Below are 57,671 nucleotides of genomic sequence, written 5' to 3'. Positions count from 1 at the left end.
CGCTTTGGGTTTGTGCCACCAGACCCGAACAACACAACGGTTCCGGTAGCGACTAACGAACGCCTTGACCCTAAAACGGAAATTGTCATGGTCAACGGCTATGAGCTGCGGCTGCTGACCCTGAGATCGCCGTTTAGTGGGGAGCGCTGTCCGAAGGGGCGCTTTGTGGTCTACACGTTTGATTCCGATAGCGCACCAGGAGGCTTAGGGCTTGGGTACTCAATTTACCCGTGGTGGGTGGTCAAACGGGAGGCAACCAAGAACTGGTTATTGCATATCACGCTGGCGTATTTCGGTAGGCATCAGACGTTTCCCCAGCTAGAACAGACGATGACAGCGCTACGGTCACTGTGCAATCGGACTGCCCCATTCACGGCACAAATCGGCGGTTGGGGACGTTTCAATGCTTCTGAGTCAACTGATGACATGGACGTTATTTATGCCTCGCCGGATATGCCAGGGTTGATTGAGTTCCGGCGTGAGCTGCTGAATGTGTTTGAGAATATTACGGGACTGAGCGCCAAAGCCAATCATGGCTATACTCCACATATCACGCTGGCAAAAGTGCAACCCGAGTCAGCCATCTCTGTCACCCTACCGACGATCGCCGTTCAGTTCAATCGGCTCACGCTAACGCATGGCAATACTCATCTAACTTTTCCGTTGCAAGGTGAGCCAGAGTTTTCAGAAACCATTCAAAGTTATTGAGGAGGTTGAGGTAGCCAGAGTTTGATTAGATAGGAGAGCTGATCACCTAATGCCACAGGTTATTGAACTTACCCTAGTCTTCAATCTCTACGATTTATCAGGATAGTGCTTCCGTAAGTCTACTGACTAAAATCTGACCTTTTCCTGACCTTTTCCCGACCGTCAAAGTCTACTTTCAACAGTTAAGTTATTTGAAAGATAGGTGCTGAGTGTAACCATCCCAAGTTGGCTAAATAAAAATTAGAGCTTGAGGTTGTATTGGGGACGCAACGAAAACCTATTAATTGAAGTGCGCTACCGAAGCAGAATCAATATCAATCCTCATTTACCTATTAGTTGCCGCTAGCATCCCTATGAAACATACGGCTTGTAAGTTTTTGCTGCTTTCATTTACCCTAGGGGCATTTCCTAACCCAGCAATTGCTCAACTTAATCCAAACATGCAAGCTTTTTGCGCTCAAGTGCGTGATAGCTATGTATCTGAGGTTAGTAAGCGACTTGAGACTCAGCATTATCAAGGATATTCCAAAGGTAAAGGGGGAATTGGAGCTTTTGACGGTGTTGGTGTTGGAGGTGGCGCTGAGTTCAGCTATGATTGGCAGCGCACATGGGACAATTTCAACAATACCCAGAAGCGAGATTACCAAAGCAAAAATTGCGATGAGGTATTACGCCAATGGGGGCAGATCTCGATCGCTCAAATTCGTACTAATGCTGAAACAGCGATCGCTAAGATGCAATTAGAGTCACACAAGTACAGCGAAGATACTCGTAAGGTTTTAGCACAGATAGATTTTGAATCGGCTAAAGTTCATTCTCAAACCCTTGTCCGTATTGAGGAGTTGAGGCAAGCAAGCAGGTTAGAGGAAGCCAAAATCTTAGCAGAGTCTGGAGAGAGAATGCTAAAGACTCAGCAGCAAGGCGAGACTGAACGACTCCAAATTGAGAAGCAGGCATTGATGGAAATGAATCGTGCCAATAATGTTTTGGATTTGAAAAAAGCTCAGCTAGATGCTTCTGTCCGTAAGCAACAAACTTTAACTGATTTACTCCAGCAAGGCGTTAAGGGACATTTTGAACTTGAAAAAGAACGTGAGATTACTCGTAGAGAAATTAAGAAACTTGAACTTGAAATTGCCAAACTTCAGCAACAGCAACCCACGTCACCAGTGCTGTCCAACGATCCGAATTTAGCTTTGCTCAAAAACTGGGGGCTAACATCCGTTCCTTGTGGTGGATCTGTAGTTTCTATTCTCATTGAGGGTAAAGAGTATTGCACAAACGCAGCTGCATGGCTAAGTACAGGCATATACCGATATGACCAAACTGCAGATCGACTTGAACCCATCTCTCAACCCGGTCCTCCACTGATTAATCCGCAGTTGACTCATCAAGATGAATCTCTCTAGCTTTGTCTACCACCACTTTGTTAATTTAACCTCATTCAAAGGAGCCTCAAATGAAATTTCAACTTGTTTCTAATCTTTTTGTAACTACAGTAGTCCTTTCAAGTGTAATTTCTCTTCCACTCACTGCTAAAGCTCTTCCTACAGTTGGTGGAAGCAGTACAACACCTGCTACTTCCAATACCAGCAGTACCAATTCCAGCAGTGGCAATACTAAGTTTGAGTGTGTGCAGTCGGGCACAGGCTATGCCACGATCGCTGTTACTTCTACTGGCAAAAAAACCCGTCCTTTGATTAACTGGTCTAGTCAGGCCTTTGCACAAAGCGGCTTTACCCCTGAAGTTCGTTGTCGGGAAGTATCGAGTCGGCTAACGGCAGCAGTTGGCAAGAATGGTGGTAAGCTGAGCGGTCTGCTATTAACTACTGGCAATCTGAACAGAGAAAATGTGATTTGCTACGTGAGTAATATGGTATCTGGTTGTAATAAGAATAATCATCTGATGAACATCGCACCGGGCTATAACAAACCGGAGGATGCGCTAGCGGATTTGCTACAAGCAATTACCACACCGTTTGTCACTGGAGCCACTATGCAAAATAGCGAGCGTCGTTCGTATGCAGAATTTGGTGGCGCAGTACAGCAGGTAGTTAATGAAACAGAAATGATGGGGAGCACAGAAAACCCACCTTCCTCCGAACCTATGGCTGAGCCAGCCAACTCATCTGGCGGAGATGAAGGTCCGATCTAAAGCTGACCTATTGCTTAAGGTAGAAGTAGCTGTAAATGTAGAGCGGGCAGTGCGTCTGCTCTACAAGCATGAGTGGAATTGTATGCGATCGCGTGTTCTTGTATCCCTAGTGGCTGCTGGTTTTATTTTGCCGACTCCAAGTGAAGTAACATCCGCATTTGGTCTTAAACCGATAAGTTTGCAGCAACCACAGATTCATTTGCCTAAGGGGACAATACCAGAGATTGCTCGACAGGTAACGGTTCGAGTATTCAGTAGCCCCCGTTTAGCAGGTTCGGGAGTGTTAATTCAACGGCAAAAGCAGCGCTATACAGTACTCACTTGCGCTCACGTTGCAAATCTCAATCAGGCAGAGCGTTATACAGTACTAACACCTGATGGACAGATACATAAAGCAAAGCGAATATCATGGCAATTGCGAGATGTGGATTTGGCTTTGCTGGAATTTAACAGTGCTGATTCATATCAAATTGCTATTTTAAGTGAAGCCGCAATTGAACCTAAACAACTGGTTTACGCTACAGGTTTTCCCAATTATTATGACATCAGTCCAACTCGCTTAGAGGAAACATTTGGTTGGGGACCTCGTGCTCTCCGGATTACTCAAGGTACAGTTAGCATCGTTTTGACTCCAAGATCGCTAATGCAAGGCTATCAACTTGGTTACACCAACCATGTAGAACTAGGAATGAGTGGGGGAGCAATCTTAAATGCCAGCGGTGAACTAGTTGGCATTAACGGGCGCGGCAGCTATCCCTTAAGTGGAATTGAGGCATTCCAATTTACTGATGGTACTTTTCCGCCTTTCAGACTATTTCAACAGATGGAACCGTTAAGTTGGGCAATTCCAACCGCAGTATTTCAGCAGTCTAAGCTGAAATTATTCTTATAAAAGAATTCCTTGCTGACTATCACTAGGTAATACCATGACTAAAAATCGTTGGAGAACATTGGCGCTTAGTCTAACAGCAATTTTGACAAGTATTGTGCTTGTAATTGCTACAACAGCTTCTATGACGCTAGCTCAAATAACTTCAGTAGCACAGTTTTCAGATGTAAGACCGACCGATTATTATTTTCAAAGCTTACAAAAGCTAGTCGAGAGTTATGGCTGTTTGGTTGGCTACCCAGATACAACGTTTCGAGCAAACCGCACAATTACCCGAGGTGAGTTAGCAGCTAATTTGAGTTCTTGCTTAGACAGAGTCAATGAATTATTTGCTGCTTCAACAGCTGAAAGTGTTAAGAGAGAAGACCTTCAGATGTCTATAGTACCGTTACAACAGCAGGTTGAATCTTTGAGACAAACAGTGGAATCGCTACGAAGTGGCAGTGCTTCACCTTCTACTCAGAATATGCCCATAAATGAGCAAATTTAAGTTTTTTCTACCAGTCATTTAATTGAGGCGATCGCGGATTATGTTTAAGCACTTCTGGAGGGTAGCTGGATTCTGTTTGCTCGTCACGGCTACTCTATATCTTCTACTTCCAACCTCAACATTAGCAACTCCATCTAGCCATTCCTCTATCCTATTAGCACAAGCGGCATCACGTGATGATGTTAATGCAATCGCTAGTGCAACCACTGTTTTTATTAACGAAAATCTGGAGAGCCAGGATGGGCTACAATCTGGAACAGAATATGCAGGATCAGGCGTAATTGTTGCAGTCCGAGAGGACAGTGATAGCCTGCGAACAAATTGCGTGTATTCTGTTTTGACCAATGCTCACGTAGTAAAATTGCGAGCAGGGGATCCAGAGCAACCTTATGGATTGAGAACGAGTGATGGATTAATTCATAGTGTTCAGAAACACCGCTTTTTGGGTAATGTCGAAACCAATGCAATTCAAGGGTTGGATCTGGCATTGATAGAGTTTATGCATGATTGCCAACAGCCTTATCCGATCGCTACAATTGCCCCACCTAGCAATCCGCAACCCAATGAAGCTGTACTTGTTTCTGGTTGGTTAAAACCAGCATCACCAACAGTAGAACGGCGGCGTTTGTCCTCATCTGGCAAGGTGACTGCTGTCAAACCACCTGAACCTCAGGGTGGGATGAGTCTTGTTTATGATGTTGAGCAGGTAGGTGTTGGAATGAGTGGCGGTCCAGTTTTTAATGCACAAGGGGAACTAATGGGTATCCATAGTGCTCAAGTCGAAGACGGTAATTTTACTAAAGGTCAAGCTGTTCAGCTTCAACAGGCGCTTCAGGAAATCCAACGGCAGGGTAGCACTTACAACTTCAAAGTTGCCCCGCCAACAATCAGTTCATCATTGATTGCAGAACTAGTGCGATCACTATCGCCCAGTGCTGATGTTTTAACTCCGCAACAGTTTCAAGCAGGATTTGATGTTTCACCAACAGACTGGGTATTCCAGTCCGCCCAATCCCTACGCGATCGCTATGGCTGTCTACAATCTTTCCCAGATGGTTCCTATAGGCTTAAGGTTGAAACGACCCGAGGACAATTTGCTATAGATTTAGGCAGTTGTGTGCAGAAGTTGGAGGAAGTACTTACAGCATCTACTCAGGATCTCGTGAAACCACAGGAATTGCAAACTTCACTGAACACATTGCAGCAAGCAATCACTGACCTAGAACAAGAGGTACAGTCCTTGCGACGTTAAGGAAGCAACTACTCTACTTTTTAATAAAGGTATGTTCAACCAAGGTTAAACATTTCTGCAACTAAAACTAATCATAGGATGTTTCAAATCTGTGTTCAGGAGGTGATCGCTAGGCTACTATCAAAATAGAACTCTACAAATTTGGACTCTCTTCGAGAACTTTGTTCCCGAGAAACTTACTGACACTGATGAGTACACAACAAGGTTAGAGGATGATCGAACGATTGGGTTGGTAGTGCAGAGAGATAGTGATTTTGCGTAGGAGTATTGGGAGCGGAACCGCCAGTAACAAAAGCTCATACCGTCGCATTCATCATAATTTGGGGATTAGTAGCAGCAGTTGTGTCGAGCGATCGCAGATGAGCAATTTTGTTGATATTCAAGTGGATGGCAGTCGGGCACTGAGCGTGTTGGGGCTGATCAACACCAGGGCATTAGGCTTAACTCCGCTCATGCTGCGGCTCAAGCCGATTGTCGAAAATGTGATTGAGGATAGCTTTGACAAAGAGGCTAGTCCATCCGGTCAACCGTGGGCAGCTCTCGCCGCCAGTAGTGTGCGCCAACGGCAGCGCAAAGGACAAGGCGGTAAATTGCTGCAACGGACAGGCGAGGGTAAGCGATCGGTGAAGGTGACGATCTCCGGCAACCGACTGTATATCACTTACCTCAAGCGCATGGAGCATCACCAGACCGGGACACGCCGATTACCCAAACGCCAATTTTCCCCAGAAGCGGCAGACTTCGATCGCGGTGCATTAGGTGAACAAGTGCGGGATGAAATCAGAATTTACCTCAACCCTACCTTGGGGCAGTTCACTCAAGGTGCATTTAATAGACTTGTTGCGGAATAGGAGATAATCAAGATAACTTCATCGAGTTTGAGCCTGCATGATCAACCTCCATCGTGCCTTGAATAACGAGCGTTTGCTGCGTGCTCTGACCGGTCTAAACCGGAAAGCTTTTGATGAGCTATTGCCAGCGTTTAATCAGGCATGGGATGCCCAAATGCGAGCGCAGGTGCGACAACGTGCCCCGGGGGGAGGACAAGCGGACAAAGCTCGATTGTCGAGTATGTCAGAGAAACTGTTCTACATCTTGTTCTACTTCAAGTGTTACCCCACCTTTGATGTGGCGGGATTTCTGTTTGACTTTGACCGGAGCCAAGCCCACCGCTGGATGCACCGACTGCAACCGATACTCGAAGCAGCCCTGGGGCAAACGATGGTACTGCCGGAACGAAAACTCGAACGGATTGAGCAGTTTTTGCAACGCTACCCGGAAGTCAAAGAAGTGATGATTGATGGGACAGAGCGACCGATTGCTCGTCCAAAAGACCAAGAGCGGCAACAGGAGCATTATTCGGGAAAAAAGCGGCGATACACTCGGAAGCATCTGGTGGCGGTGGATGAAGGCAAACGGGTATTGGTACTCACTCAAGCCCGAGAGGGAAAAGTGCATGATAAGCGGTTGCTCGATGAGGTAGAGATGGTTGAGGGAATTCCCGATGAGATTGTGATTGCCGTCGATTTAGGCTTTTTAGGGTTACAGAAGGAGTATGAGAACATTGAGATGCCTCACAAGAAACCGCGAGGAGGCAGCCTCAGCGAAGAGCAGAAACAAGAGAATCGTGAGAAAAGTAGTCGGCGGGTGCGATGCGAGAATGCATTTGCGGGAGTGAAACGATACAGGATTGCCAGCGATGTGTACAGAAATCGTGTGAGTGATTTTGATGACCGTTCGATGTTGACGGCGACGGGGCTATGGAACTTCTATTTGATCGCTGCTTAACTCAAGATAGGAGTGACAAGAGCAGCGCATTTCCCTTAAAAATTCTTATTCCGCAACAAGTCTATTCTACTACGCAACCTTCTTTGCTATAAACGGTTAGATCGCGTTAATATCGCCAGTCAATTCTACAGCTCATTTGCAACAGTTATCTTTGATGAATTTCACCTGTATGATGCTAAACAATTAGTCGGGCTTTTATTTTACCTAGCGCTCTCGCATGAGTTTGGTTTCTTCAAAAACGGTCGTCGGGCTATTTTGTTAACTGCAACACCTGAACCTGCTTGCGAAGATGCACTGCTAAGCCTGGAAAAACAAGGCGTAAAAATTGCGTATGTCGATGGAGAAAACAGCACAGTTTGTTTATTGTCTTCCCAAACGGCAGTCAATTTAGAATTACGTCCTCAACCCGATAGAGAACAATTGTTGTCTGAGTTAGTCGATGAGATTGTTAGACGAATTCAAACACAACCTGAGCAATATGGTGCAGTAATTCTAGATTCGCTTTATCAGATTGATAAGCTTGCAAATATTCTTCAAGCAAAAGGCTTTTCGGATAAAATTGGACGCATTACAGGACCATCCCCGTTAGCAGATCGGCAACGGGCAGTGCAATGTCCAATCATCTTAGCGACGAGCATAGTGGACGTAGGATTTAACTTTGAACGTACTCCATCTCCCACTCGTCAATCTCTTGATTGGTTAATCTTTTCATGCCGCGATCGTGCTGCCTTCTGGCAAAGACTTGGTAGAGTTGGACGGGTTCTTGGTAGACAGCAAACCGATTGGGTCCACCTCAGGTTTCTTATTGCCCCAACGCCAAATAGCGATAGGTCGCAAACTCTGAATCCCGGTCTACGGGACTGAAACACGACGTTGACGTTACGGACTATGGCTTCAATCAGTGTCGCAAACTCTGAATCCCGGTCTACGGGACTGAAACATAAACACTACAGGTGACATGAGAGCATAGATAATGTCGCAAACTCTGAATCCCGGTCTACGGGACTGAAACAGGATGGGTCACATGATCAGAAGCCTAGTCGTGATGTCGCAAACTCTGAATCCCGGTCTACGGGACTGAAACAGGTTAAAGTCATTCAAGACGATCAAAAATCTTGAGAGTCGCGAACCCTGAATCCCGGTCTACGGGACTGAAACTATTGGCTCGTACCGATGCGGCGCGCAATTTGGCGTGTCGCGAACCCTGAATCCCGGTCTACGGGACTGAACGCCGGTGGCGACTTCAATCAGAAAATAAATTCACTGGCTCAAAGTCGCGAACCCTGAATCCCGGTCTACAGGACTTCATGTACGTGAGGGTAATCTACCTCTCACTATTTTGCTTGCAGTCTCTTCTATCGTTGCGCTTGAGGTGGCTTGTAATCCCAGAAACGGCTGTAGCCTAGTTTTTGACAAGCTAGAGCTAGGGCGTTATGCCCGATTGTGCCTTTCTCTGGGGTAGTTTGATCATCTCCCTGTCTGTCCCAGATAATCTTGACGGATTGACAGTTAATTTTTAAGGTGAAAGCATCTATAACCCGATCACCAACTTCCTCAGTCATAGTCATGCTAGTTCTGGTGACACTTTGCATATCGAGGTAATAATCGCTTCCCTTGGTACTACCCACCCAAACGTATCTCTGATTCTGAGTTGGAACGGTAGCAGTTAGGGGAATAGACGATATCGGTACAGGATTAGCACTACACAGAGCCGGAGTGAGGTTGATTACTCGACCATCAGCCGTTCGCATATAGCAGGGGTGGTCAGGCTCGATCGCGAGAGCAGTTGTAGGGAGCAGGGCAGTTAAGACTACGGAAATGAGGAGAACAGGTTTCATAGAAATGCTTCCAACTTTATTTCTCTTATCGTGCCCAATTCCCAAGCGCGGGATACAAAGGAAGTAAGGGAATTGTCCGACCACATCCACAACCGCAACACCCTCTGCCGTCGGTGGTTTGTCTGTCCCTGATCGTAATCTGAACGATCCCGTCACTTTCGCGGAAGCAATAGGCAGAGAGGATAACGACAAACTCGATCGCGGCTCACCCCAATGGGCGAACAACGTCATAGGATAGGATCAGGGATTGACGAAGGCGATATGAGTGCAGAACGACTAGACCGGATTGAGCGGATACTGGAGCGATTGTAGCGAGCAATCAGAGGTCTAGCGAGCGGATTAAGACCGAATTGAAGCGATCGTCGATTCTAACCCCCGTTCTATTGAGTGGCTGAGACTAAGCGGCGATACTGCACTAATCAATGTAGTCTCGCAGCATATCTGGTTTTTCCAGGTTATCTGAAGTGATTGGGCGATCGCCATCTACGGAGAGGGTCTTGCGAATTTGAGTTTTATCGGTCGAGATCGGTCGTTTGCCATCTTCGTGGATCACGTCCTTCACCTGCAAATCGCTAGGAGTAATGGGGCGATCGCCATCAATTCCCAGTGTTTTGTCAGCTTCTAGCGAACTGGTGGTAATGGGACGGCTGCCATCTACTTCCAGTGTGTCGCACACCTGAATATCATCAGCCACGATCGGACGCTGGTTATCAATGGGCAAAATATTCCGGACTTGCAGATCGCTATTCTCGATCGGACGTTTGCCATCGATCTCAAGCATTTTCATATCTGGTTGATCATCCCCTAACGGGATCATAGCGTTGTCATCCAAATGCTCGCGTTGTGTATTCACCAATCAAACTCCTGCTTTTTGTAGGAACTCTCTACTTTTAACGGCTGAACTGATCGCGGAACAACTACCTCATGGTTGGTTTTTGAGCCATCCTTCGTCAAAGTGATATGCCCCAAACACCTCTTTAGATGGAAGTTCTGACGAGCCAAGTAAGATTCCTACTCCTCTCATCTTGCTAGCTTGATTGGGTCGTTATTGGTACATGACTATAGTGCAAATATGCCTATGCTGGTTTAGTGGAGTTTAGTGAAGACTGGCAAGCCGGAGGATAGAACGCTGAAGATTCTCTCTCGCCTGAGATTCAAACTGATTACGGAATTGCTCGGTGCTAAAGATAAATGGACGATTTAAGAATCCTTGTAATATAGCCTGCCGCTTGTCGGAATACTGTGAACGAGGAACCCATTCATACTCCTGCCTTACCTGTACCTCATATTGCTCAAATCGCTCTGGTGATGCACCTAAGATAGACAGATCAATATCCACGAGTAACTGTGCATCTGCGGATCGGGGAGGTAGGGAATGGTCGGTTGCCAAGACCAGCGCATAAATCCGCTCTGCCACCTCGTCTGAAATGCCACATTTCAGCAAAGCTTGTTTCGCCCAGAGTGCGCTTTGCAGTTCATTGTCTTGGCTCTTTACGTCATACACAGCATCATGGAACCATAACGCCACTTCCACTTCACCTGGATGCTTTGCCATTGCCAGTCGCACTCCGAATATTTCAATACACTCCTGGAGATGCTGAAGGGTATGATAGTGTCGCTGTGGTTGACTATAGCAACCAATAAGTTTTTCAAACAATGTTACATCGGGTGAAACCCTTAAAAATGACCAAGTTCGCTGCCATGAATACTCAAGAGTTGGCATCATTGGGGAACTAGGTAGAGCGCGTCGGGCATATTCAGTCTCATAATAGTATGGAGGGTAATCCTTTTTAGTAAAGGATGGGAAAAAGAAGGCATCTCCTCAACAGTTGGATAATTGCAGACGAATCTGTTCGTTATCGTGATGGATGAAATTCCAAATCGTAGCGATATGATTATAGGATCGTTTCAAGGCTAGAAGGCACTGGCTGTCGGGCGAACAATGATTTCATTGACATCCACATCATCGGGCTGGGATACGGCATATAAAACGGCTCTGGCGATCGCATCTGGGTTTAGGGCACTCTTACGAAATTCTTTCAATGCCGCTTGTGCTGAACCGTCTGTGATGTCAGAACCCAGCTCTGTCTCCACGACACCCGGAGAGATTGTGGTCACGCGGATATTTTTTGATTCCTGCCTCAGTCCTTCGGAGATTGCCCAAACCGCGTATTTGGTTGCACAGTAGACTGCACCAGTCGGGACTACCACATGGGCGGCGATCGATGCAGTGTTGATAAACTGACCGCCCCCTTGCGCTTCCATGATCGGTAAACCAGCGGCAATCCCATTCAATACGCCGTTAATGTTGACGTTGATCATATTGTCCCATTCTTCAACTTTTAGGGCATTCATGGGGGATAACGGCATGACACCGGCGTTGTTAAAAATGACATCAATTCGACCGAACGTGTCTTTGGCAAAGTGAATGAACGCTTTCATATCCTCGCGATCGGCAACGTCCACTGTTTTCAATTTTGCTGAGCCACCCTGACGACGAATCTCCTCAGCAAGCTTTTCTAGCCGTTCTGTACGCCGTGCTCCCAGAACCACCTTGGCGCCATGTTCAGCCAGTAATTTGGCAGTAGCTTCACCGATGCCGCTACTGGCTCCAGTGATCGCAATGACTTTGTTTTCTACGTTTAACATGGTAATTTTCCTGTTTGTTTTGACCAGTTTGAATTAGAGAAACATGCCGCCAGAGACTTCAATTCTCTGGGCATTGACCCATCGGTTGTCTTCAGAAAGCAAGGATGCGATCGCCCCGCCAATATCATCGGGAAGACCCACGCGACCTAAAGCCGTATTTCTGCCCAATCCTCGGCTTGATCCGGTGATCAAAGCAATCTTTGTTGTATCCTGTGCCATTGCCTCATCCTTTCATTGCTCTTTTAGCATGAGTTCAGCATAGGTTTAAGACATGGGGTTTCAAATACACAAACCTCGCATATCATTGCCTAATCCTCTCAGGCAAAAGGTTGATCAGGAAAAACTTTCTCTATAATGGGCGTATGAGAGCGGTTAAAGCAGCCAGGAAACCAGCACGATGATTGCAACACTGAGGCAGGGTACAGCCATTCATGCGTGTCAAGAACTGGCGGCATTAGTGGCACACTACACCGATACCCGGGGAGACGGCGCCCATCAAACGGCGATCAGTCAGTTAGAATTCATGCGGGAATCGGCTGCTTCCACCGCAATCCGTGGTGTCTTTGAACCGGTTCTCGCGATCGTGATTCAGGGCAAAAAAGAAGCCTTGCTGGGTGAGGAAACGTATCAGTATGGTGCCGCTCAGTATCTTGTCATCTCGGTGGATTTGCCGCTGAGTGGATTTGTGACGGAGGCGACACCCGACCAGCCCTATTTAGGGTTTAAGTTAAATTTAGACCCGGTTCAACTCTATGACATTATTGCTCAAATCCAACCCCAGGCGGGAAAGAAAGAAAACTCGGTGAGAGGCTTATTCGTGAGCAACGCTGATGTCGCGTTGATTGATTGCGCCATTAGACTGACACGGCTTCTGGATACGCCACAGGATATTCCGTTTCTGGCACCGATGATAATTCGTGAAATCTATTACCGGCTTTTGATCGGTGAACAAAGTGAAGCGGTGCGCCAGATCGCGACATCCGGCAGCAACATGCAGCGTATTGCGGAGGTCATCAAGCTGCTCAAGGCTGATTTCACAAAGCCGTTACGAGTGAAGGATCTGGCTGAGCAAGCCAGTATGTCTGCGGCATCCTTCCACCGTCATTTCCGGAAAGTGACCTCCATGAGTCCGCTGCAATATCAGAAACAATTGAGGCTGCTGGAAGCGCGGCGGCTGATGCTGGTCGAGAATGCCGATGCCACCAGTGCCGCCTATCAGGTTGGGTATGAAAGCCCTTCACAGTTCAGCCGAGAGTATTCCCGGATGTTTGGAGCACCACCCATCAAAGATATTGAGCGTTTGCGAACAGCTTGACTATTCTCTGTCCAATCCGTTTTTAGATTAAACATCGGCTGAATGCGATCGCTGCACAACCAGTTGCTGTAACGGACGGAGCCAAAACTCTGACGATCGGGTATGTTTAGCAGTAGAACAATAAATAACGCTAAGGCTAAATCTTTATCTGGTAGAGCTTACAGCCTCTTTTTTTCATAGAATTCAAGACATTTAAATCGCCAGCTATCCTGATGGATATAGCTTTCGCGCTTTTTCAAAATTAGACAGGTTTTGGCATTCTTCTCTAACCATCAATAACTTTGGACTGAATTTGAACTACATCACCGTTTCGTTCTAGCAGTGAGAGGATCGCTCGGACTAAATGTTCCGGTTCTGCGGGTTTAGCAACATGCCGTTGGAATCCTACTGACAGCGCCTGCTGCTGATCCAATTCTCCAGCATAGGCTGTTAGGGCGATCGCAGGGATCTGCCCCCCTTGCTCTGGTAATAACGCCCGCACCCATTGAAGCAGCGTATAACCATCCACCTCTGGCATTCCAATATCACTTAACAGCACATCTGGCTTGACTTGGATGAGTAGTGATAATGCTTCATTGGCAGTCGTTGCAGTCATGACTGTTGCTTTGGCTTGCTCCAACACAAAAGCAACGAACTCCCGTGAATCTGCTTCATCATCTACAACTAACACCTGAATACCAGTCAAATCAGCAGACAACTCTGATGATTGGTTGTTCTGCTCAGCAGTTGTTTGAATTAGCTGAAGTGGCAATCGAACAGTGAAGATTGCACCTAAGCCAACTCCTGGACTTGTTACTTCAACCTGTCCTCCATGTAGCTCGACTAAATGCCGCACGATCGCCAAACCTAATCCCAGTCCACCAAACTTTCGAGTTGTTGCTGCATCTGCTTGACGGAAGTAGTCAAACACGTAGGGTAAAAAGTCAGGCGTAATCCCCTGCCCTGTATCACTGACCGTAATTTGGGCCGACGAGTCAATGCGTTCCAGCTGAATGTTGACCTGCCCCCCCGAGGGAGTGAACTTCACGGCATTGGAGAGCAGATTCCAAACGACCTGCTGTAATCGAGTCGAATCACCCAAAACCAGACCTACATCTGATGCAAGAGTTGCGGTTATTTGGATGGACTTGGCTTCTGCCGCTAGCCGGATCGTTTCCATCGCTTCTCTGATCACGACAGCAAGATTGACCGGAGCTACATTGAGACTAAGTTTGCCGCGTAGAATGCGGGAGACATCCAGCAAGTCTTCAATCAATTCCGCTTGCAATTTAGCATTTCGTTCGATCGTTGCCAAAGCCTGCGCGGTCTTTGTTGCATCTAGTTTTCTGCTCTGTAGCAGTTTAGCCCAACCCAGGATGGGATTGAGCGGCGATCGCAGTTCATGGGATAGAACGGCTAAAAACTCGTCTTTGATCCGGTTAGCAGCTTCTGCGGCACTTCTTGCCGCTTCGCTAGCCGCGCGATCCTGTTGAGCAGTTTGATACAGTTGGGCATTCTCGATCGCCAGAGACGCACGACGCGCTAATTCCTCTGCCAACTGTAAATCTGCTGCTGTGTATCGTCGCCCAGATTCGGCAGCGATAAAGGAGATGACTCCGATAATTCGGGTCTGAGTCCGCAGTGGTACGCACATAAAAGAACGAAAGCCGACCTGCCGCAGAATCTCCAAATGCTCCGGATCACGGGCAGCCTGCACCAGAAGTTCATCGGGAATATTTGCCACAAAGTCAGGTTGTCCAGTACGCAGGGTAAATGCGGCTCCCCGAGCATCATCCGGATTGAACGGATACTTTTCTCGCAGCTGATACGCCCATTCCAGTTTGGCAGGATCGATATGGGCGATCGCGATCTGGTCAATGCGGTCATCTTCCTCAACAATGTGAATGGTACACCAATCCGCTAATTTTGGTACGGTTAGCTGGGCAACCTGCTCCAGCGTAGTTTGGTAGTCTAACGAGGATGCCAGCACAGCACTCGCTTCAGAAAGAAACTGTTGAGCCTGCTCTAATTTGACCTGCTCTGTGACATCGACGATATAGGCTAAAAGACTTTCTACCTGGTGATTCGAGTCAACCGTCGGTAGATAGTAAACGTTGTAATAACCGGGACGACGATCGTCATGTCCAGGTGCGTTGATGGGTAGGTTCGGCGAAATAAATGGATGACCTGTGGCGTAAATTTGATGAATAACCTCAACAATTGCAGGATCAACGTCACTAAATAGCTCTGGAACCGACTTACCCAGGTGATGCTCACGCGGTAATCCATTAATTTCAGCCAGAGCTTCGTTAATAGCAATAAATCGCTGCTCTGCATCTAATAACGCCAGTCCGATCGGGGAGGTATCAACAATGGTCGCTAATTGCTGTTGTACCGCTTCTGCCTGCGATCGGGCAAGGCGTTCTCGCTCTAGCAGTTGTTCTCGCTCTTGCTCTGCTTGCTTACGCTCTGTAATGTCAATCAGTACACCAATCATGCGGGTTGGCTGTTGGGCGGCATTATAAGTAAACCGTCCTCTGGCTTCTGTCCAATGCCCAGAGCCATCCGGCCAGAGGGTGCGATATTCATGGTGAAACTCGGTACGTTCCTGCATGGCTTGTTGCAGAACTGCCTCTGTCGCCGCTAAATCATCTGGATGAACACTCTTTGCCCAGACTTCATAGCTCGGGGAGGTTTCGTTGGACTGTAGACCCATGATGGCAAATTGTCCATCTGACCAGGTGACGGTGTTTGTCTGCATATCCCAGTCCCAGGTTCCCATGCGACCAACCTTCAGGGCGAGTTGCAGATGCGCCTCGCTTTCCCGTAATTCTGCCTCTGCTCGCGATCGCTCCACCGCTAACCAGGTTTTTGTCGCAATCCGCTCCATCAATTCCACATCGTCCGCCGTCCATTGACGAGTCGCGATATGATGCAATACGAACAAGGCAACAAATCGTCCTTGTTTGACGAGCGGAACACAGAGCAGCGATTTGGTTTGAAGCGCCTCAAATGCCGCCGCTCCCGATCCTGTTGTGCGAGGATCGCGATTGACATCGTTAACCACAACGGTTTTGCCCTGCTTCAACTCTGCAATCAGTGCAGAACCGAAAGAATCCATGTGATGTTTGCCTGCTACACTGATCACACCGTTGCAGTAATCGCGATCGACCGTCACATATTCCTGGGTGGCATCAATTTCACCATAGGTACAGCGTGTCACATCAAAGTGTTGCCCTGTGGTGCTAACCACCTGCCACATGATCGCTTCGGAATCTTGTAGGGCGCGGATGGCATCATTCAATTCGATCAAAAACTGTTGTTGCTTTTCCTTTTGCTGAAGTTCTTTAAGTAATGCTTCTGCCTGCCGTCGGGCTTCTACCTGGGCAGTGATATTGGCTGAAACCCCAATCATCCGGGTTGCCCGTCCCGCCTCATCGCGATAGACCCGTCCCTGGCTCTTCAACCACCGAAGCGCACCATCTGGACTGCTCACTCGGTACTCTTGAGAAAAGAATGTGTCACCTGCAATGACCTGCTCAACCGCTTGCAAAACGGATTGGCGATCGTCGGGATGCATCAAGGCATGAAAGGCGGTTGACGGCCCACGATGAAACCCCCAAATCTCTGTGGCGTTGGGAGAACACACTACTTCCTGCGTTCTCAGGTCGGTGTCCCAGGCAAACATCTGGGCAGATGAAAGGGCAAGCTGTAAGCGTTCTTCTGTTTGCCGCAGGTTCTCCTCAATGTGCTTGAGCCGAGTGACATCCTGAAACATGGCAACGGCGGCTAGGATCTGTCCCTGCTTATTGAAGATTGGGCTGGAACTGACTGAAATTATGGTGCAACTACCATCTTCGTAACGTAGCTCCAATTCCTCATTAGCGACGACTTCACCTGTTCTGAGCGATCGCGGCAGTGGATATTCTTCAGGTTCGTAGATTTGTCCATTAGGGCGAAACGCTTGAAACGGCGTAATGGGTACATAGTCTTCTAGTTCATGGGATTCTTCAAAGTCGTAGCCAATAATTCTCTTGGCTTGTTCGTTTGCCAGCACTAACTGGTTAGACGCAGCTTCAGCAATTAAGACACCCGCAGGCATTTGTTGTAAAACCGCTTTCAATTGCGCCCGTTCCCGTTCCAACTCTTGCAACAGTTGTTCCCGTTCTGCCTCTGCTTGCTTGCGTTCCGTCACATTCCGGAAATAAACAGCGATTCCTTCAGGTGAAGGATACGCATTAACCTCCAGCCAACACTGAATCGGTTCCCCAAATTCTTCCCAGGCGACCGGAACTTGTTCTGCGATCGCTCGATGCATCGCCTGATAGGCAACTCCTCCCACCAATTCGGGAAACACATCATTCCAGACATGCCTGCCAATCAATTCTTCGGGGGTTTTGTGCAGAATTTGAGCCGCCGCATGATTAACATAGGTATAGTGCCAATCTCGATCGAAGGCAACAAAGGCATCTGTGATACTCTCTAAAATAGTTGCTACTGTACGGTCAACAATTTGGATAGTGGCAGTCAGATCCCTGCCAAAAGGTTCCACTTCAAGACTGCGAGCAAACTGCTCAATCACCTCAGAGCGAGAAATTCCCCGTTTTTGAGCTTCTTGATCCAGCGATCGCCATGCGGTTCTGGTTAGAGATACACTGACTCGTTGTTTTGTCTCTGACTTCCAGTTGTTCACAAGCTTTCCAGCAGCGTTACGTTTTAAATAGCATTCGTCCGTATATATAAACGGATGTTTCTATTCAAGCGAACTTCTTTGTAGATAAAAATCTCTCTAAAGATAGACGCTCCAGTTCAAAAAAACTGCTTCACTTAAATTGATTTGTTGCAGAATGAGGCATTGAGGTAGACTAAGTAGGACAACCGATTGCCCGACTCATCTGCAAAACCGGACGGGAAATCAAGGCGAATTGTCTTACTCACCTCTGAGCAAAAACGCTACTTTCTGATCAATAGTTGGTTCAATTCGGCAGAGAATAGCGCTCAGCAGATTAATGCTTTTTTATAGGACTCAACAGCCACGACTTTAAAGGTGAAGTAAGACAGTCGTTAGGAATTCTATTCGTAGGTTAGAGATGAATTGTGGTCGTTGGTTAATGACAAAGACAACAAGCAGTGGGTGTGGTTCTTAGTGGTGCAGAGAAGTCCTGAAAGGCTTGCTGTAGCGAGAGTCTTAAATGAGACGGGGATAGCTGAGGGTAATGTTTTAGACATGGGGATCAATGAGATCAAACCGCCCGTCCAAATTCATAGCGGTTGATGAACAGCCCAATCACAATGTCATGCAGCCATTCGGACTTGGAGAAGCAGATCGTCTTGCGCGCTATAGAGCTTCGCTCCGCCAAAGGCGTACGCTTAATTCGGGTGCGTAAGGTCAAGTGTTTGCGCTCGATTTTTTGTGTATTCTGTTTGCCAACCACATGCTGATCTTCATCTAATAAGCGAGCATAGGCTCCCCAACCATCTGTGTAAAAGGTTTGAATGCCAAACGGTTCTAACAATGCTTTTAGCTTGACCAGCGCCTGGTCTTTATGGTCTGCTAGCACATACGCCAACACTTGACCGGTTTGATGGTCAATGGCATGCCATAACCAACGCTCCTGTTTTTTAGAACCGACAAAGCTCCACATTTCGTCGGCTTCGGCTTCCTCAATGTGTTTCACAATGGTCACAGCAGTTGGATTGAGTTGTTCCAATAATCGACGATTGACTTGTTCAAGATGACGATCTTTTTTTTAATTCTTCAATGACTGTTGTCGGACTAATCTTGAGTACCCGAGCCGTATCACGAATACCACTGCCATTGAGCGCCATCTCGCAAATCTGTTGTTTCACATCAGACAAGTAACCTCGGTAGGAATACTCTAGAACAAAACTATGGCGAGTGCATTCAGAATTTCGACATTTATATCGTTGTTTGCCCTCAGCAGTCTTGCCGTGTTTGACAATGTTAGTGCTGTCGCAAGTGGGACAATGTACAGGTTTAAGTACCATCGTAGTTGTTTTTAGCAACTCTAATTGATTCAGGTGGTTCTATTTTCCCTGATCCCTATCCCCATGTCTAGAACATTACCGATACTGTCATCAGAGTCAGGCAGGGTAACGCCACTCAAATTGAGACGAGCCAGCGAGTTGCGATTGAACAACAATCCACTGACATTGACCAATAACTCGTTGCCGCTAAAGGTGACACGATTGGCGGTATAGTTATCACTCTGCTGCTTGCCAACTTATGCAATGTCACAGGAACTATCAGGTGCAATGCCTGTAATCTGAAATATCCAGCTTCAAGCAAGACTATGCCCCCGAAGAATATATCATTCCTAGTCAAAAACACTGAGTTTCCCTGTGTATTTACAGAATCTACATAAATCTCCTGGTAACCGTCTAGCCAGCGCTAAATTACTTTAACAAGCGGCTAATCGGTACTTGAGGCGGTACACTAACTCGTAACGTCTCAGCATTTTGCTCACCATCTTTTTCCTCAATTTGGCTTGAAGTGTCGCGATCGCCTTGCCTTTCTACTCCCTCATCTTTCGATTTCCTGCATAACCCTCTCACTGTGGAAGTGATATATTACTGTCCATTTCTCTATTTATGGAAAATTTCTAATGCGCTCCCATCTGAAATTAGTTGGCTTGGCAACACTCCTATTCTGTGCAACCGCGATCGCGCCCTCATCTCCTTTTGCTTTTCCAGCCCTTTCCCAAACCACCCCAGATCGTAAAGCTGAAGCCGATCGCTTGTTACAACAGGGAATTCAGCAAATTGAATCCAGGGAACCTGAAGCGGCTCTACAACGGTTGGAACAAGCATTAAAGATCTATCGAGACATCAAAGATCGTCAAGGTGAAGGAAAGGCATTGGCGAATCTAGGGCGGGCTCATTTTGCTTTTCAAAGCTATACCAAAGCCATTGAATACTCTGAACAAAGTTTAGCGATCGCCCACGCCGTTAAAGACCAACCACTTGAGGTGGCTGTACTGAAGCGACTGGGATTAATCTATTCTCTGACTGGCAATCATGCTAAAGCAATTTCTATGGTGGAGAACCGCTTGGCGATTCACCAGAACAGCAATAACCGGGCTGAAGTAGTCCGGACTTTGAGCGATTTAGGATTTGTTTACTTGAGAGCTGGCAACCCGGCGAAAGCGATCGAAATGCAGGAAAGGGGAGTTAAACTTGCCCAAACACTGAAGGATGACAGTTTAATATTTGAGGCACGCGGTAATCTGGAAGAGACTTACATTATCTTGAGAGGCGATGCTTTAAGAGAACAGATGGGGCAGGTTCCGCTCGCAACAGCCTTACCAGTAGAGCAGTCAACAACTCAGCGACGAGCAGAAGCAGATCGCCTCTTACAGCAAGGAATTCAGCAACTCCAAAATAACCAATATAGCGATGCCGAACGGGTATTAGAAAAGTCAGTCAAACTTTATCAACAGATTGGAGATCAGGTTGGAGAAGCCCGATCGTTAATTGGTTTAGGTAAGACACGCCTTGCCCTGGGCAATAGTGCCCAAGCCCTTGAACTGATTCAACAAGCTGTAACCATTGCGAAAGCATTAAAGAACTCTGAAATCGAAAATTCTGCTCGACAAGTTTTAGAACTAGCACAAAGAATTGCCCAGGCAGAACAACGTAGAGAAGAGGCAGAACGACTAGGTGAACAAGCTCTAGAACAATTGCTTAAAGGGGAGTTTAATGCCGCATACCAGTCGAGCCAACAGGCACTAGCCATCTATCGTGCCCTGAACGATCGCCCACAGGAATTAGGTTTATTGGAAAGTTTCGCAGTCATGCTCACCATGATCTCTGCTAATAACTTAGAGCATACTGATAGAGTAGTTGACTATTACAAAGAAGCCTTAATCATTGCTCAAGAACTCCAGGATCGGGAAGCTGAAAAACGTATTGTCAAGAATTTAAGTTTTATCCAGGGAAATCAGGCAGACTACTCGCATAGAGCGATTAAAGATGACGAACAAGAGTTAGTGATTGCCCGTCAACTTCAAGACCAAAATGCTGAAATGCTTGCATTGAAGTCTTTGGGTCACACTTACCATGAACTCCAAGATTATGCGAAAGCAGCGATGTACTATGAACAAATGATTACCCTTGCCCGTAGATTTCAGACTTCCTCCAATAAGAGTGATGTGGTGATGGGCTTAAGTGAAGAGGGATTTGCCTTAGCGGGCTTTGGGAAGATCTATGCGGCTCAGGGTAACTATACCAAAGCGATCGAATATCATCAGAAGCAGTTAAAAGTTTTAGATCAAATTTATTCCGAATTTAGAGAATTCAGAGATACTTTAAAGTCAGAACCTTTAAGTGGTATTGGTTATGCTCTTCAGCAACAAAACCAACCCGAACTCGCTATTGTTTTTTATAAGCAAGTCGTAAATATTCTTGAGGCTAATCGTCAACTACTCCGTGAAAATATGCGTCAATGGGAGCAGAGCGAATTTCAGCCCTCTGAATTTTATCGCGCCTTCTATCGCTGGAGTCAGGAATCTATTGTCCGCAATAATGCCCCGACATATCGCCGTCTTGCTGATCTCCTCTTTCAACAAAACCGCATCATTGAAGGGATGCAAGTTTTGGATTTACTTAAAGTACAAGATTTACAAGACTTTCTCAAAGATATTCAAGGGAATGCATTAACTCAAAAAGGAGTTGAGCTATTACCGGAAGAGATCGTCATTAGGCACATCCTGCAAACCGCACCCCAACAATCACTTCAAACAGCCTTGCAAAGTTCTAGCATTCAAGCACAGGTGCAAAGCTTGAAACAGACAGCGGTTGAGCAAAATCTCAAGCTGAATAGCTACCAAGATCTACAAAGCCGCACTAAAAAGCTGGGTAAGAACATTGCCCTGTTTTATCCATTGGTACTGGACGATCGCCTTGAATTGGTCATTTTCACCAGCGATCGCCCACCAATTCGTAAACCTGTTGCCATCTCTGCCAAACAACTTGAAACCGAGATTCAAACTTTTCGGGAACAATTGGAAGGGCGATCGCCCCTGATTAAACAACCCGCGCAGAAACTCTACCAATCCCTGATTCAACCCATTGAGGCAGAACTGCAAGCCGCCGAGGTAAAGACGATCGTCTATGCCCCTGACAGCATCATGCGTTACGTTCCCCTCGCTGCCCTGCACGATGGCAATCAGTGGCTTGCTCAACGCTATCAAATCAACTACTTGACTGCCCTTGCCCTCACTCCCCTTGACCCAGATCAAAACCCGAATCCACGTGTCCTCGCGGCTGCCTTGACCCAGGATCGGCAGCTTACCCTGCTGGGCAAAACCTATACCTTCCCGGCACTACAATTCACTCAACCTGAAGTGAAAAACCTCGCCCAACTTCTGCCCAACACCACAACGCTGATTGACCAAACCTTTAATCGCGCTAACCTGAGTCAACACGTTCCTCAATCCACTATTCTCCATTTGGCAACTCATGGCATGTTTGTTCCTGGCAGTCCCGATCAATCGATTATTCTGCTAGGAGATGGAAGTTCAATCAGCCTGCGAGAAATTGAGCAGCAATGGCAGTTCCCCAATCTATCACTGGTTGTATTAAGTGCTTGTGAAACCGCGATCGGGGGGAAACTCGGTAACGGGATTGAAATTCTTGGCTTCGGTTATCAGATGCAACGCACCGGATCACGAGCCGCTATTTCCTCTTTGTGGAAAGTAGACGATGGCGGCACTCAGGTATTGATGACTGCGTTCTACACAGCCTTGAAACAGGGCATGACGAAAGCTCAAGCATTACAGGAAACTCAAAAGGCACTGATTACAGGGAATTACAGTACCGTGGGGGGCAGGCGATCCGACATTGAAGTGCGCCTTGAAGGCAACGATAGTCAGCCTGAACATTTGAGCACCAATAAACTCTCCCATCCTTACTATTGGTCGCCCTTTATTCTGATTGGGAATGGGCTGTAGTCAAGCCATTTCGTCCTTGATCTCCTCAATTAGGCTGCCTTCACATTGCTTAGCGAAGCGGAATCAACTATCTCTTTGAGGAAATTAAGCAGAGTGACTTGCTATGTCTGGTAGATTACCATTCGTGTCAGCATGATTAATAGCTGGTATGTTGTTTGGTTGCTGAGGATTACAGAATGTCCCCTTGTTTAAAGTCAATTAGTTTTGTTGTATTCCTGGTTTGTGCGGCGACGATCGCTCTTGGTACGCCTTCCGCCTCAACTAACTCGCTGGTTTTAGCACAGCCCGTTGTCAGCGATCGCAAGACAGAGGCAGAGCGTTTGTTTGAGCAAGGTATAAAGCAACTTGAACAGAATCAGCCGCAAGCCGCGATCGCTTCATTTGAGCAAGCCTTAGTCATTTATCGAGAACTGAAGGATCGGCTAAAGGAGGGGCATACACTACGAAGCATCGGTAATGCTTATTGGAGCTTAAAGAATTACCCAAAAGTGATCGAGGTACAACAACAGGTATTAGCGATCGCTCAATCAATATCAAATACCGATTTAGAAGCTAGAGCACTGAATAATATTGGCGTTGTTTATAAGGAATTGAATAAGCTAGAACAAGCGATCGAGTATTACAACCGTAGTTTAAACATTTCTCAGCGTAGTCAAAACTTTGGCATGATCCTTATAACGACAGGCAACTTGGGTGTTGTTTATGAGGATAAGAAAGAATACCAACAGGCAGTTTTAACCTATCAGCAAATGCTGGATGCTGCCACGCAAAGTGCTAACCGTAAGCAACAGCTTAATGCTCAGTTAAATATTGCCAATGTATCTTACAGCGCTGCAAAAACAGAGGTAGATTATCAAAGGGCAATCGAGCAAGCTGAACAAGGATTGAAATTTGCTCTTGAACTTAAAGAATCCTCATTAGAAGCTAGAGCATTAATTATCCTTGGAAATTCTTATATTGCTTTGAAAAAGCATCAGATGGCTATTAACTACTTTCAAAAAGCAATTGCTGCATCCCAAGAGGCTGAGGAAATATGGCGAGAAGTTCTTGTTCTTAAAGCAATTGGAGATAGCTTTAAGCATTTGAAAGATTATTCCAAAGCAATTGATTATTATCAGCAAGCTGTTTTAGCTGCCAAAAAAATTAACGATACAGCGCAAGAATTGGCTGGTTTATTCAGTATTGGCAATATTTACAGCCAGTTTCTTAAGGATGATAGAAAGGCGATCAGCTATTATCAACAAGCATTAAGATCTGTCCAAAAAACAGATAACGGGACTCAAGAAATTTTGATTTTGCAAAAACTAGTTGACTTGCATAAATCTCTGAAAGACTTTTCACAAGTCATTCAGTATTATCAACAAGTTATTATATTTGCCAGAGATCCAAATAAGAAATGGGGTAATAAGAGATGGCTAGAAGCTTATGCTTTAGGTTCAATTGGTGATGTTTATACCGATCAGCTTAAGGAGTATCAAACAGCGATCTTGTATTATCAGAAAATGTTGAAGGTTGCTGAAGAAATTTCAAATTCATCTTTGCAAGCACCTGCTTTATTAGGGATGGCTAATACTACCCGTCTTCTAGCTAAATCACCAGCAGACTATCAAGAAGCCATGCGGTTGACAACGCAAGGGTTAAAAATTGCTCAAGATAATCAACAAGCGACTGCTGAAGCTGTAGCATGGAGTATTTATGGCAACCTTTATAAAGATCTAAAAGATTTTGATCAAGCGATCGCATCCTATCAAAATGCCATTACTGCTGCACAAAAGGCAAAAGATAAAATACGAGAACTATCTGCTTTATATGCGCTTGCATATCTTCACAGCTATACTCTGAGTGATTATCCTGAAGCAATTAAATATTGTCAACAAGCTCTTACCATTGCTCAGGAACTTAAGGAAGTTGAATCAGAAGGTGTGATATTTGCTTTATTAAGCGAGGCTTATTTCTTGATGGGCAACTACTCAAAAAGTATCGAATTTGCCGAAGCAGCCAAGTTAATTGGTGAAAAGAACCATAATCCAAAACTTGAAGCATTAGGATTACTTGCTTTAACGTCTGCTTACTATGGACAGGGAGATCAACGAACTGAAGTAACTGTCCAACAAAGTCTACAGGTCGCTCAAAGAGCTAAGAATCGGGATCTTGAGGCTGCGGCAACCGCTTATTTAAGCTGGTGGTACGCAGATGTAGGAGCGTATGATAAAGCATATGATTTAGCTCAACGCAGTTTAGAAATCATCCGTCAAATTAAGAACCAAAGCCTAGAAGAAATACCTTTGTATGTTTTAGGCACAATTTATCAGAAGCGAGGACAATCCGAACAGGCGATCGCGACATTCAAAGCCATTACCAACGAAAACTCTGCCTATTTCTATCGTGCCAATCTGGGGTTAGCTCAGGTTTATCAAGCTCTGAAAATGCCTGTTACAGCGATCGCCTACTACAAGCAGGCAATTAACAAACTTGAAAACATTCGTAATAATATTCGGCACTCTTCCCCAGACTTACAACAAGCCTTTTTAAATGCTGTACAGGCTATAGACCGTCAGAAAACCAGCGAAATATATCGTCAGCTTGCAGGCTTACTGATTGCTGAAGGTCGGATTGGTGAAGCTCAACAGGTATTAGAACTCTTAAAGATTCAGGAGATTAATGACTTTAAACAACCTGTGCGATCGCCTAGAAAAATCTCTGATCTGGCAATAAATCAGGTTGAAGAAAAGATTCTAACAGAATACGGTAGCCTCGTTGCTTTAGGTCAAAAGATTACCAATTGCCAACAAACACAATGCCCCCAACTGAACCAACTTCTGGATCAGCAAACAACATTATTGAACCAATATAATCAAGCAATTCGTAGCATTGAGACTAGCATTCGCGCTAATCGCTCGATCGATGACAATTATCTTGATCCTCGTAACGAGTTTGGTAGAACTGCCAGCGTGATCATTAAAGCCCAACCAGGAACAGTCCTGATCTACCCATTAGTTCTGGAAGACAAACTCTGGCTATTACTGGCAACTGACGGGGGATTACTGAAACGCTATCAGGTCAACGTTAACCAGAAGGAGTTAGGTGAAACAGTTCTGGCTCTACAAACCCTGCTCAGATCTGATCGCTCGGATGTCAACGACTTGCAGCAGGTTAGCCAAAAGCTGTACTCCTGGCTAATTCAACCTTTAGAAAAAGAACTAAAAGCGACAAGTGCAAATGGAGAACGAAAAGTCAAAAATTTAGTCTTTGCCCTCGATCGTGTCACCCGTTACATTCCTACGAGTGTGCTATTTGATGGCAAGCAATATCTCGTAGAAAACTACTCAGTGAGTACAATTCTGGGATCTAGCCAGAGTGACTGGCGCGATCAGCTTCCGCTCAATCCTGAACATGTTTCTGCTCTAGCATTAGGTGTCTCCGAAGCTTACTCAGGCTTTAGTGCATTACCCAATGTACCTGTGGAATTAGATACAGTAGTTCAAAAAGAGAAGGGCAATCCTGGAGGCATCTATCCCGGTTTGCAATTTCTCAACCATACCTTTAGTTTTGAAGCATTACGGAACAATCTTTATGGTCGGAGCATTGTTCACATTGCTACTCATGGAAAATTTGTTCCCGGTCGCGCTGAAGATTCCTATCTGCTGCTAGGGACAGGTGAAAAGTTAGCAATTCCACAAATTGAAACATTGCAAAATTTGGATGATGTGCATCTGGTTGTGTTATCTGCCTGTGAGACGGCTTTAGGAGGACCGGGAAAAGATGGTGTTGAAATTAATGGGATTAGTAGTTACTTCTTAAACCGAGGAGCCAAATCCGTCATAGCTTCTCTCTGGTTAGTGAACGATGCCAGTACATCTCTGTTAATGCGGCAGTTTTACACTAATTTAGCAGCAGGCAATATGACCAAAGCTGAAGCCTTACGACAGGCACAACTGAACTTACTCCAAGGCAACCTTGCGGCTAAAGATGCACCGCCGCGATCGGACATTGCGATGACTGTAGAACCCGGTAACCAGACAGCCGAGGCGCGATCTCCCAACTTCTCCCATCCCTACTACTGGGCACCGTTTGTTCTGATTGGCAACAGTCTGTAAGGTATCTGCATAACTACGATCGCACTTGAATGATGTGGTATTAGATCAGAAGGATTTTGGTCAGTCAAGAAACAATTGCTTCCTCGTAATCATTGCCTACAGAGAGTTTAAAGATGCCCCTGATCAATCGTCGTCACTTTTTGCAATTTGCCGGATCAACGTTAGCCAGTCTGGCTCTGAGCCATCTAGACTTGTTCCGCCAGGGTGAGCAGTACGGCAACGTTCTGGCACAGGGGACTCCGGGCAGAAAATTAGCCTTGCTAGTTGGGGTGAATGCCTATCCAGGGGAAATTCCAGACTTGAGAGGCTGTTTGACCGATGTGGAGTTGCAATGGGAACTGCTAGTGCATCGATTTGGCTTCAGCCCTAAAGACATTCTGATTGTGAGCGACAAAGAATCGGTTCAGCCCACCCGCCAGAATATCCTCCAGGCATTTGAGGAACACCTGATCCGTCAGGCGAAACCGGGAGATGTCGTCGTCTTTCACTTCTCTGGACATGGTTCCCTGGTGAATGACAAGCATGCCCTACAGGAACTGGTGGTGAACGAGAACGGCGTGAAGAAGGTAGTGCCAAATAGCAAGCGAGTAACTGGCACGATCGTTCCCAGCGATCGCCCCACCAGCCAACCACAGCAAGTCAACGATATCATGGGGCAAAGCCTATTTCTCCTGATGCAAGCTTTGCAGACAGAGAACGTCACGCTGGTCTTAGATAGCTGTCACTCCGGCGGGGGCACTCGCGGCAATCTCCTGTTCCGGGCGGTATCCCCTCGACTGGATAATCGAGATATTTTTAACCCCAGTCCGGCAGAATTGGCGTTTCAAGAGCGCTGGATGAAGGACTTGAACTTAACCGTCGATGATTTGAACAAACGGCGGCAACGGGGGATTGCTAAAGGGGTGGCGATCGGGTCTGCCCAGTATGACCAATTAGCCGCCGATGCCCCCTTCGATGACGAATCCTTCTACGCGGGAGCCTTCACCTACCTGCTGACCCGCTACCTTTGGCAACAGTCGGTGGATGAGTCAATTGGTACTGTATTCGTTAACCTGGCACGCAGTACACGGGATGTTGCCAACCGCTCTGGCGTGAACCAGGAACCGATCTATGCCGCCAATCCAGACCGCAACAGTCAAAAGCCCGCCTACTTTCTGCAACCACCCACACCCTTTGCCGAAGCGGTCGTGCGATCGGTCAGCCCAGGCGGGGAAATTCGTTACTGGCTGGGGGGCATTTCATCCATCAGCCTGAATGCCAATCAGAGCGGTTCCCTTTTTAGTGTGATTGATCGGACAGGCAAGGAAGTGGCTCAGATTGAGCAGACCCATCGACGCGGGTTAGTGGCAACGGGCAAGGTGAAATCCGGTCAGCTGACGGATATCCAGATCGGTAGCCTGCTGCGAGAACGGGTGCGGGGTCTACCCGCAGATTTGAAGCTGCGAGTGGGACTCGACCCATCCCTGGGAAAAGATTTGGCACGGGTGAAAGCCACTTTGCAACGCCTGGATCGCCTTGAAGTGGTCGGGTCTGACCAGACAATGAACTATCGGCTGGGACGCATGACGGCGACCTATCAGAATCAGTCCCGCCAGCGGGGTATAGCAACCCTACCTGAAGTCGGCAGTATGGGACTGTTTACAGGGGATCTGCGCCCCCTAGTCGCCACCTTTGATGTCCCGGAGGAACCCCTTGAGGTTGCGATCGCCCGCTTAGCACCGCGCTTGAAGTCGTTTCTAGCCGCAGAGGTGCTGAAGGCAATCGGAGGAGCCGATTTAATTAAAGGTGGACAATCGAGCCAACTGAAGGTAGATGTGCGATCGACGGGGAAAACGGGACGACAGGTTGCTCCTAACCGTTTTATACCGGGAACCCAGATTCAAGTTCAGCTACAAAACACCAGCGATCGCGATCTATTTGTGTCGGTGATTTCCATTGGGGATGCGGGTAGAATGCGGGTGTTATTTCCCTACGTTGATTTTGCCGAAGGTCGCGAACGGATTGCGAAGGGTCAAACCCTAGTGGTTCCCGAAGCGGGGGTAAACTTTACTCTCGGTTCACCGGGGGCGCTGGAAATTATGGTGCTGTCCAGTCCAGAATCTTTACGAGATGCCCTGAAAGCGTTGAAGGAAATTGGGGCGCGGGGAAGGGGCGTTTCTTCCAGCCGGAGCGTTTCCCCGGAACCCTTTCAGGGTGAAGAAGCCGTTGATGTGATCGGGGCATTGCTCGGTAATATCGACCAAAACACTCGATCAGACATTGCCATGAACAGGGATGTGCAGGCGGTTGATGCCAACCGCTATGCTGTTATTTCAACCACGATCGAAGTTGTAGCGGGATGACCGATGATGGGGCGATCGCTGAACGGACTGTCTAATTTTCAGTTGATTTCATTTCAGCGTCCTGTGGCTCATATTCATGGTATGCATGCTTCTGAGCCGAATTTCTTCGGACTCCCGCAGCAGTTAGTGGCTGATTGCACGTACCAGATCTAATGCCGTAGCGTAAATCATCGTTGTCTGGTTAAAACTGTAATGAGAACGAACCAATCACAGTCAACGGTTCTCCGGGTTCAATCCCCGTATCGTTGCCAGACAAGGCTCTGATGTAATTGGCATTGGCAAGATTGCGAATATTTACGGCAAAGCGATAGTTATCCCGCCGGTAAAAGATCGCGGCATTACCAATCAGGTAATCACCAACCTGAAAGTTATTTGCCAAATTCCCAAAGCGATTACTCACATACTCAAACCCTGCCCCAAATCCCAAACCTTTCAAGCTACCTTGCTGAATTTCATAGGTTGTCCACAAACTGGCTTTATGTTTTGGCACACCAAACAATGTGTTACCAATCACCGTTTCATTCGTATCTTCCTTTACTTCAGCATCCGTGTAAGCATAGGTGCCAATAATCTTCCAACCCGGTAATATTTCTCCAGCGATATCTAGCTCAACCCCCTGACTCTTTTGCTCTCCAATGGCGGTTGAAAACAGGGGATTGTCTGGATCAGCGACCGCGACATTTTTCTTCGTGATATTGAAGTAGGTTAAGGTAGCCAGCAGTCTCTGATTAAACAGTTCTGTTTTCACACCCACTTCAAACCCTTCGCCTTTTTCTGGTTCTAGTACCGAGCCACTCGCGGTTATCGCCGTATTGGGCCGGAAGGATTGGGAATAATTTGCGAACACAGCCAACTCTGGGATGGGACGATACAGTAAACCAACCCGGGGAGTCAGCGCGTCATTCGTTTGTTCGGATTCGCTTTCATTGGTAAAGGCAGTTGCAATATTCGTGACTTTTTGCTTGATGGTGTCATAACGTAACCCTGCTACCAGAATTAAATTATCCAGCAGATAAACCTGATCTTGAAGATAAATCCCTAAACGGTTGGCAGTGGTTCGGGTGTCGCCAAAGGGCGGTAGAGCAGAACGATCGGGTTTAGGAAAGAGATCATAATTGGGCGCAAAAATATTGAGCGGAACGGGACGACCAAAGAGGGTGGAAATTCTGGAGTCACTACGGTTTAGATCAACCCCTGCCAGGAGAGTATGTCTGATGGCTCCAGTAGAAAAATTACCCACAACATTAGTGAAGAGGGAATAGGAGCGATCGGTTCCGTCTTGATCGGCATAGAACCGCAGAATATTGTCGCCACTGACGGCAAATGGCAAAGCTAAAACGCTGTAATTGTAGTCATAGCTGAGGTAACGGAAGCTGTTACGAATCTTCCAGTTATCGCTGAAGCGGTGTTCAAAACTGTAGCCTGTACTCAAGTAGTTAGTGGTGACTGAGTCATCAGGATGATTGGCAACAAATTCGCGTGAAACTGGAGCTACACCATTGCCATAGCGAGTAATACCAAAATCGGCGGCACTTTGTTGGCGAATGTACTCCAGATTGAACGTAATATCTGTGCGATCGCCAATTTTCCAGGTTAACGCTGGAGCCAGTAACAGACGATTTGTATCCGAGTTAAAATCCCGGAAGGGTTTTTCATGCTGGAATAGTAAGTTGAGGCGATAGAGCAGATCACCATTAGCCGTTAAAGGACCTGTAACATCTAAACGAGGTCGGAGTAATTCGCGATTACCAAGCTGAAACTCTGCTTCATGAAAGGGTTCAGCCAAGGGCTGTTTAGAAACTAAATTAATCACTCCCCCAGGTTCAATCTGCCCATAGAGAATCGAAGCAGGTCCCTTCAAAACCTCGACCTGTTGCAAATTGGCAATTTCTGGAATGGCTTGAAAATTTCCATAGAGTCGATAGCCATCCCTCAGCACAGGCACACGACTCCCAAACGAGTTGCCAAAGCCCCGAATACTGAAAGCCGCTTCGCGTCCTCCGCTGGTTCCCGCAGAAGTCACACCACTAATGTTGGTAACGGCATCTTCAATCCGGATCACCTGCTGATCACGCAGAACTTCCTGGGGTACCACCTGAACGGAAAAAGGAGTTTCTAGGATGGGGGTATCGGTTCCAGTTCCGGTTGAAGCATTAGGAACCCGATAGGGCGTTAGACGATCGCCCGTAACAATGAGTTCCTCTTCCTCGGCTTCTGCATCCTCCGGCACTACTGCGGTCGGACTGAGTTGAGATTGTACGCTGACAACCGGAGCCTCGGTTTCACCGATTACCCGCACTTGCAGACGATTATTATCCCCTTGCGTTACCGTGATCGATTGAATGCCTACCGCAGGATTACTGCTTTGGAATGCTTGGCGATCGGGCAGAGATAATACGGCATCATCGATTTCAGCAATGAATGTATTCGCTTCCAGGCGGGTTTCTGGTTGCAAAATCACATCCTGGTCAGTTTCCAGAATCACTTGAATGCCTGCGTCCGTAGCATTAACTCGTATTCCTGTCACCTGCACCACTGCCCTCTGCTGGGTCTGTGTCAACAAGTCAGCTGCCTGGGTGCGAGGTGGCTGCAAGTCCCGCAGATAAATGCCTTCAGACTGTGTGGGTAGCCGATGTTCGGTGGCATAACTGATATGACCTGAACCCACCGCGATCGTGCCTGCTAATCCTAGAGCAGTTGCTAATTGATACCTTTTCATCCCATTCCTTAAACAACGATTAGTAAACCAATCACATCTATGCGATTTCTTTCAGCTATGCCAGTTCCATTGCAAACTAATTTGTTGTCTTTACTGCATCCGTTCCGGGGACTCAGATATAAACTTCATAGCTGCTGTTGAATCCACTGCCGAGCTTCCATACAGGTCATAAAGACCTGACCCGGACAACCAAAGATTGCCGTAATCGTTTTGGCAGCGCTTCTCTGCCGTTCGGGTGGAATCTCAGGCAGATCCATAACCAGAGCCAAACCGACACAGAATTGCCTGATTTTGGCTTTATGCTGTTTTGCCCACTGCATTGTCAATCGATGCACGGCTTCAGTTTGAGCCGGATCAGGTTCATGCGACTCTACTGTAGTGGGTTGGGCATGGGATTGATGCATAATAATGCCAAATTTATGCTCCTGAGCCAGCCAATCAGCGAATCGAGTTAAATAGTTGGTTGTCTCTGCTAGAGTTGCCACATTTTCCAGTTGAATCAAAACGATCGGATAGGTTTCCTCATGAATTGTCAGCATCATTCATCACCCTAAAGCGCATTCACGGTTGAGGAGTTAGAAGCATTAGAAGTCTCTAAATAGCGAGCAATTAATAAAACACAAATACCAATGATGACAGCACTGATAATAAAAACGCCCCGATAACCGATCGCAGTTGCTATGGCTCCACTTGCGATCGCGGCGGGCAAACTTCCCATCGTATTCAAAGACGCTTGAATAGCATAATCAGTCGCCGCACTTTGGGGATTACTTTTATCCATCATGATCGTAAATGCAGTTGTCACAACTATACCCAATGAAAAAGATGTCGCTCCGACAATCCCATACAGCACAGGTAATTGGGTGAAGCCAAAGGTAGGTAACAGATAAGCCAGAATGCCGATTACCGAAAGACTACTGGCAATCAGCAGCGATCGCTGTCGCCCCCAGGATGGGATCAACCAGCCAGCCATCAGTGAGCCGAAAATCACTGCAATGGTTCCTAAAATTCCCAACAGCCAACCGACCTCTGCCAAAGATAACCCTAAGTCAACCAGCAGTGGACGAAACATGGTAATCGCAAAACTGTAGCCAAAGTTGTAGAGCAACAAGATGGATAACCAAACCTTCATACCCGGGCGCTGGCAAAACTGAAGAAAAATTCTGAAGTAGTTTCGCAGGGGATGGCGGGTTTTGCGGGAGGGCTGGCGGGCTGGTCTAGGCTGTTCCTGATGCAGCAACACGGGAATCAATGCCACCAGCATCAGTCCAGATAATGTCAGTAAACTAAATCTCCAGCCCCAACGACTGAGCAGAATTAGCATTCCCCCGCCGCCAATCATGCTGCCCAGGGAACCGCCAATGCTCTGAACTGCGTTGCCCCATCCCCGTTCGTGAGGGGCTAATAATCCCAACGCTAACGCATCGGTGGCAATATCCTGACTGGCGCACCCGATCGCGATCAGCATCATGCTGATCAGGACGATCGGTAACTGAGTTTCGACATTTAGCCAGCTACAACATGCCGTCACCAGGGCGACAAGGGATTGCAGCGCAATAATCCAAAAGCGATAGTGTCCCAGTGCCGTAACGCTGTAGCGATCGATCAAAGGCGACCAGAGAAACTTGAGCGTAATTGGCAGGATAACCAGGGGGAGTAACCCAATGGCAGTCAATGATAATCCTTCCTGGCGTAAAACGACGGGCAATGCCTGATAAAGGAATAGAAACGGCATTGATTGGGAAAGGTACAGACTGCCGAGTAATCCTAACTTGTCGAAACTTCGAGGCTGAATCACAAAGTTAACCCGAGTAAATATTAGACCCTACACAGCAACAGGGAACACCAATGTTATCAAGTTAGCTGCAAATAATTCTTAATTAGGCTAGCGTGATTCGGAGGCGCTGAAAAGGGAAGGATGTTCTTAAAACGGAATCTTTTGTTCTTAAAACGGAATCTTTTATTGTTCAAACGGAATTTTTCCGCCGTTGCATGACATATTGATTGGGTCCCACACCAAACTGTTTGCGAAATGCGGTATAGAACGAACTGCGGCTGGTATACCCCACGGCGGCGGCGACCTGGTTGACGGTCATCTCGCCAGTCTCTAAGAGTTGCTGTGCCTGGTGCATGCGATCGTGGTACAGGCATTCAAAAGCCGTCATCCCAAACACCTTGCGAAACCCCCGCTTGAGAGTGCAATCATTCAGTCCGACCTGTCGTGCCAGAGCCATCAAGGAGGGAGGTTGGTTTAGCTGATGGCGCAGGATTGCCCGAGCTTGATGAATTTTCTCGATGTCTTCTGATGACAAAGCCCGGGCGGGCAAGAGCGATTGACTCAGTTGGGCGATTTGCTCAAACCGGAGGACAATTAACTCCAAAGCCTTACTTTCTAAATAGAGTTGTCTGGGTTTGCCTTGATAGGGACAATTTAGAATTTGATTGAGGATAATTTGCATGGCTGAAGTGGTTTTGCCAGTCAGAACCGGTTCAAACTCCAGCCAGGCTTCAGACAGATCCGGCGGTTCAGCCAACTGGGTCAGATCAGGCGACGGAGCAGGTTGTGTAGTAGGGTGTAATAACCGTGGCGGGGTAAGCGGCGGGTTGACCCCCCGATCGCCAAACCATTCATGCCCAAGCTGTTGCCAATAATCGGTGGCTAATTGTCTCAGCCGAGGGGAAAATTGTTCCAACAGCCCATAGAAGTAAGACTCCAGACGGGGTGGTGTCACAAAGACTTCTACCCATAAATGGCGCTGTCCAGCCGGCAAATGCAGCGGTTTGCTGTTGCCCAAATGCAGAATCGTTAAATTTGTACTGGCATGACAACCGATCAGGCAAAACTCAAACTCTAGAGAAGGACGAAATAAGGCAACGGTTTTGCAGAGATCCTGGGTGAGTTCACAATCGACGATCACCAGCGACAGCCCAGCAGCCAGGCCAATCTCCTGAATATATCCCTGACCCGATGCCGCCGCCACCTGCCACACGCGATCGCTGGGGGCATTGTGGAAGAGGTGCAACTCTGCGGAATGACTGAGGGCAAAGAGTGGCTCTATTTGATCTAAACAAAGTGCTGTCATGGGTGGGATTTATTGCTGGTTCGCTTGCCAAAGTTGAAGATGATGTAATAAGCTCTTCGTTAGATTATCAAAAAATATTCTCAATAACCAGATCGACTGGGAGTAATGGGTCGATTCCAAGTTTTTTGACCACAAAGCGGTAAGTCTGATCGCTGGGTTCAATCTGATCAGAGCCGCGATCGCCTGCCAGAACGGGGCGATCGTGGGCGATCGGAAAACCAGGACGATCGCCCGCATTTTACCTACCCTGAGCAACAGGGGTGACCGATCTAAACAAACAATCCGATGGGAGGAAATAAATTGACCGGTTCAGCCACAATGAAGACACTGAAGACCGTTTTGAGTGATTTAGGCATTCCTGAAACGGCGCTCCATGAAGAAACCTATCTGTATGGAGATTTAGGTCTGGATTCTGTAGAGACTGTCAAACTGGCACTGGAGTTAAAGCGGCGGCTGGGCATCGACCTACCATTGGGCAGCCGCCATGATCTTTCCTTGAGGGACATTTGTCAGCAGGCAGAGGCGTTGTTGTCTGCCCAATCCCCTTGAGGTTGAGGCGTAGTTTAGGAATTGCTAAAGGAAATGAGGATGGAGAGTATTTCTGCACAGTTGCCGGACACCTTGAATGTGGCAGCTTATTTTCTCGAACGTAACCTGACCCAGCAACGGGGCGATCGCATCGCTTACTATTACCGCGATCAATCCTATACCTACGCCCAGGTAGCCAGTTGGGTTAAGCGTACCGCCAGCCTGTTGACTGACCTGGGATTGGAGCGGGAAAATCGCATCGCGCTGCTGTTACCCGATACCCCAGAATTTGTGTTTACCTTTTGGGGAGCAATCTGGTCAGGGTGTGTCCCCGTCCCCATCAATACAACCTGTAGCCTGGACGATATTCACTATATTCTGCAAGATTGTCGTGCCAAAATTCTGGTGACAACCCAGGCATGGCTAGAAAAGTTATCCCCCATTCCATCACCGTTTCTTCGCCAGGTGGTGCTGCTGGATGGTGAACAACGCTTGATGGCATTACTGGCTCAACAACAGGAGCAACATGTTTGGGCGGCAACCGATCGGGAGGAACCGGCATTCTGGCTGTATACCTCTGGTAGCACCGGGCGACCCAAAGGAGCCATTCACCTGCATCAAAGTATGGTGGTATGTGCTGAGCGGTATGGCAAAGCTGTTCTTAACTTACAAGCTGATGACATTCTCTATTCCGTGGCAAAAATGCCCTTTGCCTATGGTTTAGGCAACACGTTATATTTCCCAATGGCAGTAGGGGCAGCAGCCATTCTCTCTGACGCGGCAAATGCGTTTGATATTATTACCGATATTCAGACCTATCAACCCACCGTTTTCTTTGGGATTCCGGGAGTGTATGCAGCAATTCTATCTGCCCAAGAGATTGCTCCCTTGAATGCCGCTTCTCTACGCCTCTGTGTATCGGCGGCGGAACAACTGCCTAAAACGATCTGGCAAAAGTGGCGAGATCAATACGGTATAGAGATTTGTGAGGGCATTGGCACAACGGAATTGCTACATATTTTTCTATCCAATCGTCCAGGGGAGTGTTGTCCAGGGAGTTCGGGTCGTCCAGTTCCCGGCTATGACGTTGAGGTGCTGGATGCCCAGGGCAACCCTACGCCCCCTGGTGCGATCGGGGTGCTCCAGGTGCGGGGAGAGAGCCTGATGTTAGGGTACTGGAACCGTCTATCCGCTACACGACAGGCGTTATGCGGCACTGCCATGCGCACTGGAGACAAGTATGTCAAAGATGCCGAGGGCTACTTCTGGTTCATGGGACGCAATGATGACTGTTTTAAGGTGAATGGGATGTGGGTGGCTCCCTTGGAAGTAGAAGATGTGTTACTTCAGCATGAAAGTGTGTTGGATGCTGCCGTTATGCCCAGTGCTGAACCAGGAGCGACCCTGACCCAGATTGTTGCCTACATCAGCCTCAAACCAGACGTTGCCCCTTCGGTTGAGTTGGAACATCAAATTCGTCAACTCGCCAAGTCACAATTACCACACTTTAAAGCGCCCAATCGCATTCACTTTCTGACTGCTTTGCCACGCACCCCAACGGGCAAAATCCACCGTCAGGCTCTGTTGGCTCAAAGTTGTTGAACCAATGCCATTGTTGAACTTCCAATTCCTTCACGCAGGTATTTCTTATGTATCAGATTGCCACCTCTCCACTGGTTTATCACGAGTTGTTTGTGCCAATTCAAAAAGACCCCCAGTGCATCCTACAGAATTTACTAGAGATGGGGTTGTTTTCTAGCTATATGCTTTATCGCAGCGAACAAGGAACCCGAATTGCTGGTAATGCTCTGGGTCGAATTACCGTTAGTGTTGAAACCGTCCGGGTTGATTGTTTGGGAGCAACCCAGTCTTACCCGATCGCCGATCCCCTAAAGCAGGTAGAGTCAGCATTAGCCACGTTACCGATCGAAGATTGGACGGCCTATGGCTATGTCAGCTTTGATGTGGCTCGCTTTTACTATCCCTATACCAAAGCCATGCCGCAGCCACTCCTGCACCTGTTCATTCCTGAAACAGAACTGCATATCACGGCAAAAGGGATTCGGATTCGCAGCGTTAAGTCACTACCCAAAATTCTGGAAGCCCTATCCCTCGATCGCCCATTGCGCGAGTACACCGCCACACCGCCTGTAGTCGATTTTAGTGATCGCGACTATTATCAAACTCAAGTTCAGCACTTAATTCAAGCAATTCAAGCGGGTGATTTACACAAAGCCATTCTGTCTCGATCGGTCACTCTACCAGGAGAGATGGATGTCTTGGGCACCTATTGTCTGGGTGCTAACAGCAATCCGACAGTGCGATCGTATTGTTTCCAGTTAGACGATGTCGCTGCCGTTGGCTTCAGTCCAGAGATTTTGATGACCGTGGATGCCGAGCGCTTTGTGATCACGAATCCTCTAGCGGGAACTCGCCCTCGTTCCGATAACCCAGAACAAGACCAGCAATGGCATCATGAGTTATTTACGGATGCGAAAGAGGTGAAAGAACATGCCCTCTCAATCTGGTTGGCTCAAGCAGAAATGTCTACTTTTTGTGTGCCGGATACCGTCCGGGTGTTTGACTTTATGCAGGTCAAGCCTTACCGATGTGTGCAACATCTTTCATCGCGTGTGGGCGGAGAACTGCAACCCGGAAAAACCCTCTGGGATGCCCTGAAGGTTTTACTTCCTGGCATCACCGTCTCTGGCATTGACAAGCAGCAGGCATTAACCTGGATCGATCGCTTGGAAACGTCTCCCCGAGGCATTTATGCCGGAGGAATTGGCTGGATTAATCAACAGGGAATTGCAGATTTTGCGATCGCCATTCGTTCAGCCTATCAGTATGGTGATTCGATTCATTTCAATGCTGGAGCAGGAATTGTCGCAGAATCAATTCCACACAATGAGTATCTGGAGTCGGTGAATAAAATGAATACAATGTTGACTAATCTGGTGTTAAAACCATAACTTCTTGAGGTTGAGTCATAAACCAAACCACTCTACGCTTCTAGTGCAGAGTGGTTTATTGGTTCACTTAGCTGATCAGACTATTCGCGATCGTGATCTGGTAGTAAATCTTCCACCTGACGAATTGCCGGAATCAGATAACCACTAACCCCAAGCAGAATCATCCAGATTGCCGCCAGAATCACCAATAGTGCAATCCCTGCTCCTGTCCCCGTACCCACCAACGGCACAACCATGCGGGACAGCCATCCTCCAGAACTGATCATCGGTTCAAATACGCGATCGGCGAGTGGCCCTGCTATCAAGCTAGCCATAGCTCCAACCGTTAAACCCAGCGTATGGGCAGCCGCTAATACCCGTCCCTGAACCTCTGGCGCAACTTTGGCATACCAGATGGCATAACTGGAACTAAATGTCAGGGGAATATTAAAGGCGGAGAAAAATTGCGCTCCCATCCAGAGCCAGGGAACACGCCCCAAGCCTAAGAGGATGCCACCAATTCCTGCCCCCATAAATCCCAGTAACATGCCATAGATGCGGCGCTGGAACCCACCCAAAATACTCAGGCTCACTCCACCAACTACGCCCCCTACCCCAGCGGCAATCACCACCCGACTCAGCAACTGAGCATCCCCATTGGTTCGAGCCAGCACTAGCGGTTGGTATAAGGTGTCGCTCATCTGGCGGGCAAACAGAAATAAGCAGAAAATTACGGTGATTGCCAGGAGGCTGGGTCTGGAGAGAATGTAATGCAGTCCCCAGGAAAGTTGTTTCCAGATGGTTTTTCCAGTGAGTTGTTCTGTTTCCGCCGGACGGGGTTGGGGAATCTGGATCAACCATACGGTCGTAACGCCGATCGCAAAGGTTGCCAGATCAATCAACATAATCCCGATCAACCCGATCGTGGAGTAAAGGCTCCCCACTAAAGCTGGAGCGAGAATAGCAGAACTGTACTCTACCAGCGATCGCATACTGCTGACGCGGGTATACTGCTGCTTGGACACCATTAACGGAATCGAGGCGATATACGCCAGTCCTTGAATCTGGCCGAAGCCGCCATAGGCAATGGCTAAACCATAGAGATGCCAGAGTTGTAATTGATCTGTGATGTAAAGTAGCCCGATCGCGATCGTACAAATCGCCACACTGGCATCACTGAACATGATTAAGAATTTGCGGTTGCAGCGATCGATGACCAGCCCTGCAAACACACCCACTAAAATTTGGGGCAATTGAAAAAAGAAACTCAGCAGTGCGATCGCGGTCGTCTCCTGAGTCAGTTGCCAGATCCAGATGGTAAGGGCAAATTGGGTCATTGCAGTACCAATGGCAGATGCCATCTGACCGCTCCAGAGCATCGTGAAAGTTCGCACAGTAGGTTTCAGAAAATAGGAGGATATAAGGAAGCAAGAATCAATCACAATGATGCGATAGCAATGACTTAACAGTTAAACGGCTCAACTGCGATCGCGAACAAGGTTGTGATGTTACTGATGTTGCAAATTCAAGCTAATCAGTGACTCTATACAAAATGATTGTGGACTAATTAACTAGGGTACTTGGAGTTGACTGCAAAGTTCACTTAAAAATTCTATCGTTTTAGCTTGTGTATTTGAAAATGTTTGTGGTACTTTTAAAAAGTCAGCTTCTTGAGAATTAGATGCAATAACATCTGGGTATTGCCAAAGTGTTAACCCAAGAAGAATTCAAGCTTTAAACCATGTCTCATGATCAAGCAGTCAGTCGGTATTCGCTCACTGGCAGTGGGGTTTCCCCGGACTATTCGTGCCAATCAGTATTGGCTAGATCAGTTTGCTAATCCATCTGTAGCGATCGCGCAACGACCCGCCAGACACCATCAGGCAATTGAATCTAGCGCTGATCAAATAAGTTCTACCCAAAACGGCATTGATCTCTGGTTGCAGGAAGTTACCCCGTACCTGGCAGATCCATTTCGCGGCAGTGTGGAACGTCGAGTGTTGTTACCTGATGAATCATCTCTGATGCTGGAGTGTCAGGCGGCACAGTCAGCCCTGAAGGCAGCAAACCTGTCGCCCCAAGAGATTGATTTGGCGATCGTTGCCTCTCTGTTTCCTGATACCGTCGGGCCTGGTGCAGCCGCTTATGTTGCCCGTGAATTAGGCTTATCCTGCCCTGCCTGGAATCTGGAATCTACCTGTGCCAGCGCTTTAATTGCGCTACAGACTGCCCAGGCTTTGGTGCAAAACGGCACCTATCGCACCGTCCTAATTGTGGTGTCGCACATTGGCTCACGGGCCGTTAACGAAGCTGATACGCTTTCATGGTCATTGGGTGATGGGGCAGGAGCGTTGGTCGTTGGTTCTGTTCCCGGCGATCGCGGCATCCTCAGCACTCACATTATGCCAACCACAGCCACATGTGGTGCTTATGTGCATGAGATGGTGATTGATCAGGCGGGTCAACCTCGCATCCGAACTCGCACCGGGGAGAAGATCAGTACACTTGCTGAAACGGCTGTGGATGCAGTGCGTCACTGTTGTCAGACGGCGATACAAGCCGCAGGAGTGACCCTCGATCAAATTGCCTGCTTTGCCATCAATACTCCTACTGCCTGGTATGCCAGCGTCTGCGCTAAAGCGTTGGGCATCGATCCAGCCCGAGTGATCAATCTCTATCCCCTGTACGCCAACATTGGGCCGGTATTTCCGATCGCCAATTTGCATCATGCCGCAACCATCGGCAAACTGCATGACGATGATTTGGTGTTAGTGTACGCAAATGGTGCGGCAGCGACGGCGGCAGCAATGGTGATGCGATGGGGAGAGGTGGCTTTGGGATCATCTCTGACGCAACCATGCCAGCGATCGCAAAACGCAGAGCCATTACATTTGGCAACACCAATATCCCATTTGAATGCGTCTGGTACGGAAGAAAGTAGACCAACGGATTTGCGATCGCAATTACTCACCACTCCTCTCCCCGATCGTCGCCCTCTACTGGAAACCTATTTACTGGCATGGTTCGCCAACGCCCGCCAACTTTCTCCAGATCAAATTCATGTCCAATTATTATTGACCACTCTGTTAGATTCCTTACTGGCGATCGTGCTGCGGCATCAGCTTGAAACTGATTTGCAAATACAAGTCCCTATGGAGCAGTTTTTTGGTGATCAGACGATTTCAGATTTAATGGAATTTCTGCTTCAGCAACTCATGGTTTCAGCATTGGTTAGTGCTGATGCAACAAAATTCGCGCCTGATGATGCCATTGAGTGGGAAAGCATTAGTCTGTAAGGCAGTCGATAGGCGGGTAACTCATCTTACAGCAGTTTTCGCCCCCCTAGCCCCCCAATTTTGGGGGGAACAGGAGCCAAAGTCCCCCAGAATTGGGGGATTGAGGGGGCTGACCGAATTGACAAGTGTGGTGCATTCATTTGAGAACGGCTGTAATCAGAGTAATTCATTGACCACAGAAACTTGCGAACTGATATTGAGCCAATTCAGCCCACGGTATTGAACTTGAATATGGATTTACATTCACTTCTAACTACACTTTCTCACCAGGGAATTAAACTATCAGCCGATGGTGACTCTCTCCAGGTTGATGCTCCTAAAGGTGCTTTAACCCTCGAACTACGAGATTTGCTAGTACAGCAAAAGACGGAGATTTTAACTCTACTCCGCCAGCATCGGGTGAGTGCCTCTGTGAATGATCTACCAATGATCATTCCGGATCCCGCATCACGGTTTGAGCCATTCCCACTGACCGATATGCAGCACGCTTTTTGGATCGGGCGCAGTGGTGTGTTGGACTTGGGGAATGTTTCTAATCACGGCTATTACGAAATTGAGGGAAACAATTTGGATCTGGAGCGGCTAAACTCCACGCTCCAACAATTAATTGCGCGACATGATATGCTGCGGGCGATCGTGTTGCCCGATGGACGACAACAAATTCTGCCAGAAGTACCACCGTACCAGATGAAGGTTGTGGATTTGCGGGGGCAAGATGCAGAAACAGTCAGCGCTCAACTGGCAGAAATTCGGCAAGAACTGTCCCATCAGGTGCTACCCGCCGATCGCTATCCATTGTTTGAATTCCGAGCGACTCAGTTAGATGGCGATCGGGTGCGGTTGCATGTCAGTTATGATCTGCTGGTATTTGATGCCTGGAGTTTGTTTCGCCTGTTTGAAGAGTGGTTTCAACTGTATCAAGATCCCGATTGCCCTTTGCCAGCTTTGGAACTTTCGTTTCGGGATTATGTGCTGGCAGAGCAGTCTTTACCGCAAACCGAACTGTATCAGCGATCGCAGACCTATTGGTTAAACCGGATCGACTCATTACCACCGGCTCCAGATCTACCCCTGGCTAAAAATCCGCAACAACTACAACAGCACCAGTGCCGCCGCTATGACGGACGCATGGAACCTGCCATCTGGCAAACACTCAAGCAAAAGGCAATGCAGGCAGGGCTAACTCCATCTGGGTTGTTACTGGCTGCCTTTGCCGAAGTCATCACTTTGTGGAGCCAGAATCCCCAATTCACGTTGAATCTGGCGTTATTTAATCGCTTACCCCTACATCCCCAGGTGAATCACATTCTGGGTGATTTTACTTCTGTCACTTTGTTAGCCGTCGATAACTCTCAGGCTGAATCGTTCCGCGATCGAGCGTTGCGAATTCAACAACAACTCTGGCAGGATTTAGAACATCGTTACTTTAGCGGTGTGCGAGTTACCCGCGAATTAACTCGGCGTAAAGGACTTGCCCCCAATGCCATGCCGGTCATCTTTACCAGTACCTTAGGCTTCGCTGGCATGGGACAGGACACCTTAACCTTCAGTCATTTTGGTGAATTAGTTTACGGCATTAGCCAAGCCTCACAAGCCTGGATGGATATTCAAGTTTGGGAAGAGCAGGATACCTTAAGCTTCAATTGGGATGTCGTCGAAGAACTATTCCCAGAGGGGCTGATTGCCGACATGTTTGAGAGCTACTGTCGCTTGCTCAATCAACTTGCCACGTCGGATGCCAGTTGGACAGCCAGCCATCCTGCCCTGTTACCTCCGGCTCAACTGGCTCAACGTCAGGCAGTGAACGCCACGGATGCTCCGATTCCAAAGGTTTTGCTCCACGAACTATTTTTAGCCCAGGTTCAACAACACCCCGATCGCCCAGCCGTAATCACGTCGCAACGAACCCTGACCTATCAGACGCTATGCGATCGGGCTTGTCAGGTGGGACACCGCTTGCGGCAGTTAGGAGCAACGCCGAATCATCTCATTGGTGTGGTGATGGACAAAGGCTGGGAACAGGTGGTTGCGGTTCTGGGAATTTTGATGTCTGGGGCAGCCTATGTCCCGATCGCCCCAGATTTGCCAGCAGAACGGTTTCAGTATTTACTTCAGCACAGTCAAGTCAAGCTGGTTCTGACACAATCCTGGTTAGATCAAACCCTGCCCTGGAGCGAGGATATCCAGCGTTTGTGTGTAGATGGCACAGAGTTGGCTACCGAGCCACAACACCGCTTAGAACCAGTACAAACTCCGGATGATCTGGCGTATGTCATTTATACCTCTGGCTCTACTGGATTGCCCAAAGGCGTGATGATTACCCACCGGAATGTTGCCAATGTGGTGATTTACACGAATCAACGGTTTCAGGTCAGTTCTGACGATCGTGCGTTGGCGTTAACCGCGTTGAACCATGACTTGTCGGTTTATGACCTGTTTGGCTTGCTGGCGGCTGGCGGTGCGATCGTCATGCCCGATGCCTGTTTGGTGAAAAGTCCCCAGCATTGGACAAAGTTAATCCAGCAGGAACAGGTGACGATCTGGAATTCGGTGCCAGCGATGATGGAAATGTGGGTCAACACGACATTCGCAGATCATGAATGGGATCCCAAATCAGACTTCTCCAGTTTACGCTTGGCAATTTTGGGCGGCGATTGGCTACCGCTTTCTCTCCCCGATCGCCTGCGAACGTTAGTACCAAACATTCAATTACTCAGCATTGGGGGGCCGACGGAAACCACGATCTGGAATATTGGCTATGAGGTAGGGGACGTTGATCCGACCTGGAAAAGTATTCCCTATGGACAGCCAATGGCAAATGCCAGATATTTCATTTTGAATCAGGCGTTAACCGATTGTCCGGTTTGGGTTCCTGGGCAAATGTATTGTGCCGGGGTACAGTTGGCAAAAGGTTACTGGCGAGACCCGGAAAAAACGACTGCCAGTTTCATGATCCATCCCCATACCGGGGAACGGTTGTACCGAACTGGCGATCGTGGTCGCTATCTGCCCGATGGCACGATTGAATTTTTAGGGCGAGTGGATTTCCAAATTAAGTTGCGTGGTTATCGCATTGAAGCGGGAGAAATTGAGTCTGCGTTAGTGCAACATCCAAATGTAAAAGCCGCTGTTGTTAAGGTGGTTGGAGAACATCAGCAAGCGCAACTGGTGGCTTATCTGGTATCGAGTGCAACAAAGTTACCAACCGTTGCAGAATTGACTCAATTCCTCAGCCACAAATTGCCGGATTACATGCTGCCAGCTCGTTTCCTGTTTTTGGAGGCATTGCCCCTATCTGCCAATGGCAAAGTCGATCGTCAGGCACTTCCCACTCAGGATAGCCAATTCCAAACACGAATCACGGGATACACAGCCCCTCAGAACGAGATTGAGCGCACGATCGCCACTGTCTTTCAAGAAGTGCTGGCCGTTGAAACCGTGGGAGTGACAGATAATTTCTTTGATTTGGGCGCAAATTCTCTGTTGATGACGCTGGTTTACCGCCAGTTGGGTACTGTGTTGCCGCAGGAAATGAAAGCAATTTCCCTGGTTGACTTATTTCGGTATCCGACTGTGAGAGCGTTGGCACAACAGCTAACTCAAGCACTACAGGACAACGACTCAGAACTGCAACGGATTGAGACTGCCCAGAAATTGAACCAGGGCAAACAGCGGCTCAAGCAACGCTTCCAGAAATCAAGACTGGCTTAGAGGAAATCAGTATTATGAGTACCAATCAAACGGGTTTGGAAATTGCGATCGTCGGTCTGGCAGGGCGATTTCCAGGAGGAGACAGGATTGATGATTTTTGGCACAACTTAAAGACAGGGACAGAGTTAGTCACAGCGTTCTCCCAGCCCGTTTCCGAGGGCGATGCCAGGGGTTCATCGACCTCTCCAGCGATCGTTCGTGCCGGGGCAGTCTTACAGAATGTCGATCAATTTGACGCTGCCTTCTTCGGCTTTAATCCGGGTGAAGCGGCGGCTTTAGATCCGCAACATCGGCTGTTTTTAGAATCTGCCTGGGAAGCCCTGGAAAATGCCGGATACAGTTCGGCAACGCCGGAACGTCCGATCGGGGTATTTGCTGGAGTTGGCATGGGCACTTACCTGCTGTATAACCTCAGTCCCAATCCCGGTTTCATTGAATCGCGCGGCTTTTTACCCACACTGGTTGGCGTGGATAAAGATTACTTACCAACCCGCGTTTCCTATAAATTAAATCTCACTGGTCCAAGTGTCAGTGTGGGAACGGCTTGTTCCAGTTCCCTGGTCGCGGTGCATTTGGCTTGCCAGAGTTTGCTGAGTGGAGAATGTGACATGGCATTAGCGGCAGGGGTTGCCGTGAAAGTGCCCCAGGATGGACGTACTCTATCTCCTGATGAAATTATCTCTCCCGATGGTCATTGTCGGGCGTTTGATGCCAATGCCAATGGGACTGTCGGTGGCAACGGGATTGGCGTGGTGGTGTTGAAGCGATTGGAAGATGCGATCGCCGATCGTGATCACATCTATGCGGTAATTAAAGGCTCCGCCATGAATAATGATGGGGCGACAAAGGTGAGCTATACGGCACCCAGCCAGTCAGGACAAGCCAACGTGATTCGGGCGGCTCATCTGATGGCAGAAGTTGAACCGGAAACGATTACCTACCTGGAAACTCACGGCACAGGAACGGCTCTGGGTGATCCGATCGAAATTGCCGCCATGACCCAAGCCTTTCGGATGGCAACGGATCGGACTGGCTTCTGTGCGATCGGTTCGGTCAAAACCAACGTGGGACATTTAGATGCAGCGGCGGGTATTACGGGTTTAATTAAAACGGTGTTAGCTCTGCATCATCGTCAGATTCCACCCAGCATCAATTTTGTCACTCCCAATGCCCAAATTGATTTTGCCAATAGTCCGTTTTACGTCAATACTCAACTGACGGACTGGAACCCGCATGGCATTCCCCGGCGGGCAGGGGTCAGTTCCTTTGGCTTTGGTGGCACGAATGTTCATCTGGTGCTGGAAGAAGCCCCTGTTCTCTCACCAGGAATAACCACATCCCAACAACGTCCCTATCAACTGCTGACACTATCCGCTAAAACAGCCACTGCACTGAAACAGGCAACGATGAATCTCCAGAATCGCCTGAAGCAAGCACCGGAACTGAACCTGGCGGATGTTGCATATACCCTCCAGATGGGACGATGGGAATTTCCTCACCGATGGTTTGCCGTTGCTCAAACAGGGGATGATGCCGTCCAATCATGCACAACACCCCCTGGATCGACGGCCCACGCTGGAGACAACCCAGCCGTGATTTTTATGTTTCCGGGTCAGGGTTCGCAAGCCGTGAATATGGCGCGGCAACTGTATGAGCATGAACCGACGTTCCGGGAGAACTGCGATCGCTGTTTTGCGCTACTGCAAGCCCAGCACAATCTGGATTTGAGGGCAATACTATATCCTGATAGTGCTACTGATAGCCAACCATTGACCCAAACCGCGATCGCTCAACCGGCGTTGTTTGTGGTTGAGTATGCCCTGGCGCAACTCTGGATGTCTTGGGGAGTGCAGCCGCACTCATTTATTGGACATAGCATTGGCGAATATGTCGCTGCCTGTCTGGCAGGAGTTTTCACCCTGGAAGAGGCGTTAAGCCTGGTGACAGTACGGGCACAATTGATGCAGCAACAGCCGCCTGGAACAATGCTGGTTGTGTATTTATCTGCCGATGCGGTGCAGCCATTTTTATCAGATAGCCTCTCCCTGGCAGCGAACAATAGTCCTGCTCTCTGTGTCGTTTCGGGAGCAACCGGCGCGATCGCCCAACTGGAACAGGAGTTAGCAGCACAGGGAATTGATTCCCGCAGACTACATACGTCCCATGCGTTCCATTCACCTATGATGGAGGCAGTAATTGACCCACTGGTGCAACACTTGCAGCAGGTTCGCCTGCATCCACCTCAAATTCCCTTGATTTCCAACGTCACGGGCACCTGGTTGACTGATCAGGAAGCCACCGATCCACAATATTGGGCACAGCATTTACGTCAGACGGTGCAATTCGCTCCGGGCATGGCTGAATTATTGTCGCAACCAGAGGCAATTTTTCTCGAAGTCGGCCCCGGACGGACTCTGGCAACGCTAACCAAACACCAGACCAGCGATCGCCTGATCCTCACCTCTCTGCCCCATCTCCATGAAAAGGTGGATGATGGGCAATTCCTGCTACAAACCCTGGGACGACTGTGGCTAAATGGTGTCTCGATCGACTGGTCAACCTTTTATGCCCACCAATCCCGTTGCCGGGTGCCGTTGCCGACCTATCCCTTTGAACGCCAGCGGTATTGGATTGATCCACCTCAAGCAGCCCCGATCGCGGCAACAACGCTATCTAAACAAACGGATATTGCCGATTGGTTTTATATTCCCGCCTGGAAACGATCCGTTTTACCCCCGATCGCAGCCAGTGATCAAACTCGCTGTTGGGTGGTATTTGTCGATCGCAGTGGTTTGGCAACTGCCCTGATCCAACGGCTTCAGCACCAGGGACATCGGGTGATTCAGGTTCATGCTGGAGAGCAGTTTTGCCAGAGTCAGCCGAATCGTTACACCATTGATCCGGGCGATCGAGATCAGTATGCCGCTCTCATGCAAACTATTCTTGCCTCTGAGCCAAATCCGATTCTGGCTCACCTGTGGACGATCGATCCCGATCTTGCCTGGGCGGATGCTCAAACGCTTGGTTTTTACAGTTTGCTCTACTTAGCTCAAGCTATTGGACAGCAATCAATTGACAATTCAGTTCACATCAATGTGCTTTCCAGCCAGATTCAAGAAATTACTGGAGAGGAAATTTGTCCAGAAAAAGTCACAGTTTTAGGAGCCTGCAAAGTTATTCCTCAGGAATACGCGAATCTTGCTTGCACTCATATTGATGTCGCTATTCCTGCACCAGAAACTTCAACCAGCGAGTTATTGATTGAGCAACTGATTCAAGAAATGCTGATGCAAGCGGCTCAACCCTCTGATCCAGTTATTGCCTATCGAGGTCATTATCGGTGGTTGCCGATTTATGAGCCAGTTCGTCTGGAGGCAAAACATCAATCCACTCCGTTACGATCGCAGGGTGTCTACCTGATTACGGGTGGTTTGGGTGGCATCGGACTGACGATCGCTGAGTATCTGGCAAAAACGGTACAGGCAAAAATTGTCCTGGTCAACCGTTCAACGTTACCTCCTCGCAGCGACTGGCAACAGTGGTTAGCCACTCATCCAGCACCAGACGCAACAACGCTCAAGCTCCAAAAAATTCAAGCTCTGGAAGCGATCGGATCGGAGGTGATGATTCTCAGTGCTGATGTTGCCGATCTGGGACAGATGCAAGCGGCGATCGCGCAGATTCAGCCAATCTTTGGGCAACTTCACGGCATCTTTCATACTGCTGGTGTACCAGGCAATGGCATCATGCAACTGAAAACTCCAGAAATGGTAGCAGCGGTAATGGCGGCTAAAGTCCAGGGTACTCTGGTGCTCAATCAAGTTTGTCAGGATATGCCACTGGATTTTCTGGTGTTATTCTCATCCCATAGTGCCATTTTGGGTGGCATGGGACAGGTGGACTACTGTGCCGCCAATGCCTTCCTGGATGCCTTTGCTCATTCACAAGCGGCGCAAACCCATCATCGCACACTTGCCATCAACTGGGATATGTGGCAGGACGTTGGCATGGGAGCCGATCTGACTCAACTGCCCGATCGCCTGCAACAGGAGCGGTTAGCCGCACTTGAAACTGGTATTGCACCTGAGGAAGGAGTAGCAGCACTCCACCGAATTCTCCAAAGTGGATATCATCAAGTGATTGTTTCAACTAAAGATTGGCAAGCTGTACTGCAACAATCGCTGCAACGAACGATCGCGACAGTAGAGGTAGCCCCAATCACTCCAGAAATCCCGTCAGCCGATCAAACGAGTCATGCGCGATCGCTTCAGTCCACCACCTATGTCGCACCGAGTAATGAGATTGAGCAACAAATCGCTGCGCTCTGGCAAGAACAACTTGGAATTAAGCCAGTGGGAGTGAATGATAACTTCTTTGAGTTAGGCGGACACTCCTTATTAGCTGTGCGGATCGTCGCGCGATTACGAGAGTTGTATCCCGTTGATCTGTCCCTCAAGGTATTGCTATCTGAAGCTCCTACGGTGGCAGGTTTGGCACAGGTGATTGCTGAACAACTGACTCAATTAAACGATGCCGATGAACTGGCGCGAGTTCTAGCTGAGATTGAACAGTTGTCTCCAGAAGCGGTGCAAGCCCAATTAGCCAAGACCTCTGCTAACCCATAAGCTGCGTTGGCATTGTCACTGATTTAAACATTGCTGTGATTGAGGATTGTCTCAATGGAATTCAGTCTATTCTATTTCTCTGGTGATGGCTCCAAGACCGATCGCAATAAGTACCAACTGCTGATTGAAGGCGCGAAGTTTGCCGATCGTCACAATTTTGCTGGAATTTGGATTCCGGAACGGCATTTTGATGCCTTTGGTGGACTCTATCCGAATCCGGCTGTAGCTGGAGCTGCGATCGCCATGCTGACGGAACAGATTCAAATCCGCTCTGGCAGTGTGGTCATGCCCCTGCAACATCCCTTACGAGTGGCGGAAGAATGGGCAATGGTGGATAACCTGTCTCAAGGTCGGGTCAGCCTTGCCTTTGCTCCGGGTTGGCATCCCAATGATTTTGTGCTGTACCCGGAAAAGTACGCTACCAAAAAAGAGATTATGTGGCGGGACATTCAGGTGGTGCAGCGACTTTGGCAGGGTGAAGCGATCGAACTAACTGCTGGAAATGGTAAATTAGCTCAGATTCGGACTTTTCCCAGACCTTTACAGGCACAGCTTCCCATCTGGATTACGTCTCTCTCAGATGATTCCTTTGTGGAAGCAGGCAGAATTGGTGCCAATATCCTCACGTCACCGCTCTATCAAAGCCTGGATGAGATTTTTAGAAAAATTACTCTATATCGTCGATCGCGAGCAGAGCATGGTCATGATCCGCAAACTGGCAAAGTAGCCTTGATGATTCATACCTTCATTGGCAATGACACCCATGTTGTCAAAGCCCAGGTCAAACAACCCTTCAAAAATTATCTCAGAACTCATTTTGATTTAGTGGTGAAGTCAGCCGGAGACTTACGGTTCTCGATCGATCCGAATACGCTCACACCTCAAGATTTGGATGACCTATTAGAGTTCAGTTTTGAGACTTACTTCAATGGCAAAGTCTTGATGGGAACTCCTGCCGACTGCCAGAGTTTGATAGCAAGCTTTCAACAAGCTGGAGTAGACGAAATCGCGGCGTTAATTGACTTTGGTATTGCCTTTGATGCTGTGATGGAGAGCCTAAATTTCCTCAAAGACATCAAAGACATGAATGGTCATTCATCTCAGCCTCAAAGTTTGCAAGCATCTTATTCTTAATTGCTTAGAATTTGACAATGAATCATTTATCGCACCGGATTGCCGCCCTGACTCCAGAGCAGCAAGCCTTATTAAAGCAGCGCCTCAGCCAAAAACCAAATCAGGGATCTCATGCCTGGGGCATCCCGAAACGTCCGCGATCGCCAGAAGCCCAAATTCATTTGCCGGTGTCGTTTGCTCAACAGCGGATGTGGTTTCAAGATCAGTTGGGTCGGAACAGCGCTGTTTCCAATAATATTGCGATTTCACTGCGAATTACAGGTTCTCTTCAGGTCAATGCCTTAGAACAAAGTCTTAAAGCCATTCTGCAACGCCATGAAGTTCTCCGCACAACGCTGCATGTCGTCAATGGCGAACTCACGCAAGTAATCAACTCAATCGATCACTGGAAACTTGCGATCGTCGATCTGCAAACACTATCCAACGATCAACAAGCTTTAGAAGTGCAGCGATTGGCAACGGCACAGGCATGTCAACCCTTCAATTTAGCAACTGATTTATTATTACGGGCAACGCTGTTAACACTCAATGCAACGGAACATATCCTGCTCTTGATCCTGCATCATGTTGCCGCCGATGCCTGGTCGATCGGTGTGTTTTTCCGAGAATTGAGTGCCCTGTATGCCGCATTTTCGACTGGTCAACCGTCACCTTTGGCGGCATTACCGATTCAGTATGCCGATTTCGCAGTGTGGCAACGGCAAACCTTACAGGGTGATTTACTGGCAGAAGATCTGGCATATTGGCAACAGAAATTACACCAGGCGACGGATTTATTACTGCTGCCCAGCGATCGCCCCCGTCCCGCCCTGCAATCCTTCACGGGTAGAACTCAATCATTTCTGCTGCCCAAGCCTCTGACTGAGGCACTGAAGGACTTATCACACCGGGCAGAAGCCACCTTATTTATGACGCTGTTGGCAGCGTTGCAAACCTTACTGTTCCGATATACCGACCAGGACGATATTTTGGTAGGAACCCCGATCGCGAATCGGCAGCAGCCTGAAATTGAACCTTTGATTGGATGTTTTATTAATACACTGGTATTACGAACTGACTTATCAGGGAATCCCAGTTTTCAAACCTTACTTCAACAGGTTCGCACCACAGTTTTAGAAGCATTAGCCCACCAAACCGTCCCCTTTGAGAAATTAGTGGATGAATTACAACTAGCACGAAACTTAACCTATGCGCCATTGTTTCAAGTGATGCTGGTGCTACAAAATGCCTTTTCGATTGAAAATATTGAACTGCCGGGATTGCAGGTAGAACATGAGCGCATTGATAACTATACGGCGCAATTTGATCTCACCTTTCACCTGGTTGAAGCGGATACCGGGTTGATCGGCAAGCTAGAATATAATACCGATTTATTCGATGAATCTACGATCGATCGCCTGATCGGACACTTCCAGACCTTGTTAACCAGCATTGTGGCGCATCCCGATCAACGCTTAGCCGAATTGCCCCTGTTAACTCCAACAGAACAATTGCAGCTACATAACTGGAATCAAACCACAACAGATTACCCTGCTGCTGCCTGTATTCATCACCTATTTGAGTTACAGGTACAAAAAACACCCGATGCGATCGCGGTGATTCAGGGAGAACAGCAGATCACGTACCGGGAACTGAATCAACGTGCTAACCAGTTAGCCCATTATCTACAAAAAATCGGCATCCAGCCAGAAGCTCTCGTTGGCATCTGTGTCGATCGCTCGATCACGATGATGGTTGGATTATTGGGCATTCTCAAAGCTGGCGGGGTTTATGTGCCACTCGATCCCGGCTATCCCACCGATCGTCTGGAATTGATCTTGACCGATGCCCAGGCTGCTGTTTTATTAACGCAACAATCACTTGCAGCGAAATTACCAAAACTGACTACCACAACGATTTTTCTCGACACCGATTGGCATCAGATTACCCACGAAAGTGTGGAGCCTGTTGCATCTCCAGTCCATCCCCATAACCTGGCATATATCATTTACACCTCTGGTTCTACCGGCAAACCTAAGGGGGTAATGATCGAGCACCAGTCCTTAGTCAACTATACAGAAGCGGCGATCGCGAACTATGACATTGGCGTTAGCGATCGCGTTTTACAATTTGCTTCAATTAGCTTCGATGCGGCGGCGGAAGAAATCTTTCCCTGTTTGGCACAGGGGGCAACGTTAGTGTTGCGAACCGACACAATGCTCAGTTCCATGGCAATGTTTCTGCAAGCGTGTGCTGACTGGCAATTGACGGTGCTGGATTTACCCACCGCTTTCTGGCATCAACTGGTAACGGAAATGGTCGCCCAGCATTTAACGCTGCCCGATTCGGTGCGACTGGTGATTTTGGGCGGTGAAAAAGCTTTATTCGATCGCTTCATCCTCTGGCAACAACGGGTCAACTCTTCGGTGCGATTAGTGAATAGCTATGGTCCAACGGAAGCGACGATCGTTACCACCCTGACGGATTTATCCCCCCTGCCACCCGTCGCCTTAGCTGGACAAACGTTACCGATCGGTCAAGCGATCCAGAATGCCCAGACCTATGTGCTGGATGGCGGCTTACAACTTGTCCCGATCGGCATTCCAGGCGAACTATATATCGGCGGCATGGGTGTTGCCAGAGGCTACCTGAATCGACCCGATCTCACAGCCACAGTCTTTATTCCCGATCCATTTAGCCACCTGCCTGGAGCAAGGCTCTACAAAACCGGCGATCGAGTCCGCTATCGAGCCGATGGCAGTCTGGAATTTCTGGGACGCATCGATCATCAGGTCAAGATCCGGGGATTTCGGATTGAACTGGGCGAAATCGAGGCACTGCTAAGTCAGCATGAGGCTGTGCAGGAGAGTGTGGTGATCGAACACGCAGATCCGACAGGAGATAAATGCCTGATTGCTTATGTCGTACCTGCGGCCAGTAACGCACCCACCCCCCAACAACTACGCCAGTTTCTCGAATCCCGGTTGCCAAAATATATGGTGCCAGCCGCCTTCGTATTCCTACCTGTTCTGCCACTCAGTTCCAATGGCAAAGTCGATCGCCCGCAATTGCCGACTCCAGATCTAACGCGATCGCAGGGTGCCACCGCTTTTATTGCGCCCAGAACAACCACAGAAGCCGAAGTTGCCCAAACCTTTGCCGAGGTCTTAAACCTTGAGGCGGTGGGAGTAGAGGATGATTTCTTTGAATTAGGTGGACATTCATTATTGGCAACGAAATTACTAGCGCGATTGCAGTCCGTGTTTCCAGTCACACTCTCGATTGTGGACTTGTTTCAGTTTCCTACGGTGGCAGGTTTGGCTACCTGGATTGAACAAGGCTTGCACCCACTATCGACACCTGCAAAATCCCTGATCAGTCCAGCGTTACGCCGTTTGCCGAGAACACCAGGGATGCCAATTCCCCTCTCCTTTTCGCAGCAATACATTTGGCGAACCCACCAAGCCAGTGCAACAGGTGCAACCCTGAATAGCTCGATCGTGTTGCGTATCACGCGATCGCTCACACCGACTGTCATGGAACAAAGCTGGAATGAATTGATACGTCGCCACGAGATTCTGCGTACTGTGTTTCAGCCAGTCGATGGTCAGCCAATGCAGATCGTTTTACCTACCTTGCAGCTCCCGTTAAGGTATACCGACCTGCAATCGTACCCGGTTGAAGCGCGTGAATCCCTAGCGTTTAATCAAGCGATCGCGATCGCCCAAACCCCTTTCGATCTGGCAACGGCACCGCTTCTACGCATAGCCCTCTGGAAATTCTCGCCGCAGGAGCATTGGTTACTCATTACCATGCACCATCTCATTACGGACGGCTGGTCATTTGGGCTGCTCATCCAGGAGTTAGATACCCTGATCCAGGCATTTTCTCAGGGACAGCCTGCTCCATTACCGGATGTCCCGCTGCAATATGCTGATTTTGCTATGTGGCAGCAACAGGTTTATGACGAGGCCGCGATCGCCCAGCAATTGCACTATTGGCAAGATAAGCTAACCCATCAAGCCCAACCACCAGAACCTTCCTTCCTGACCCAACCTCTATCGAGTAAACAAGCCGCCCATTATTTCACCCAACTGCCAGAAAGCCTTTCGAGTGGTGTCGAGTCTTTAAGCCGGAGGTTGGGAGTCACTAATTTTGTCGTGCTGTTAGCGGCATTTAAACTGGCACTGGCAGCCTGGAGCGGACAGCAAGAAATCTGGCTGGTAACGACGGTTGGCAATCGCACAGTACCGGGGACAGCACAAATGATCGGTTGTTTTATCAATGATGTGATTCTGCGATCGCACCTGGTACCAGAACAGTCCGTCACTACCTTACTTCAATCCCTTCAAGTTAACGTTCAGGAAGCAATTGAGCACAAAGATGTACCGTTAGAACAAGTCATTCAACACACTAACCAGATGGGTTCCTGCCATCTGATGGCAAGCATCACTATCACCTCATCAACCCAGACGATGGCATCCCTGCCGGACTGGGAAATGGTTGAGCTACGCCTCCAACAACAGCAATTAAACGAGATACCATCAGAACTCTTTAGCCATCTCATTCCATTGGAAATTTATGTGGAAATGGCAAAATCGATCGAGATTATTGTGAACTACAGTACAGAGTTGTTGACCATAGAAGAGGTCGATCGTTGGTTTACCCTCTATCAACACATCCTGACTGCTCTTGTAGTTCGTCCTGAACGCCCTTTGAGTGAGTTTTTCCATCTGGCGGCATCATCGGAAATTACAACGCTATCTCAGAGGAAAGGCGGGAATCTCTTCAGTCAAGGTGGCTTGGCGTAATCAGTACCGTTACATCCCCATAGCACCGAACCCAAAATCTCAGCAATTAATCGGATTCAATCCAAACAGTGACAGCCGCCACGGCAATTAGCATTTCATCATTTTTGTCATTCAGGGAGGCGATCGCGCGACCTTGTACCACCATGCCGCCGGATTCTACTGTCAGAGTTTTGCGACCAAACGGTAGTACGGCTAACACGTCATCCGATCGTACCTGTTCGGGATAGGGCACTGCCACCTGCACGTCCACAATCATGTCATTGGGATCGGTTAACCCAGCCACCTCCCAAACTCCCGGTAGGGCATTATGGGCGATCGCATTTCTCACGGCTCTGGCAGCGGCAACCGTGGGTTCCTGTCCATGCTGATCAATTCCCATGCCCATTTCAATCACGAAGCGTTTCCGTCCCATTCTGCTACCCTCTATGGCTTAATGTGCAGGCTGCCAAATTTTGATTGTGCGATCGCAGCTACTACTAAATAAACTTTGCCCATCATAGCTGAAGGTTACTGCTGTCACATCTCCCGTATGTCCAGTTAGCGTAGTAGCAAGCGTTCCAGTTTGCACATCCCAAAGTTTGACGGTTTGATCCTGGCTACCACTGGCTAACCATCGGCTATCCGGACTGAAGCTAACGGAATAAATCGCACTGTGATGTCCAGTTAGGCTGCAAGTGGGGGTACCCGTGACGATCGCGGCATCTGCCCAAAGCTTAATTTCATTGTTACTCCCCCCGGTAGCAAAGTAGCGGCTATTAGGACTGATGGCGATCGTGCTAACGGCAGCATTTTGCCCAACTAATGTTTTTAGGAGTTCCCCCGTTCGCAGTTGATACAGTTTGATCGTTTGATCTTCACTGCCACTCATCACCGTTAACCCATCGGGACTCATGGCGATCGCTAATACGGGGGTCGCATGTCCATGAAAGGTACGAATTAACTCACCGGAATTTAAGTGCCAAAAGCGTACCGTCCCATCTCGGCTCCCACTGACTAAGGTTTGTTTGTCGGGACTGAGGGCAAGGCTGGTGACTCCGGCAGTATGACCATGCAGGGTGCGGAGCAAATCGCCAGTGCGAACATGCCACAGCTTAATGGTATGGTCAGCCCCACCACTTGCCAGAAGTTGACCTTCGGGACTGAGGGCGATCGTCCAAATCGGGGCAGAGTGTCCCGTTAAGGAATAAAACGGTTGACCAGTACGCAGGTTCCAAAGCTGAAGGGTATTGTCCCAACTACCACTGACAAAGGTTTTGCCGTCGCGACTAATGGCGATCGCACTAACGACATTGGTGTGCCCAGTCAGGGTTTGGGTGCAGTGCCAGGAGGGCGGTGGGGGAGGCTGTCTCTTATACACATCT

Annotated in this window: 35 protein-coding genes, 1 pseudogene and 1 CRISPR repeat array (1 of these 37 running past the window's edge); of the genes and pseudogenes, 21 read left to right on the top strand and 15 right to left on the bottom strand. The window is 48.2% G+C overall.

The window, feature by feature from the left end; all coding sequences use genetic code 11:
* From ACN4EK_RS10485 to cas3, 9 genes and pseudogenes are all read left to right on the top strand, one after another.
* Positions 1 to 708, top strand: the 3' portion of a protein-coding gene (locus tag ACN4EK_RS10485) for a 2'-5' RNA ligase family protein (protein ID WP_431657805.1). The gene continues 399 nt to the left of window position 1, outside the view; the window shows 708 of its 1,107 coding nt (coding positions 400-1,107); its start codon lies beyond the left edge, outside the window; the stop codon is at positions 706 to 708.
* A 353-nt stretch (positions 709 to 1,061) separates the two neighbouring features.
* The gene (locus ACN4EK_RS10480; protein WP_431657804.1) at positions 1,062 to 2,117 is read left to right on the top strand and encodes a hypothetical protein; all 1,056 of its coding nucleotides are present in this window, start codon (positions 1,062 to 1,064) and stop codon (positions 2,115 to 2,117) included.
* 50 nt (positions 2,118 to 2,167) lie between these two features.
* A complete protein-coding gene (locus tag ACN4EK_RS10475; RefSeq protein WP_431657803.1) occupies positions 2,168 to 2,863 on the top strand; it encodes a COP23 domain-containing protein in 696 nt (231 codons plus the stop codon).
* Between the two features lie 82 nt (positions 2,864 to 2,945).
* On the top strand, positions 2,946 to 3,755 hold the full coding sequence (locus ACN4EK_RS10470) for a S1 family peptidase (RefSeq protein WP_431657802.1): 810 nt from the start codon (positions 2,946 to 2,948) through the stop codon (positions 3,753 to 3,755).
* Between the two features lie 34 nt (positions 3,756 to 3,789).
* Positions 3,790 to 4,242: an iron uptake porin gene (locus ACN4EK_RS10465; RefSeq protein ID WP_431657801.1), complete on the top strand. Its 453-nt coding sequence runs from the start codon at positions 3,790 to 3,792 to the stop codon at positions 4,240 to 4,242.
* A gap of 40 nt (positions 4,243 to 4,282) precedes the next feature.
* The gene (locus ACN4EK_RS10460) at positions 4,283 to 5,494 is read left to right on the top strand and encodes a S1 family peptidase (RefSeq protein WP_431657800.1); all 1,212 of its coding nucleotides are present in this window, start codon (positions 4,283 to 4,285) and stop codon (positions 5,492 to 5,494) included.
* A gap of 359 nt (positions 5,495 to 5,853) precedes the next feature.
* Positions 5,854 to 6,345 carry a phage virion morphogenesis protein gene (locus tag ACN4EK_RS10455; RefSeq protein WP_431657799.1) on the top strand — a complete coding sequence of 164 codons (492 nt, stop codon included), beginning with the start codon at positions 5,854 to 5,856 and terminating at the stop codon, positions 6,343 to 6,345.
* Between the two features lie 37 nt (positions 6,346 to 6,382).
* Positions 6,383 to 7,282: a transposase family protein gene (locus ACN4EK_RS10450; RefSeq protein WP_431657798.1), complete on the top strand. Its 900-nt coding sequence runs from the start codon at positions 6,383 to 6,385 to the stop codon at positions 7,280 to 7,282.
* Between the two features lie 63 nt (positions 7,283 to 7,345).
* Positions 7,346 to 8,026 (top strand): annotated as a pseudogene (gene cas3, locus ACN4EK_RS10445) (type I-D CRISPR-associated helicase Cas3'); the annotation flags it as partial.
* Positions 8,027 to 8,112: 86 nt separating this feature from the next.
* A CRISPR array of direct repeats spans positions 8,113 to 8,514; the repeat unit is 38 nt; unit sequence GTCGCAAACTCTGAATCCCGGTCTACGGGACTGAAACA.
* Between the two features lie 123 nt (positions 8,515 to 8,637).
* Here the strand turns inward: cas3 and ACN4EK_RS10440 are convergent.
* The 5 genes from ACN4EK_RS10440 to ACN4EK_RS10420 form a co-directional block, all read right to left on the bottom strand.
* On the bottom strand, positions 8,638 to 9,120 hold the full coding sequence (locus ACN4EK_RS10440; protein ID WP_431657797.1) for a hypothetical protein: 483 nt from the start codon (positions 9,118 to 9,120) through the stop codon (positions 8,638 to 8,640).
* A gap of 415 nt (positions 9,121 to 9,535) precedes the next feature.
* Positions 9,536 to 9,973 (bottom strand): hypothetical protein, encoded by a 438-nt coding sequence (locus tag ACN4EK_RS10435; protein WP_431657796.1) that lies wholly within the window; start codon positions 9,971 to 9,973, stop codon positions 9,536 to 9,538.
* 243 nt (positions 9,974 to 10,216) lie between these two features.
* On the bottom strand, positions 10,217 to 10,675 hold the full coding sequence (locus ACN4EK_RS10430; protein WP_431657795.1) for an HD domain-containing protein: 459 nt from the start codon (positions 10,673 to 10,675) through the stop codon (positions 10,217 to 10,219).
* Between the two features lie 359 nt (positions 10,676 to 11,034).
* Complete coding sequence (locus tag ACN4EK_RS10425) at positions 11,035 to 11,769, bottom strand: SDR family oxidoreductase (RefSeq protein WP_431657794.1); 735 nt, start codon at positions 11,767 to 11,769, stop codon at positions 11,035 to 11,037.
* A 33-nt stretch (positions 11,770 to 11,802) separates the two neighbouring features.
* Positions 11,803 to 11,988 carry a hypothetical protein gene (locus ACN4EK_RS10420; RefSeq protein WP_431657793.1) on the bottom strand — a complete coding sequence of 62 codons (186 nt, stop codon included), beginning with the start codon at positions 11,986 to 11,988 and terminating at the stop codon, positions 11,803 to 11,805.
* 178 nt (positions 11,989 to 12,166) lie between these two features.
* Between ACN4EK_RS10420 and ACN4EK_RS10415 the strand changes: the two genes are divergently transcribed.
* A complete protein-coding gene (locus ACN4EK_RS10415) occupies positions 12,167 to 13,084 on the top strand; it encodes an AraC family transcriptional regulator (RefSeq protein WP_431657792.1) in 918 nt (305 codons plus the stop codon).
* Between the two features lie 265 nt (positions 13,085 to 13,349).
* Here ACN4EK_RS10415 and ACN4EK_RS10410 read toward each other — a convergent pair whose 3' ends face one another.
* Both ACN4EK_RS10410 and ACN4EK_RS10405 read right to left on the bottom strand, forming a co-directional pair.
* Positions 13,350 to 17,756 (bottom strand): PAS domain S-box protein, encoded by a 4,407-nt coding sequence (locus ACN4EK_RS10410; RefSeq protein ID WP_431657791.1) that lies wholly within the window; start codon positions 17,754 to 17,756, stop codon positions 13,350 to 13,352.
* 550 nt (positions 17,757 to 18,306) lie between these two features.
* Positions 18,307 to 19,072 (bottom strand): IS1 family transposase gene (locus ACN4EK_RS10405; RefSeq protein WP_431657790.1). Its coding sequence is split into 2 segments (ribosomal slippage): positions 18,307 to 18,813 and positions 18,815 to 19,072, totalling 765 coding nucleotides; the frame shifts between segments, so codons are not numbered across the junction.
* A 617-nt stretch (positions 19,073 to 19,689) separates the two neighbouring features.
* Here ACN4EK_RS10405 and ACN4EK_RS10400 point away from each other — a divergent pair.
* The 3 genes from ACN4EK_RS10400 to ACN4EK_RS10390 all read left to right on the top strand — a co-directional run bounded on the left by ACN4EK_RS10400 (position 19,690) and on the right by ACN4EK_RS10390 (position 29,473).
* Complete coding sequence (locus ACN4EK_RS10400; protein ID WP_431657789.1) at positions 19,690 to 23,034, top strand: CHAT domain-containing protein; 3,345 nt, start codon at positions 19,690 to 19,692, stop codon at positions 23,032 to 23,034.
* A 176-nt stretch (positions 23,035 to 23,210) separates the two neighbouring features.
* A complete protein-coding gene (locus ACN4EK_RS10395; RefSeq protein WP_431657788.1) occupies positions 23,211 to 27,131 on the top strand; it encodes a CHAT domain-containing protein in 3,921 nt (1,306 codons plus the stop codon).
* A gap of 113 nt (positions 27,132 to 27,244) precedes the next feature.
* Positions 27,245 to 29,473 carry a caspase family protein gene (locus ACN4EK_RS10390; protein WP_431657787.1) on the top strand — a complete coding sequence of 743 codons (2,229 nt, stop codon included), beginning with the start codon at positions 27,245 to 27,247 and terminating at the stop codon, positions 29,471 to 29,473.
* Between the two features lie 181 nt (positions 29,474 to 29,654).
* Here the strand turns inward: ACN4EK_RS10390 and ACN4EK_RS10385 are convergent, their stop codons facing one another.
* The 5 genes from ACN4EK_RS10385 to ACN4EK_RS10365 form a co-directional block, all read right to left on the bottom strand.
* Positions 29,655 to 32,192, bottom strand: coding sequence for a TonB-dependent siderophore receptor (locus tag ACN4EK_RS10385; protein ID WP_431657785.1), 2,538 nt, complete (start codon positions 32,190 to 32,192; stop codon positions 29,655 to 29,657).
* Between the two features lie 125 nt (positions 32,193 to 32,317).
* Positions 32,318 to 32,734, bottom strand: a complete 417-nt coding sequence (locus ACN4EK_RS10380) for a hypothetical protein (protein ID WP_431657784.1) — start codon at positions 32,732 to 32,734, stop codon at positions 32,318 to 32,320.
* A gap of 8 nt (positions 32,735 to 32,742) precedes the next feature.
* Positions 32,743 to 33,990 (bottom strand): MFS transporter, encoded by a 1,248-nt coding sequence (locus ACN4EK_RS10375; protein ID WP_431657783.1) that lies wholly within the window; start codon positions 33,988 to 33,990, stop codon positions 32,743 to 32,745.
* Between the two features lie 169 nt (positions 33,991 to 34,159).
* On the bottom strand, positions 34,160 to 35,275 hold the full coding sequence (locus ACN4EK_RS10370) for a helix-turn-helix transcriptional regulator (protein WP_431657782.1): 1,116 nt from the start codon (positions 35,273 to 35,275) through the stop codon (positions 34,160 to 34,162).
* Between the two features lie 9 nt (positions 35,276 to 35,284).
* Entirely contained in the window at positions 35,285 to 35,512 is a 228-nt protein-coding gene (locus ACN4EK_RS10365; RefSeq protein ID WP_431657781.1) for a hypothetical protein, read from the bottom strand.
* Between the two features lie 81 nt (positions 35,513 to 35,593).
* Here ACN4EK_RS10365 and ACN4EK_RS10360 point away from each other — a divergent pair, with 81 nt between their 5' ends.
* Genes ACN4EK_RS10360 through ACN4EK_RS10350 form a run of 3 tightly spaced genes read left to right on the top strand, consistent with a single transcriptional unit; the run spans position 35,594 to position 38,775 of the window.
* The gene (locus ACN4EK_RS10360) at positions 35,594 to 35,824 is read left to right on the top strand and encodes an acyl carrier protein (protein ID WP_431657780.1); all 231 of its coding nucleotides are present in this window, start codon (positions 35,594 to 35,596) and stop codon (positions 35,822 to 35,824) included.
* Between the two features lie 39 nt (positions 35,825 to 35,863).
* Positions 35,864 to 37,405, top strand: coding sequence for a benzoate-CoA ligase family protein (locus tag ACN4EK_RS10355; RefSeq protein WP_431657779.1), 1,542 nt, complete (start codon positions 35,864 to 35,866; stop codon positions 37,403 to 37,405).
* 47 nt (positions 37,406 to 37,452) lie between these two features.
* A complete protein-coding gene (locus ACN4EK_RS10350) occupies positions 37,453 to 38,775 on the top strand; it encodes an anthranilate synthase component I family protein (RefSeq protein WP_431657778.1) in 1,323 nt (440 codons plus the stop codon).
* An 80-nt stretch (positions 38,776 to 38,855) separates the two neighbouring features.
* Here the strand turns inward: ACN4EK_RS10350 and ACN4EK_RS10345 are convergent, their stop codons facing one another.
* Complete coding sequence (locus tag ACN4EK_RS10345; RefSeq protein WP_431657870.1) at positions 38,856 to 40,133, bottom strand: MFS transporter; 1,278 nt, start codon at positions 40,131 to 40,133, stop codon at positions 38,856 to 38,858.
* A 369-nt stretch (positions 40,134 to 40,502) separates the two neighbouring features.
* On the opposite strand from ACN4EK_RS10345, the gene ACN4EK_RS10340 reads away from it, so the two are divergent.
* The 5 genes from ACN4EK_RS10340 (at position 40,503) to ACN4EK_RS10320 (ending at position 56,310) form a co-directional block, all read left to right on the top strand.
* Positions 40,503 to 42,050, top strand: a complete 1,548-nt coding sequence (locus tag ACN4EK_RS10340) for a 3-oxoacyl-ACP synthase III family protein (protein ID WP_431657777.1) — start codon at positions 40,503 to 40,505, stop codon at positions 42,048 to 42,050.
* A gap of 183 nt (positions 42,051 to 42,233) precedes the next feature.
* Entirely contained in the window at positions 42,234 to 45,761 is a 3,528-nt protein-coding gene (locus tag ACN4EK_RS10335; protein ID WP_431657776.1) for a non-ribosomal peptide synthetase, read from the top strand.
* 14 nt (positions 45,762 to 45,775) lie between these two features.
* On the top strand, positions 45,776 to 50,386 hold the full coding sequence (locus tag ACN4EK_RS10330) for a type I polyketide synthase (protein WP_431657775.1): 4,611 nt from the start codon (positions 45,776 to 45,778) through the stop codon (positions 50,384 to 50,386).
* Positions 50,387 to 50,440: 54 nt separating this feature from the next.
* Positions 50,441 to 51,520, top strand: coding sequence for an LLM class flavin-dependent oxidoreductase (locus tag ACN4EK_RS10325; protein ID WP_431657774.1), 1,080 nt, complete (start codon positions 50,441 to 50,443; stop codon positions 51,518 to 51,520).
* A 17-nt stretch (positions 51,521 to 51,537) separates the two neighbouring features.
* The gene (locus tag ACN4EK_RS10320) at positions 51,538 to 56,310 is read left to right on the top strand and encodes an amino acid adenylation domain-containing protein (protein WP_431657773.1); all 4,773 of its coding nucleotides are present in this window, start codon (positions 51,538 to 51,540) and stop codon (positions 56,308 to 56,310) included.
* Positions 56,311 to 56,356: 46 nt separating this feature from the next.
* Here the strand turns inward: ACN4EK_RS10320 and ACN4EK_RS10315 are convergent, their stop codons facing one another.
* A complete protein-coding gene (locus ACN4EK_RS10315) occupies positions 56,357 to 56,722 on the bottom strand; it encodes a Lin0512 family protein (protein WP_431657772.1) in 366 nt (121 codons plus the stop codon).
* An 18-nt stretch (positions 56,723 to 56,740) separates the two neighbouring features.
* On the bottom strand, positions 56,741 to 57,671 hold a 931-nt coding region (locus ACN4EK_RS10310), incomplete at its 5' end, for a WD40 repeat domain-containing protein (RefSeq protein WP_431657771.1).

The sequence above is a fragment of the Pantanalinema rosaneae CENA516 genome, from assembly GCF_050753385.1.
GTDB lineage: Bacteria > Cyanobacteriota > Cyanobacteriia > Leptolyngbyales > Leptolyngbyaceae > Pantanalinema > Pantanalinema rosaneae.
This window is presented reverse-complemented; position numbering and strand designations above follow the sequence as displayed.

Coding starts and splice junctions, on each gene's coding strand:
- ACN4EK_RS10395 (WP_431657788.1), top strand. CDS start 23,211: ATGTCCCCTTGTTTAAAGTCAATTAGTTTTGTTGTATTCCTGGTTTGT.
- ACN4EK_RS10355 (WP_431657779.1), top strand. CDS start 35,864: ATGGAGAGTATTTCTGCACAGTTGCCGGACACCTTGAATGTGGCAGCT.
- ACN4EK_RS10470 (WP_431657802.1), top strand. CDS start 2,946: ATGCGATCGCGTGTTCTTGTATCCCTAGTGGCTGCTGGTTTTATTTTG.
- ACN4EK_RS10460 (WP_431657800.1), top strand. CDS start 4,283: ATGTTTAAGCACTTCTGGAGGGTAGCTGGATTCTGTTTGCTCGTCACG.
- ACN4EK_RS10350 (WP_431657778.1), top strand. CDS start 37,453: ATGTATCAGATTGCCACCTCTCCACTGGTTTATCACGAGTTGTTTGTG.
- ACN4EK_RS10390 (WP_431657787.1), top strand. CDS start 27,245: ATGCCCCTGATCAATCGTCGTCACTTTTTGCAATTTGCCGGATCAACG.
- ACN4EK_RS10430 (WP_431657795.1), bottom strand. CDS start 10,675: ATGGCAAAGCATCCAGGTGAAGTGGAAGTGGCGTTATGGTTCCATGAT.
- ACN4EK_RS10425 (WP_431657794.1), bottom strand. CDS start 11,769: ATGTTAAACGTAGAAAACAAAGTCATTGCGATCACTGGAGCCAGTAGC.
- ACN4EK_RS10385 (WP_431657785.1), bottom strand. CDS start 32,192: ATGAAAAGGTATCAATTAGCAACTGCTCTAGGATTAGCAGGCACGATC.
- ACN4EK_RS10340 (WP_431657777.1), top strand. CDS start 40,503: ATGATCAAGCAGTCAGTCGGTATTCGCTCACTGGCAGTGGGGTTTCCC.
- ACN4EK_RS10455 (WP_431657799.1), top strand. CDS start 5,854: ATGAGCAATTTTGTTGATATTCAAGTGGATGGCAGTCGGGCACTGAGC.
- ACN4EK_RS10440 (WP_431657797.1), bottom strand. CDS start 9,120: ATGAAACCTGTTCTCCTCATTTCCGTAGTCTTAACTGCCCTGCTCCCT.
- ACN4EK_RS10475 (WP_431657803.1), top strand. CDS start 2,168: ATGAAATTTCAACTTGTTTCTAATCTTTTTGTAACTACAGTAGTCCTT.
- ACN4EK_RS10380 (WP_431657784.1), bottom strand. CDS start 32,734: ATGATGCTGACAATTCATGAGGAAACCTATCCGATCGTTTTGATTCAA.
- ACN4EK_RS10450 (WP_431657798.1), top strand. CDS start 6,383: ATGATCAACCTCCATCGTGCCTTGAATAACGAGCGTTTGCTGCGTGCT.
- ACN4EK_RS10415 (WP_431657792.1), top strand. CDS start 12,167: ATGATTGCAACACTGAGGCAGGGTACAGCCATTCATGCGTGTCAAGAA.
- ACN4EK_RS10320 (WP_431657773.1), top strand. CDS start 51,538: ATGAATCATTTATCGCACCGGATTGCCGCCCTGACTCCAGAGCAGCAA.
- ACN4EK_RS10400 (WP_431657789.1), top strand. CDS start 19,690: ATGCGCTCCCATCTGAAATTAGTTGGCTTGGCAACACTCCTATTCTGT.
- ACN4EK_RS10315 (WP_431657772.1), bottom strand. CDS start 56,722: ATGGGACGGAAACGCTTCGTGATTGAAATGGGCATGGGAATTGATCAG.
- ACN4EK_RS10465 (WP_431657801.1), top strand. CDS start 3,790: ATGACTAAAAATCGTTGGAGAACATTGGCGCTTAGTCTAACAGCAATT.
- ACN4EK_RS10345 (WP_431657870.1), bottom strand. CDS start 40,133: ATGCTCTGGAGCGGTCAGATGGCATCTGCCATTGGTACTGCAATGACC.
- ACN4EK_RS10370 (WP_431657782.1), bottom strand. CDS start 35,275: ATGACAGCACTTTGTTTAGATCAAATAGAGCCACTCTTTGCCCTCAGT.
- ACN4EK_RS10420 (WP_431657793.1), bottom strand. CDS start 11,988: ATGGCACAGGATACAACAAAGATTGCTTTGATCACCGGATCAAGCCGA.
- ACN4EK_RS10360 (WP_431657780.1), top strand. CDS start 35,594: ATGAAGACACTGAAGACCGTTTTGAGTGATTTAGGCATTCCTGAAACG.
- ACN4EK_RS10480 (WP_431657804.1), top strand. CDS start 1,062: ATGAAACATACGGCTTGTAAGTTTTTGCTGCTTTCATTTACCCTAGGG.
- ACN4EK_RS10325 (WP_431657774.1), top strand. CDS start 50,441: ATGGAATTCAGTCTATTCTATTTCTCTGGTGATGGCTCCAAGACCGAT.
- ACN4EK_RS10365 (WP_431657781.1), bottom strand. CDS start 35,512: ATGCGGGCGATCGTCCTGGTTTTCCGATCGCCCACGATCGCCCCGTTC.
- ACN4EK_RS10330 (WP_431657775.1), top strand. CDS start 45,776: ATGAGTACCAATCAAACGGGTTTGGAAATTGCGATCGTCGGTCTGGCA.